Here is a 54,871-nt window from a genome sequence, read left to right as displayed (position 1 = left end):
TGCGCCGTCCTGAACGCGAGGTCCTGGCTCGGGTGCGCACGTGATTGATGCCACGCTTGCTATGCAACTGGTTGCATATCGGTCGGTGTGGCTCCTATCGTGCAGGAACTGACGTTCGCCCGGCGGCCCGCTCGCCGGTCCGTCCTGCCTTTCGGAGGATTCAATGGCACTGCCCCCGCAGCTTTCCGGCCGCCTGTCCCTGCCCGTGGTCGCCTCGCCGATGTTCATCGCGTCGGGCCCCGAACTCGTCATCGCCCAGTGCCAGGCCGGGATCGTCGGATCGTTTCCGGCGCTGAACGCGCGGCCGGCATCGCTGCTCGGCGACTGGCTCGATCGCATCGTCGAGGAGAACGCGGCGTTCGCGGCGGCGAATCCGGAGGCGGTGGTGGCGCCGTTCGCGGTCAATCAGATCGTGCACCGCTCCAACGATCGGCTCGAGCAGGATATGGCGGTCATCGTCGAGCACGAGGTGCCGATCGTGATCAGTTCGCTGGGTGCGCGGACCGAGATCAACGACGCGGTCCACTCCTACGGCGGGCTCGTGCTCCACGACGTGATCAACAACCAGTACGCGCGCAAGGCGATCGAGAAGGGCGCCGACGGGCTCATCGCGGTCGCCGCGGGCGCGGGCGGGCACGCCGGGACCCAGTCGCCGTTCGCGCTGATCCAGGAGATCCGGACCTGGTTCGACGGTCCGCTGCTGCTGTCGGGCTCGATCGCGCACGGCCGGTCGATCCTGGCGGCGCAGGCCGCGGGCGCCGACCTGGCTTACATCGGCTCGGCGTTCCTGTCGACGGCCGAGGCCAACGTGGTGCCCGGCTACCGGCAGATGATCGTCGACTCCACCGCGGCCGACATCGTCTACAGCAATCTTTTCACCGGCGTGCACGGGAACTACCTGCGCGGCAGCATCGTCGCCGCGGGGCTGGACCCCGACAACCTGCCCGAGTCGGATCCCTCGCAGATGAACTTCGGTTCCTCCGGTACCGATGCCAAGGCCTGGCGCGATGTCTGGGGTGCGGGTCAGGGCATCGGTGCCGTCACCGAGGCCGGGTCGACGGCCGATCTCGTGGCGACCCTGCGCAGACAGTACGAGCAGGCTTGCGGCGATCTCGCGGCCACGGTCGATCACCTCGCCGGCGCGGTGGTGCCGGCCCGCTAACGGCCCGCTGTCGCGAGTGTCCGTCGGCTCAGCATCGAGCCGGCGGACACTGGCCTCGTGGTCACTCGCCCTTCAGGCCGTTGCCTGCGGGCGTGGCTCGGCGGAGTCGATCTCGGCGCTGCCGGAGCTGCTCCAGCGCCGCGTATATTTCAGCCGATGCACGCGTTCGACGAGCGACAACCATCGATCTCGCGGTGGTCTGGCACAGGGCGTATGCGTCCCGGTGTGCTCGAGATCGAGGGTCCGCTGGGATGTCTGCCGCGACATGCACATCACTCCGTGCAGGTGGCCGTCGCGCACCAGGGGACGTTCGTCATCGAGGATCGCGAAGGCAAGCGGCGACGGACGAACGCGGCGATCGTTCCCGCCGACCAGCCGCACGCGTTCAGCGCCACCGGGGCCTGGGGCGTCGTGGCGCACGTCGAGCCCGAGTCTTCGCTGGGCGCCGAGCTGATCGAGCTGGTGGACGATCCATCCCACTCTCTCGCCTGGCATCAGGCAGGACAGATCCTGACCCAGGGCCACACTGCGTATGTGGAAGGGCGCCTGCGTTCTCCCGGAAACACCTCGCACCCACTGCATCCGGGCGTCGCCGCTGCGCGCGACCGCCTGCAGACCGAGCTGGACTCACGACCCATCCGGCTGCGCGACCTCGCCGCGACCGTCCATCTGTCGGAGAGCAGGCTGTCCCATCTCTTCGCCGAGGAGCTCGGCATCACCTTCCGGGCGTATGTCAGATGGCTCCGACTGCTCCGGGCGACCGCGGCGGTCGCCCAGGGCCGGACGCTCACCGAGGCTGCGCATCTGGCGGGGTTCACCGACAGCTCCCACCTCACCAGGACATGTCGCCGAACCTTCGGCGCCCCGCCCACCGCGTTCAGCACGATCCGTTGGGAGATCCTGCCGATGTAGCAGGTTGGTCCAATCCTGGACATCGGGAAACGACGAGGCTCGAGCAGACCGGAAAGGAACTGCTCGTGAACACATCACCCCTCGTCGACTCCTTCACACCGGATGGTGGCGGCCCCCGACTCACCTCACTGCACTGGGTCCCGAGCGGGCCCGCGCGTGCCAGTGTCGTCATCCTGCACGGTCTCGGCGAGCATGCGGCCCGCTACGACAGCACGGCTCGGCTGTTCACCGCGGCCGGTTTCTCCGTGCTCGCGATGGACCACGAAGGATTCGGGCGATCCGACGGACGCCGCGGCGACGTCCGCTACGAGTCGACGGCGCGGGCCGTGGACCATCTCATCGCACACGAGCGTGCCCGAACGGGCGGTGCACCGGTCGTGCTGTACGGGCACAGCCTGGGCGGGCTCTACGCGTTCCTCTACGCGGCGGACCGGCCGGGGGCGGACGTGGCCGCGGTGGTGGCGACCGGACCCGCCTTCGACTCGGAGCTGCGCAACCAGCGTCTCAAGGTGGCCGTGGTCAGGAGCCTCGGCCGCGTCTTCGCCACCCTGACGGTGCCGAACGGGCTGCGGTTCGAGCGGGTCAATCGCGACCCCGCCGTCGTCGCCGAGCGGTACGCCGATCCCTTGGTCCACGGGCGAGCGACGGCACGCTTCGCGATCGATGTTCTGGCACAGATGGATCGGGTGTCATCGGCTGCCACCCGAGTCTCCGCACCACTGCTCGTGGTGCACGGCGACGCCGATCTGATCAATCCGATCTCCGCCAGCCGCCGGGTGGTCGACCTCGTGCCGTCGGCGACACTGCGGACCTGTCCGGGCGTGTACCACGGGGTGGAGGACGAACCCGAGGGGCCGGTCATCCTGGCCGAGGTCATCGCATGGATCGACCGGACCCTTCGCGGTGAGGGGAGCCTGGGGTAATCACTTCGGAGAGTTCTGCTGCTTTCGCGACTTCATGCTTCTGAGGTGCATGAAGCCGCGAAAGCCATTGCGGCACTTAGGTACCTGCTTCCAAACAGTTCACGCTTACTGCCGCGCTCGAACGGTTTCAGCCGGCATGGTCGCCGAACGTGCGGTGCGGGGCCAGGTCCAGGCGTACCGCAGGATGAGGACGAGAAGGACCACTTCCAAGACGACGCCGAGGCCGTAGAAGTACAACCAGGACTCGCCCGTCACGTTGAACGCCGTGACGGGGATGTAGAGCGAAGCCACGACGAGGTTGGCGACGCGGCTCACCCCGGCGGGCAGCGTCATCGACAGGAAGATCATGAAGATCGGGACGGCCATGAGGGTCAGTGCCGTGGTCGAAAAGGTCTGGGAGAGATCGAATTCGAAGACCTTGCCGGCGAGGATCTCCTGGATGACGCCGGGCGTGAAGAAGTTGAGAATGTCCACGTAGGCGTACAGGAACATGAAGCTCGTCCACGCTGCGGCGAGCTTTGCTCGCACCGGCATCGGCTGGTCGTCCAGAGTGGTGGGTTGATGTGTGCTCATCGTGGGCTCCGTTGTCGGGCGGATCGGTAGGTCCACGATCGCCGAGCCCGACGCCGGGCACACCGGCCCGGGGGCCGGAGTTCGCCTGGCCGATGGCATGATCTCCGTCTCGTACTTTCGGCGGGTCCGCCGAGGCGCGCCGATCCCTATGCTGAAGCCGTGGTCACCCTCCGGCGCTCCCTCTGGCATGAGCCGCGGCCCGGTGACGCCCCACCGATCGGTCGGCTCGATTGGCTGATGGTGGGCGTGTTCGCGGCCGCCGCCGCGGTCGAGAGCATCGTTCGGCCGGACCTGGCCTGGCGACCCCTGGTAGCGGTGCTCGCCGTGGCGCTGATACCCGCCCTGCTCTGGCGGCGAAACCACCCGCTGCCGGCCGCCCTGGTCGGCTGGGCTGCCGCCGGGCTGCTCTCGGTCCTGCAGCTGACCGCGCATGCCGGGGACCTGGGCCTCTACGCCATGATGGCCGACTTGATCCTGCTCTACGCCTTGGTGCGGTGGGGCTCGGGCCGGGAGATCGTCGTCGGGACGACGTTCGTGGCCGTCGTCGTCGCACTGGGGATGTACGCCTCCTCCGCGGGCTGGGCCGACGTTTTCGGCGGCACCGTCCTGTTGCTGTTGTTCGTCGCCCTGGCGGCGGTGTTCCGCTACCGCGCGGACCTCTGGCGTCGCCAACAGCGCGAGGTCCGCAATCAGGAACGGGTGGCGCTGGCGCGCGAGCTGCACGACACCGTGGCCCACCACGTCTCGGCCATCGCGGTGCAGGCGCAGGCCGGGCGCGTGGTCGCAGCCGTCCAGCCGGAGAAGGCGGTCGAGGTCCTGGCCGCGATCGAGTCCGAAGCGTCGCGAACCCTGGCGGAGATGAGGTCCATGGTGCGGGTGCTGCGTGCGGAGGAACCCGTCGCCTACGCACCGCAACCGGGTGTCGCGGACCTGCCCGCCCTGGCGCGTGTCGACGCGACGCCCACCGTCGAGATCTCGCTCGACGGTTCGTTGACCCGGCTGGCACGACCCGTGGACGCCGCGCTCTACCGGCTCGCCCAGGAGTCGCTGACCAATGCCGTCCGGCACGCCCGCAGCGCGACCCGCGTCGGGATCGCCGTATGCCGGGAGGGCGACACCGTCAGGCTGAGGGTCAGCGACGACGGACAGGCCGAGCCGGGGCCGGTCCCGAAGCCCGGATTCGGCCTGCTCGGCATGGCCGAACGCGCCCAGCTCCTGGGCGGATCACTTGCCGCCGGGCCGGGGCCCGACGGTGGTTGGGTGGTCGAGGCGGTGCTGCCCGTGGAGGCGCCGACATGAGCATTCGCGTGGTCGTCGCCGACGACCAGGACCTGGTCCGGACCGGGCTGGTGATGATCCTCGGCGCGCAACCCGACCTCGAGGTCGTGGGGGAGGCGGTCGACGGGCTCACAGCGCTCGACCTGGCGACCCGGCTGCGTCCCGATGTGCTCCTGGTCGACATCCGGATGCCCGGGCTCGACGGCATCGAGGTGACGCGACGCCTTGCCGGGCCAGGCGTCACGGACCCGATGGCGGTCGTCGTGATCACCACCTTCGACCTCGACGAGTACGTCCTCGGCGCGCTGCGCGCCGGCGCCCGCGGCTTCCTGCTCAAAGACGCCGGGCCGGAGCTCCTCGTGCAGGCCATCCACGCGGCGGCCGACGGGGACGCGCTGATCGCCCCCAACGTCACCCGCCGGCTGCTGGCGACCTTCGCCGACCAGACGCCGGTGGTACCGGTCCAGCCCATCGACCCGCTCACCGAGCGCGAGGAAGAGGTGCTCGCGCTGGTGGCACGCGGCCGGACGAACGCCGAGATCGCCACCGAGCTCTTCGTCGGCCTGAGCACGGTCAAGAGCCACGTCGCATCGTTGATGGGCAAGCTCGGCGCCCGCAACCGCGTCGAGATCGCGATGTGGGCATACGACACCAGACGTGTGCGAGCCGACTAGCGGCGGAAGTCGGGTAGGGGCTTTTTCAGGGTGGATTTCCGGGTCTTTCCGGGATCCGGAGATCGAAACTGATTGTTACGGTCCGTGCATGAACCGAGATTCCCGCTCTCCGACAACGAATTCCGGTCCGCGTGACCGGTTGTCGACGTCGCGGTCGAAGCGACAGTGGGTTGGCAGTGATTCCGTTGTCAGAGGTGGGCAGTCGTGACGACAGTTCGTGCGCGCCGCGGTTCTCCCGGATCGACTGGCACCGATGTCGCGTGGTTCTTCACGATCGCCATCGCGCTGTGTTACGCGCTTTCGGTTCCGATGGTCTTTCGGCTCGTCTCCACGGATTTCGACAACCTGATCGTTCCGATCCTGCAACTGACCCCGCTGCTCGCCGCGGTCATCCTGTGGCTCGCCCGGCGACCCGGAACCTTCCGGCAGACCTTCGCCACCGGGTGGCGCGGCACACCCAGGTGGGCCGGTATCGGCATCGGCCTCATCACCGTGATCGCCGCCATCCAAACGAGCATCGCACTGGCCGTGGGGATCTGGCCGCTCAACCCGCTCGACCAGATCCTGATGGCGACGGTGTGGGTCGTTCCGGTCTTCGTCCTGCAATCGGTCTTCGCGATCGGCGAAGAATTCGGCTGGCGCGGCTGGCTGGTGACCCGTGCCTCGTCCTGGGGTTTCTGGCCGCTGGCCCTGGTCAGCGGTGCGGTCTGGATCGTCTGGCACCTGCCGGTGCTCGCTGTCATCGGTGACCGCCCACCGTGGGACATCGTCATCTATTTCGCGGGCATGCTGCCGTGGGCGCCGCTGCTGCTCGCCCTTCGCTGGCGGTCGGGCAGTGTCTGGCCGGCGGTCTTGACGCACGGAGCGATCAACAGCGTCCGGGTGTTCCTGCTGCAATCGGTTCCCGATGCGACAGATCATCTGCTCATCGAAGTGATCGGCTGGGTGCTGACACTCGCCGCCGCGGCGTGGCTGATGCGCACGAGCCCGGCGCCGGTCGTCCAAGGAACCAAGGAAGCTCGCGTCCTTCCACGGCACGGCGGTGGCGAGGAGCGGGTATCCCAGCGACCCTGACGAGGCCTGCGGCGTGATCGCCGATTCCACGCGATCGCGCCGCCGAGGTCGTGCTCCTTGGTGTTCCTGCGACGCGGGCGGCCCAGAAGCGCATGCCCGCAGCCAGGTACGGTCAGACCGTCATCCCGCAGCCACTGCGGACCGCGTCGGCATCCCGTCCCGTAGCGGTGTCTCTGAGGTCCAAAGGGATTCTCTCCGAATCGAATTCCTCACCTGAGTCGTCACAGTGCCGACGTTCAGGTCGTCTTCCCGGTCGACATTTCGCCGGTGGCGATGTGCTCCAACCGGCGCGTGGTGGCGAGGAGTGCGTCGATGAAGTGTCGACGCTCGGGGAGGGTGGCTTCGGTGCGCAGCGGGCCGATCTGGACTTCGAAGAGGGCGCGGTTCTCGGTGGTGAGGACGGGCGCGCTCAGGTAGCCGAGTGACAGCGACTCGGGGGAGTGCAGGTCGTGCTCGGTGTGCGCGCTGCCGGTGACGTCGCCGAGCAGGCCGAGGACCCGGCCGCGCAGTTCATCGGTGGCGGGGCGGTCGCCGAGGTGGTCGACCACGTCGGAGAGGACCCGCAGCGCGGTGAGCGCGCCGGGGCGCAGGCTCCAGGCGCAGAAGCCGGTGGTGCGGATCGTTTCCAGAACGCCACGGAACTCGGCGCGCCGCTCCGGATCGCCGCGGTCGAGCCATCGGTTCTGCGCCGCGTTGGGGGCGTGCGCGAGGAGGGTGGCGCCGGCGGGTGGGAGCAGCGGGATCCGGGTCCCGTTCTCGATGCCAGCGGGAATCAGCCCCTGGCCGCCGGTGACCGCGACGAAGGTGAGTTCGTCGCCGTTCAGCACGGTGAGCGCGGCGCCACAGCCGACGCGGGCGGCCAGGCGTTCGAGTTCCGCGCCGACCGCGGTGCTCTCGACGAGGGTCGCCGGTGCCGACAGCCCGACCCGCGACAGACCGGGACCCAGCTGGTAGGCCAGATCGGGCTGTCGCCGGACCCACCCGTGCCGGTCGAGCGTGGACAGGATGGCGCCCACCGTCGACCTGCTCAGTTCGAGCGACTGGGCGATCTCGGCCGCCGAGAGCGCGGTGCCGCGGGCGGCGAGGAGTTCCACGACCGCGACCACCCGGCTGGTGGGCGGTGAATCATCCTGGGGACGAGCCGAATCCGATCGCATCTCGCCCCCTCCCGGATCGCAGGCCACCGATCGACTCCGATGATCGCATACGCCCCTCAGCGTGGTGCTATGCGGAACAGGCCACTCATCGTGCCCTGGTAGAGGGTTCGATCGGGGGTGATGGTGCCGACCATCTGCAGGGTGTTGTGGACGGCCGTCGCGCCGATCAGCTTCTCGGTGTCGATGCGCCCGGAGGCGGCGTCGATGACGGTGTAGCGGAAGTTGTCGGTCACCCCGACGCTGCCGGTCGGGATGATGGTGTGCCGGGTGACGGTGTAGATCTTGCCGTCGGCCACCGAGAGCCGGGGCACCGCGGCCGAGAGCGCCTTGTTGGTCCACACCACCCGGCAGTCGGAGCCGATCACGTCGACCCGCACCATCCCACCGGTGAACGCGGCATCGGCCGGTTCACTCGGGCCCGCGCCTTCCGGAACAGCCGGGTACGGGTAGCCGTAGGTCCCGGCGACGAACAGGCTGTTGCCTGCGCCGATGGGGGAGTTCTCGGTGCCGTCGACCGTCGGCACCGCGCAGACCCGGTGGCCGGTCGCGGTGTCGAAGACGAGCAGGTTCTCCTTCGGGACGGCGTTGTCGGTGATCGCCAGGTATTCGGTGCCGGTACCGGGGCCGAAGAAGGTGGGCGTGGCGCCGGTGCCCCAGGACAGCTGGCCTGGTTTACGGGCCGGGCCGCGGTCGTAGGCCTGCCGCCACACCACCCGGGGGTTACCGGAGCCGTCCACGTCGACGAGGTACAGCGCGTGCGTGGTGGCGATGGCCACGCCGTCCGGCGCGGTGGAGATGCTGTTGGCGACCTGTTCGCCGGGACCGAGCACGATCGAGCGGACCGCACCGGTCGCGGGGTCGGAAAAGCCCGCCGCGGCGTTGTCGGTGGCGAACCAGACCCGGCCGTCGAAGTCGGGCATCACCGAGCTGACCGCGTCGCAATCCCCGCCGCCGCAGTGCCCGGTCACAGCCTGGGAGATATCGGTCGCGGATTCGATGAAGACCGTCCAGTCGTCGCCGTTCCTGCGGTGGCCGATGCGCAGCAGCTTGCCGCTGCCGTCGACGGTGACCATGCGGTCGCTGCTGTCCAGGTAGGCGTAGACGCCGCCGAGGAGGCTGCCTTTGGTGAGGTCCAGCGACGCGAGCGGCCGGCCGTTGGCCGGATCGAGCAGGAAGACCTTCGGGGCCCGGTCGATGATCTTGGTGCACAAGGCCTGCGGTAGCCCGTCGGCACCTTGGAGGATGGTCGGGCACGCCGCGGCGAGCTCCCGAAAATCGCTGTCGATGTTCCCCGCTCCGGGACCAGCGAACGGTGTGGCGTCGGAGGATTCGGCGTCGCCGTGCATCGTGGCCGTGCCCGGGGGGCCCAGGTGCGGGTTCGCCGGCGGCAGTGAACCGAAGCCCGCCGCGGCGGTGCCGGTGCTGACTGTCAACAGTGCTGTCATGCCGATCGCGGCCGCCGTGGCGGCGCGACCCATTCGCTCGAACACGGGCGACTCCCTGGTTGTGCAGTGCCGACGGGTTCGCCCGATCGGGAGAACTCCGCCCTTCGACGAATATTCGGAGGCATTGGTTCGAATATTCGGATGGGAGTAGAGGTTAGGGGCCGGGGGAGCCGACCGCAAGAACGAATTCGCTCAGGTGATCAGGCGGCCCTGGGAACCGGTGAGATCCTAGGATGGCGCGCGGGCCCGAGATGGTGGGCGCCGTCGAGATCGATGAGGAGCCGGTTGTGTCGGACACCTTTGTCGTTGCCGCCCGAATTCCTATGGGGCGGGCGGCATTCGAACAGTGGCTGGAGACCCCGGTGCCGGGCCCGGAGGTGATCGAGAACCGCGGCGCGATGTATGACCGGTGGTTCTGGGACGGCAAGGCGCCGGAGTGGGGTCAGGCCGAGGAGGGGATGACACCTCGGGAGTATCTCGCCGACTGCTTCGGGGAGGACGCCGGTGGGCTGACCTATGTCCTGCGGTATCGGGAGGGAGCGCTCGAGGCGTATCTGATGCACTTCGGGTTCTGCGAGTCGAACATCTATACCGCGCTGGTGATGCTCGCCGCGGCAGGGCGCTCGAGCTCCGCGGTGGTGCCGAGCGCGGTGTTGTTCTGGGCCGAGACCAGCGGGGCGATGTTCGCGGCCGATTCGGACGGCTGGCTGGCGACCTTGTCGGTAGGTGTCGACGGGGCGCGGTTCACCGCCGACATCGATCTCACGGCGACGATCGCGTCCTTGCGGACGGCCGAGGCGAGCTATTTCGAATTGCTCGACCGATTGGCCGAAGAAGAGGAATCCGCAGGCGCCGACGGCGATTCGAATTTCGCCGCGATCGCCCGTGATCCACGATATGTGGATGCCGCGGTCCTCGTCGAGACCTGAGCAGAAGGCATCGGGTGCCATAGGGGTGTGTGGTATTTTACCCACCTAACCTGAAGGCATCGCCGATATGCTGGGAGGTCTAGACGTGGACGAGCAGACCCTGCTGCATCTGGCAGCCGATGAACTCGCTGTTCGATCACTGCGGTATCGCGAGATCGACATTCTGGATTATGTCCCGTCACAGCCCGATCGCGCGCTGCTCTGCCCGCCCGGGGCTGTTCGAGTCTTCGTCGCCGCTCAGGGCGATCCGATATTGCAGCGCGTTCGCGACATCGCCATTCGCCACCATGACGGCGATGTCGACATGGTCGAAAACGAGATCGTGCCCCGGTTCGTGGACCGTAAGAGACTTTCGGTCTATCAGGCCTGGCGTTTGCTCCAGCGCTCACCTGTCTTCGCGACAATTCGATACGGTGGCAGAACTCTCGCGACCAACGTTTTCCCGCCACCGGATCTCGGCGTGGTCATTCTGGACAATCCCTACAACGGTGGGGAACTGAGTCCGTCGCATCTGACGCTGATCGAGCACCGGCTGGACGAGTCCGACGCGGCGCTGGAGGCGGTCGCCCTCCGGCACGCGCCACCGTTGACGCCGGCCGAACGCGCCGCGTTGACGCAGGTGCCGAACGACCAGCTGGAGGCCAACCTCACGATCAACGGGGATTGCTGTCCGAACGGCACGTTCATCATGGTCACGGCCGTGGCCTTCACCACCGCGATCTGTTGTGCCGTCAGCGTCCCGCCGGTACAGATCGAACAGCACCTGTCCGACGCACAGGTCCAGAAATTGGGCCCCGCCGCGACGGCGAGAGAACTTCTGGATATCCGACGTGAAGCTCTCGGGCACGTGCACTGAACCGACATGGCCATAGACGATCTGGTCTTCGCCCTGCTCGCCCTCCTGCTGCTGACCTGGTTCGCCATATCGGTGATCTGTCAGATACCCCGGAGTGTGGAGAAATGGGAAGCCGGCAGACTGGAACACTGGTTTCGCGCGCACGACGTGCTCGGGCTGCTCCCACGGTGGCATTTCTTCGCCCCCTCGCCCGCCACAGATGATCTGCATCTGCTCTACCGCGATCTCTCGGTGGACGGACAGCTGGCGCCCTGGCGCGAGATAAGCCCGCGCAAGCCCGTGAAATGGCTGGGTGCGGTGTGGCATCCCGGCCGAAGACAGAACAAGGCGATGATCGACATCACGCTGGAATTGTTGAAAGACGGTCTGTCGCTGAACGGTGACACCGACCGGATTCAGACCACGCTGTCCTATATCGCGATGCTCAACTTCGTCTGCAGTCTTCCCCGGGATCGTCGTGCGCAGGCCACCCAGTTCCTCATCATGCGGTCGAAGGGGTCCGACGAGAATCCGGAACACCAGGTGCTTTTCGTATCGGCCATGCATCCGGGCGGACCGGCGGTCATGCGAGAGGCGACGAGTCGATGCTGAGCAGCACCGACGCGCTGCACCTGTCCGCGGCGATCGGGTCGGTCGCCGTGATCATCGGATCGCTGGAGCGACTGGCGACTCCGCGGCTGCTCGCCGACGGTGCCCTGGCCAGCTGGCCGGTCTCGGCGACGAGCTTCCCGTTGCTGACCACGAAGTCCTTCCAGCGCAGCGTCGGACAGCTGCTGGTCTATCCGAGGGTGCTGGGTCTGGTCGCGGCCTGCTTGGCCAGCGGGATCCTGTTGGTCCTGCGCCCGTCCTCGGCCCTCAACGTCGTGGCTGCCGCCGTGATCGCCGTGACCTACATCCTGCTGGGCATCCGCTCGCGTTTCGGGGGCGACGGGGCGGATCAGATGACCGTCATCGTTTTCGCTGCGCTGGCTCTGGCCTTCGGCGTGGGGCAGGCTCGCGCCGACGAGATCGTCCTGTGGTTCCTGACGGCACAGGCATGTCTGGCGTACTTCACCGCGGGGGTGGCGAAGCTGGCGGGCCCGCTGTGGCGCAGTGGCGCTGCATTGCCCGAGGTGCTGGCGACACAGTCCTACGGGCACCCCTGGGCCGGGCGGGTGCTGGCTCGTCATCGCGGTGTCGCGGTGGCGATGTGCTGGTCGGTCATCGCGTTGGAGTGCGCTTTTCCGCTGGTCCTCCTCGGTATCCCGGCGTTGACCTACGCACTGCTGATCGGCGGAGCGCTACTGCACCTGGGAACTGCCTTCGTCATGCGCTTGACGACCTTCTTCTGGGCGTTCGTCGCCACCTACCCGGCGATCATCTTCTGTGCCACTGCCCGGGGCCGGTGAGTGCGGCGGCCCGCGCACCCGGCTTCTCCGCCCAGACCGTGGCGCCGAGAGTCTCGGTCACCCAGCCCGTTCCGGGCCTGCGCACGGCCGATACCCGCACGGTATCGGTCGTGCGCAACCGGTCTTGGACGGCAAGCGCGAGCCGGTGCTGGAGTGGAAGTGATCGGATCGACCGTCAGGCAGCTGATGGCTCGAGGGACACCATCCAGCATCGGAGTCGACCATGCCCAGTTACCACCATCCAGACCCTGTCGTCGAGATCGCCGACGTGCAGGAGCTGGCGCGCGATGTGCTCGCGATTCCGAATCGCGGGGTCGATCTCGTGCCGAACATCGGCGTGATCGGTGGCACGCGTGCGGTGCTGGTGGTCGACACCGGGATGGGACCGCGCAACGCCGAGAAGGTGCTCGCCTTCGCCGCCGAACAGGCCAAGGGGCGCGAACTCTATCTGACGACCACGCATTTCCATCCCGAGCACGCGTTCGGCGCCCAGGTATTCGCCGGGGAGGCGACCTACTTGGTCAACCGGGCCCAGGCCGAGGACCTCGCGCACAAGGGCGAGAGCTACCTCGCGATGTTCCGGCAGCTCGGCGAACCGGTGGCTCGTGAACTCGAGGGCGTGGAACTCACCGCGCCGGACCAGGTGTACGACGGCGTCTTCGAGCTGGACCTGGGCGGGCGCGTCGTGCAGTTGCGTCCGACCGGTCGCGCGCACAGCCGAGGCGATCAGGTCGTGGTCGTTCCCGATGCCGGTGTGCTGCTCACCGGTGATCTCGCCGAAGCGGGTCAGTTCGCGATCTTCCCGTGGTTCCCGCCCTACGACACCGACGTCTCCGGGGTGGCCTGGATCGCGGTGATGGAGCGACTGGCCGCCGAAGCACCACGGGTGGTCGTGCCGGGACACGGTGCGATCGGCGATGCCCAGCTGCTGGCGGACGTGCGCGACTATCTACGTGAGCTGCGGGACGAGACCTGGCGGCGACGCGATTCGGCGATGAGCGAACAGGACATCGCCGAGGAGGTCCGCGCGCTGATGATCGAACGGCATCCGGACTGGGCGATGCGGGAGTGGATCGAGCGCGGTGTCGGTTGCCTGTGCGCCGAACACGCACGTCACCACACGTCGGCGAACACCGTGCCCGGCGCGGCAGGCTGAGTCCGGCGCCGGCCGCCCAAGGTGTCTCCGGTAACCGGCTCACCACCCACTTGCGGCAGGCGGGAGCGCACGGCATCGGACACGACGGCCTCACCGCGCTGATGACTCTGCTGGCGGCCTACATCGGCTACCCGCGGGCCTCCGTCGTGATGGAAGCCATCGAGCGCGCCGCCGACTCCGACCTCCACCACGGGGACGATCGGTGACGAGTGAGCTGATGTCGTCCCAGAGGTCGGCCAGGCCTGCCACGTTCAGCCACTGAGCACGGTGGCGAAAGTCGTCCTTCCGTCGGAACAGCGAGGGTCAGACGGGTCGTTCGGCAGTGAGGAAGGGCATCATGAGGTCGAGCAGTTCGTGCGGCCTGTCCAGCGGGATCATGTGACCGCAGTCCGGAATGACCTGTCCTACAAGATCATCCGTAATTGGCCGGAGCTGCCGCTCCAGCGCGTCGCCGACGGGGTGGGCCCCGATCGCCAGCGTGGGTGCGGTGAGACGATGAGCCGCCGCGGCGAGTTCGAGCTGATGTGCGCTGGCCGGAAGTGCGCGGTAATAGGAGAAGGCGCACCGGAGGGCGTCGGCTCCGGCGTAGGCCTCGACGAACGCGTCGTGGATATCGGCCCGCACGCCCCGGCCCCGGGTGCCGGCGGCAAGAAACCACTCGACATAGCGCGCCTCGTTGCCGAGCAGGACCGTTTCGGCGAGACCGGGCATGGCGTGGAATCCGAACCACCACGGCGGACCCGCGGCGAGGAAGTCCTCGGCACCGGGGAGCCTGCCCAGCAGCGCCTCCATGACCACCAGCCGTCGTACCCGGTCGGGGTGGCGCAGGGCGAGCAGAACCGCCACCGGGGTGCCCGCATCGATCGCGACTATGTCCGCGCTGGGTTCGCCGAGTGCATCGAGGATCCCGGCGATATCGGCGGCCAGCGCGCCCGCGTCGTAGCCGTCCGGCGCCCGGGTGGTGGCGCCGATCCCACGGAGGTCCGGGGCGATCACCCGGTAGTGCGTGGACAACGGGCCGATGATCTCGCTCCACACGCGCCAGGTGTGCGGAAAACCATGCAGCAGAACGATCGCGGGGCCGGAGCCGGCCAGGGCGACGTTGGCCTGGATGCCGTTGGTCTCGATCAGGCGCAGCTCGACGGTGGCGGTGTGGAGCGGTGGCGTGTGGGCCATGGAACCCTCCCGATGGTTACCATTAGTTACCAGGCAACGGTAGGTAACCGAGATTGCGCTGCCAAGAAGGCACTTCGACGACAGGTGGTGAGGTCCAGGTGACCACTCGATCAGCGCAGACGCCGGTTCGCGGTGACCTGTTCGATCGCGAATGCCCGACCCGTCAGCTGCTGGACCGCATCGGCACGAAATGGACATCGATGGCGGTCAAGGTGCTCGCGCAGGCCGCTCCGGGCGAGGTCCGGTTCGCCGAGCTGCGGCGACGCATGCCCGGGGTGTCCCAGAAGATGCTGTCGGTGACGCTGCAGAATCTGGTCCGGGACGGTCTCGTCACCCGCCGGGTGGAGCCGACGGTGCCACCGCGCGTGCACTATCGGCTCACGGAACTGGGACTGTCCCTGGAGGTTCCGCTGGCGGCACTGCGCAGCTGGGCCGAGGATCACATGGCCGAGATCGACCACGCCAACGCCGTCGACGACGACGCACGAGCCGACCCGTCTGCCACCACGTAGATTCCCCATGCCCACACCTCACTGACCGAACCGGCCCGGTCTGGGCGGCCGTCGACGTGCTACGCGGGCTGGGCGCGCCCTCGCGGCTGAGCTCCGGCGACGACCGCAACGCCGACGCGGCCGCCGTCGACGTCGAGGACGGTGCCGTGCACGAACGCCGCGTCGTCGGAGGCTAGATAGACTGCCGCGGCGGCGATGGCATCGGGGCGACCGGTGGCGCCCGCCGGGGTCCCGTGCATCATGGCCGCGGCCACCTGCTCGATCGCGGGATCGCCGTCGGGCGCGAGGATCACGCCCGGGGAGATCGCGTTCACCCGGATGCCGTCCGGCCCGAATTCCGCCGACCACGCGCGGGTGAGCGTTTCCAACGCCCCCTTGGTGGAGCTGTACAGCGCGCCGGAGCCGACCCCGAGCCGGGCCACCCAGGAGCCGAGGTTCACGATGACGCCGCCGCCCGCGTCGATCATCCCGGGGACCAGCGCCTGGGTCAGGAAGAACGGCGCCTTGACGTTCACGCCGTACATCCGGTCGAAGGTGTCGTCGTCGACCATGAGCGTGGTCGCGCGCGGATAGATTCCGGCATTGTTGACCAGGATGTCCAGCCGCCCGCCCGCCGCCTCGACGGCCGCGGCGGCCAGTGCGCGGCTGGCGGCGGAGCTGCCGTCGAGGTCGGCGCGCACATAGTCCGCGGTGCCGCCGTCGGCCCGGATCCGCTCGACCACGGCCGCGCCGCGCGCTCGGTCACGTCCCGACACGATGACGTGGGCTCCCTCCGCGCCGAACGCCAGCGCGATGGAACGTCCGATATTGCTGGTGGAACCGGTGATCAGCGCCGTCTTTCCGCGCAGTCGCTGTGCCATGGAATTGCTCCTTGCGAGTGTCGAATCAGGTTGTGTGTCAGTTCATTCCGGCACTCTGGCGCGACTTCCACGCCAGGAGCGCCGCCTGGGCGAGGAAGAAGACGCCGCCACCGGTGGCGTAGACGGACAGCACGTGCAGCGACGGCGAGTCGCCCGCCGCCTGGGCCAGGTAGGTGAGCCCGACCAGGAAGGACAGGCCACCGGAAATCAGTGTCGGCCACTGCTTGCCGAAGACGGGGCCGCGCCGACGCAGGCCGACCACGAGCTGCGCCGCACCCGACACCACCGCCCAGGCTCCGAACACGCCCAGCACCGTGCCCACACCGCCCACGGTTCCGGCGACGCCGAGCGCGACGGCGACGACCGCGCTCAGGCAGCCGTTCAGTGCCGTCACCCGGCGTTCGGGTCCGTCGGGCATCTCCTGGTAGTCGATCAGCGACGACACGGCATCGATCAATGGATAGGCGACGAGCAGCGCCACGGCCACCACGCCCAGGATGTCGCCGACGGCGGCGAAGGCGAGCGCCCACCCGATGGCCAGCACACCACGGCCCAGCGAGAGCCGGATCAGCGACGACCGTTCCGTCGTCGAAACAGGCTGTACTGCGGTCTTGTTCATAGACTTTCCGTTCGATCGAGATGGCGCCTGCCCAGAATTTCGCGGGGGCCGGGGCCGCGGCCGTGCAGTACAACGGTCTCCGACCAGATCAGCATCGCGATCGGACCGGTGACGAAAAGCGCTGCGATGAAAGGGCGTTCGGTCATTGCGGCCTCCTGGCTGCTGTTTCGCCGCTCACCGGCAGCGCGGGTGCGGCGAGCACGAAGTCGCGCACCGCCTCGGCGAAGCGCTCGGGTTCCTCGAGGTGTCCCAGATGGCTGCTGTGCTCCAGGACCACCAGCCGCGAATCGGGAATGCGGTCGTGCAGTTCCTGCGCCCAGCGCGGCCCGCAGATCACATCGAAGCGGCCGACCACGACCAGGGTGGGCACGGTGAGCGCGGGCAGGTCGGCGCGGTCGTCGACGAGATCGGACGCGCCGAGCGCGTCCAGCCCCGAGATGTACCCGGCGCGCAGCGCGTCCCGGACCGCGGCCCAGCGGGGTTCGTCGCCCCAGTAGTCGGCGAGGTAGGCGGGCAGGATGCCCCGGGCGACGGCGAGGGTCTGCACATCGTTCGAAATCTCCTGCATCGCACCGAAAGCGGCGAGGATGTCGGGCAGTTCGGGGCGGCCCGCGTGCGCCGTGACGAAGTCGCGCAGCCGCCGCGCCGCCTCGGCGCCGTGCTCGGGCCCGGTCACCGGCGCGCCCTCGTACAGGATGACGCCCGCGAGCTGGGTCGGGTGGTGGATCGCGTGATAGGCGGCGACGAACGCGCCGTGCGAATGCCCGAGCAGATACACCCGCGCGACGCCGAGCTGGTCGACGATGCGGCGCAGCGCCGTGCTGTAGCGCTCGCGGGTGTAGCCGTTCGGGTGGGTGGGCAGCCTGCCGGACTCGCCAGTTCCCAGCGCCTCGATGTACACCATGGTCAGGTGCTTTTCGAGGGCGGGCATGCGCAGGTATTCCCAGTGGATGCCCGGCCCGCCCGGGTGGACCAGGCAGACCGGTCCACTGCCGTACACGTGGTATCGCTGTGTCACGCCGTCGGAGTCGAAGGCATGGGTGCCGGGTGTCAACGCCGCGGACATCACGCGGCCCGCAGCGGTGCGGCGAAGGACTTGCGCAGCGAGGACGGGCCGACCAGCGGCAGCAGCGCCGCCAGGATCTTGCCCTTGAACGCGGTGGGCGTCCGGGTCAGTTCGACATCCACGCGCGAGCCCTGCGCGGTCGGAGTGGCGCGGAAGACCCAGCCGCCGCCCGCGCCGAAGAGCTTGGAGTCCAGCGTGGTGACGGTGACCGTGTCGCCCGCGGGGTCCCAGTCGTAGCGGGCGCGTTCCCAGGCGGCGGCATTGCCCTCGGTGATCTCGGCCCAGGTCTCGCCCCGGTCGTGCACGACGAAGTGCTCGGCGTCGACGGAGTTCGACCAGGTCTCGGGCCGGGTGGGCCCGAAGTCGGTGAGCACGCCCACGACCTCGGCGGGAGTCAGGGTGGACAGCAGGTGGAAGCGGATCGTTGTCATGGCACAACGATCGCCGCCGGCGACCACCCGCCGAATCTGTCGGATGACGCAGGCGGTGACGTAATCGCGGGTGACTACGTCATGGTCGGCGTCAGATGACAGATGTGGCGACCGGGCGATGCGGCGGAAGGTGGAACCACTCCCACCGCACCGTTCGTTCGAAAGGACCATCGACATGGTCGACATCCGACGCCCGCACCGGATCATCGCGGCGGCCACGGCCGCCGTCGCCGCGGGCGCGCTCGCCGTCGCCTGCACCGCGAGCACCACCACCCAGGCCGGGCCGACGCCGGACGCGCCGCGCCCCACCGTGGTCCTGGTCCACGGCGCGTTCGCGGACGGCTCGAGCTGGAACGACGTCGCCGACAAGCTCATCGCGGACCGGTATCCCGTTGTCGCGGTGGCCAATCCGCTGCGTAGCCCGGCCGCGGACGCGGCGGTCGTGCGCAGCGTGATCAGCCATATCCAGGGCCCGGTGATCCTGGTCGGACACTCCTACGGTGGATCGGTCATCAGCGCGGCCGCCGCGGGCAACGACCAGGTGCGGTCGCTGGTCTATGTGGCGGCCTTCCAGCCGGCCCCGGGGGAGACCGCGCTCGAGCTGACCGGCAAGTTCCCCGGCTCCACCCTGCCCGGCACCCTCGATCCGGTCCCGTTCACCGCCGCGGATGGCAACGCGGGCACCGACCTGTATATCCAGCAGGCGAAGTTCCCCGCCCAATTCGCCGCCGACGTACCCGCCGAGCGCGCCGCGCTGGCCGCCGCCGCCCAGCGCCCGATCGCGCAGGCCGCGCTCGAGGAGAAGGCCACCGTGGCCGCCTGGACCGACAAGCCCAGTTGGGCCGTGGTCACCACCCAGGACCGCAATATCCCGGCCGAAGCGCAGCGGTTCATGGCCGAGCGGGCGCATTCGCGGATCACCGAGGTCGCCGCGTCGCATTCGGTGGCCGTCTCGCATCCCGATGTCGTCGCCGACGTCATCGAACAAGCCGCCGCGACCCACTGACACCGAGTACGAAAACCCTTCGAGGAGACCACTGATCATGGATATGAAACTGGAAGTCGTCGTGCTGCCCGTCGCCGACGTCGATCGCGCCAAAGCCTTCTATGTCGACCGGCTCGGCTTCCGGCTCGACGCCGATTTCCCGGTGGACGAGGGCTATCGCGTCGTGCAGGTCACCCCGCCCGGCTCGGAGTGCTCGATCATCTTCGGCACCGGAGTCGCCACGGCCGCACCGGGATCCCTGCACGGCCTGCACCTGATCGTCACCGATATCGAGCAGGCCGTCGCGGCACTGACCGGGCGCGGTGTCGAGGTCGATGGCCCGTTCCGCGACGCCACCGGCGTGTTCCACCACCCCGGCACCGAGCACCGCGTGCCGGGCGCCGACCCGCAGCGGCGTTCCTACGGTTCCTTCGCGGCGTTCACCGACCCCGACGGCAACGGCTGGTACCTGCAGGAAGTCACCCAGCGCGCGCCCGGCCGCTGACCGCGAAGGGGAACATCATGTCCGACAACGAAACCCGTATCTACGATGTCGTGGTGATCGGCGCGGGGCCGGTCGGCGAGAACGTCGCCGACCGGACCAGCGCCGCCGGGCTGAGCACCGTGATCGTCGAAGCCGAACTGGTCGGCGGCGAATGCTCGTACTGGGCCTGCGAACCCAGCAAGGCGCTCCTGCGCCCGGCGCTGCTCTATCGCGAGGCGGCCCGCTTTCCCGGCGTGGCGAGTGCGGTGACCGGCGGCCTCGACGCGGCCGCGGTGCTGAAGCATCGCGACCGCATGGCCGCCGACTGGAACGACCAGGACCAGCTCGCCTGGCTCGACTCCGTACGGGTCGACCTGGTACGCGGCCACGGCCGGCTCGACGGTCCGAAACAGGTGAGCGTGCGCACGCCCGACGGTGGCACCGTGCGGCTCACCGCCCGGTGCGCGGTCGCCCTGTGCACCGGCACCTCGGCCGCGCTGCCGCCGCTGCCCGAGCTGGACACGCTGCGGCCGTGGACGAGTCGGGAGGCCACCGCCGCCCAGACGGTGCCCGACCGGCTCGCCATCCTCGGCGCCGGGGTCGTCGCGGTCGAGATGGCCACCGCCTGGCAGGCTCTCGGCGCCCGGGTGACCCTGATCGCCCGAGAATCGCGGCTGTTCGAGCGCGTCGAGCCGTTCGCCGCCGACCTGGTCACCGAGCGGCTCCGGGAGGCGGGGGTGGAGCTGCGGCTGGGCACCACCATCGCGGCGGCGCGCCGCGACGACGAGGGTGTGCACCTCACCCTCGCCGACGGCACCCGGCTGGTCGCCGACGAGCTGTTGCTGGCCACCGGGCGCGCGCCACGGACCACCGAACTCGGAGTCGACACCGTCGGCCTCACTCCCGGCGGGTGGCTGACCACCGACGACACACTCACCGTCACCGCGGTCGACGGCGCGTGGCTGTACGCGGTCGGCGACGTCAACCGCCGAGCCCTGCTCACCCACCAGGGTAAGTACCAGGCTCGCATTGCCGGGGCCGTCATCGTCGCCAGGGCGCGCGGCCAGGCCCTCGACACCGGACGCTGGGGCGCGCACGCCGCCACCGCTGACCTGGACGCGGTGCCGCAGGTGGTGTTCACCGACCCGGAGATCGCGTCGGTCGGCCTCACCACCGCCGACGCCGACCGCGCCGGACGGACGGTGCACGTGGTCGACTACGAGATCGGCCACGTCGCGGGGGCCGTCCAGCACGATCCCGGGTACCGGGGCCGGGCACGCGTTCTCATCGATCCGGATCGCGGGGTCGTCGTCGGCGCCACCTTCGCCGGTGCGGGCGTGGCCGAACTGCTGCACTCGGCGACCGTCGCGATTACCGGAGAGGTTCCGCTGGAACGACTCTGGCATGCCGTGCCGTCGTTCCCCACCATCGGCGAGGTCTGGCTGCGGCTGCTGGAGGCCTATCGCGATCAGCAGCAGCCACCGGCACGAGGGGAGGTCGCGTGATCACCTACGACCGGCTCTATGTCGGCGGCACGTGGACCGAACCGAGCGAGCCCGCGCTCTTGGAGATCCTGTCCCCGCACGACCGCTCGGTCATCGGCCGAGCGGCGCAGGCCCAACCCGCGGACGTGGATCGGGCGGTGGCGGCCGCCGCCGCGGCCTTCGACAGCCGCGTCTGGCGCGACACTCCACCGGCGCGGCGCATCGCCGCGCTCCGGCACTTCGACGAGCTGCGCGCCGCCCAGGCCGACCGCATCGCCGCGCTCATCACCGCGGAGAACGGTTCGGCCGCCTGGTTCACCAGGGCGGGCCAGGCCGGGCTGACCCGGCAGGCGCGTGCCTACTTCGCCGCCGCCGAGGACTTCCCGTGGGAGCGCACGCTCACCCCGTCCGACCCGGCCGATCCGGTGCGCACCGTGGTCCGCCGGGAACCGGTCGGCGTGGTCGCCGCGGTGATCCCGTGGAATTCGCCCTTCGCCGCCGCGACGGCGAAGATCCTGCCCGCCCTGCTCACCGGCAATTCGGTGGTGCTCAAGGCTTCTCCTGAGAATTCGCTGAGCATGGGAGTGCTGGCCGAGCTGATGGATCAGGTCGGGCTGCCCGACGGTGTGCTCAGCGTCCTGCCTGCCGACCGCGACACCAGCGAGTACCTGATCTCGCATCCCCGGGTGGACAAGATCGCGTTCACCGGGTCGACCGGGGCGGGCAGACGGATCGCCGCCATCGCGGGTGGGCAGCTCAAACGGGTCAGCCTCGAGCTCGGCGGGAAATCGGCGGCGGTGATCCTGCCGGACGCCGACCTGACCGCGGTGACGGCCGGACTGAAGTTCGGCTCGCTGCTGAACAACGGCGAATCCTGTATCGCCCAGACCCGGATCCTCGCCCCGCGCAGCCGCTACGCGGAGGTGGTTGCCGCGCTCGCCGCGCTGGTGGAGTCACTGCCGGTCGGTGATCCGAGCGATCCGCGCACCTTCATCGGACCGATGGTCCGGGGCGATCAGCAACAGCGGGTCCGCGACTACATCGAAGCCGGTATCGCCGAGGGCGCGCGGCTGGTCTGCGGTGGACCGCACCTACCGCCCGGCCTCGGTGACGGTTTCTACGTCACGCCGACGGTCTTCGCGGACGTGACACCGACCATGCGCGTCGCCCGCGAGGAGATCTTCGGCCCGGTGCTGGTGGTCATTCCCTACGACGACATCGACGACGCGATCCGCATCGCCGACGACTCCGACTACGGGCTCTCCGGAGGCGTGTGGTCGGCCGACGAGGAGGCGGCCCTGGCCGTCGCGCGCCGGATCCGGACGGGGACGGTCACCGTCAACGGCGCGCCGGTGGGATTCGACGGCCCGTTCGGTGGCTTCAAAGCCAGTGGGATCGGCCGCGAATTCGGGGCGGTCGGGCTGGGGCAGTACACCGAATACCAGACCATCACCGTCTGACCGACAGCACTCCGGTGCCGGGCATCCGTTGCCCGGCACCGAAGTGCCGCCGTGTCGATCACATTCGGACTGCGTCGACGATCGCCTGGGCGAACGGCCGCGGCGCCTCCTGCGGGACGTTGTGGCCGATACCGTCGAGCACGCGGTGTTCGTACTTCCCGGTGAATTTGCTCCGGTAGGCCTTTCCGTCCTTGGCGGAGCCGTCGAAGTCGCTGCTGATGGTGATGGCCGGGACGGCGATGGTGGGGCCGGTGGCCAGGCGCTGTTCGTCATCGTCGTACCGCGGTTCGCCCGGCGCCAGGCTCAGCCGCCAGCGGTAGTTCGAGATGACGATGTCGACGTGGTCTGGATTGTCGAAGGCCGCGCCGCTGCGCTGGTAGGTGGCCTCGTCGAAGTCCCAGGCCGGGGAGGCGTTTCGCCAGATGAGCTTGTTGAAGTCGTGGCGGTTGCGCGCGTAGCCGAGGCGGCCGCGTTCGGTGGCGAAGTAGTACTGGTACCACCAGCCGAACTCCGCCGCGGGCGGCAACGGCTGCTGCTGCGCCGCCTGCTGGGTGACGAGGTACCCGCTCACCGCGACCATCGCCTCGACCCGCTCCGGCCACAGCGCGGCGATGATGTCGACCGTCCTCGCGCCCCAGTCGAATCCGCCGAACACCGCCGAGTCGATGCGCAGCGCGTCCAGGAAGTCGACGATGTCGCGCGCGATCGCGGACTGCTGCCCGTTGCGCGGCGTCTGCGCGGACAGGAAGCGGGTCGGCCCATACCCGCGCAGGAAGGGGACGAGCACCCGGAATCCCGACTCGGCCAGGATCGGACCGACATCGGCGTAGCTGTAGGGGTCGTAGGGCCACCCGTGCAGCAGAATCACGGGTTGTCCGGAGGCAGGGCCGAATTCGGCGTAGGCGACCTCGAGCACACCGGCCTCGACCGTCTTGATCGGGCCCAGCGCCGTGTTCGCTCCCGCGCCTGCGCGCAGCGCCGCGCCCGGAACGGCGGGCGCGGCCGGTGCCGGGGCTTCGGTGGCGCAGGCGCCGAGGGAGGTCACGGCCAGGCCCGCGGCGCCCGCCGCGAGCGCGCCACCGAAGAGTCGTCGTCGATTGATGTCCATACCCTCGACGCTAGGGAGCGCACCGGGTCCGCCGCGTGCGTCGGATGACGTAATCGGTGTCGATCGCCGGTGCCCGGCGCCGGCTCAGACCGCCGGGTCGTCCAGAGTCGGCAGCAGTGCCGCTAGGTCACCCCGCGAACTGATCCCGAGTTTCGGGAAGATCCGGTGCAGGTGTGTGCTGACGGTCCGATGCGACAAATAGAGCCGCTGCCCGATCTCCCGGTTCGTCAGCCCCTGCGCCGCCAGCTGCGCGATGCTGAGCTCGTGCGGGGTGAGTCGTTCGCGCGCGTCCGGGTCCCGGTTCGGGCTGGATTCGCCCGCGCTGCGCAGTTCGAGCCGGGCCCGTTCGCTCCAGGCGGTGAAGCCGAGGGCATCGAAGATTTCCCTGGCCGTGCGCAGATGGGTTCTGGATTCGACCACCCGGCGCTGGCGGCGCAGCCACTCGCCGTAGGCCAGATGCAGTCGGCCGCGTTCGGCGGGCCAGCCGGTGAGGTCGGCCGCCAGTGCCTCGGCGAACCTCTCGGCGGCCGAGTCCCCGGCGAGTACCGCTCGCGCGTACCGCATTCCGATGTGCAGTGCGGGTGCGGGCGTGGCCGCCACCACCGGTTCCAGTCCGCGCAGCAGGTCCGCGACGGCGGCGGTGCGGCCCGCGCGGACCGCGGCCTCGGTGAGTTCGGTCAGGAAACACACCCGCAGCGCCAGCGAATACGCTGGGTCGAGTGGATCGTGGATGCGCGCCAGATCGGTGAAGGCGTCGTCGAAACGGCCCTCGCCGAGCGCGATGATCCCGCGCGTGAGCTGCACGGTGGCCAGCACCGGGCGCACGGCCGCGGCCAGTCCGATCCGTTCGGTGTCGGCGGCGATCGCCACCGCCTCCGGGTAATCGCCGCGCAGCGCGGCGATTTCGGCTTGCACGCCGATGGCGGAGGCGTGCATGAAGGTCTGCCCGGTCTCCAGGGCGAAGGCCGCGGCCTCGGCCGCGATGGGCGCGGCGGTGGCGAGGTCACCGACCCTGGCCAGGCTCCACGCCTGGATGGCCAGTGCGCGCGTCAGCAGACCCAACCGCCCGGCGGAGCGGAAGCCGGGCGCGGCCGCGCCGGCGAAGCCGGCGGCGAGATCGAACGCGCCGACCTGATAGGCGGCGCTGCTGAGAAAGTAGTCGACCTCCGGGTCACGCCCGGTGGTCGCCGCCAGCGCCCGCAGCTGAACCAGCACCTGCTCGCCGCGCTCGAACGGCGCCACGATCGAGTCGATCGCGAGCTTGCGATGATCGCCGTCGGGAATGGCGAAAGAATCGGCGACGGCGAGGACCGCGCGCCGGACATCCGGCCCCGGCTCGGACCAGAAGCACCGCATGGCCGCACCCCACAGGATCCGCAGCGCCGGATCCGGGTACCCGTCGGCCGCGACGGACGCGGCGAGCGCGGCCAATTCACCGATCCGCGCCGGACTTTCGCGAATACCGTCCTCGGGCGCGCTGAGGACCCAGCTCGCGGTGGCTTCCTGCTCGGGGGTGAGCGGCAGCGAGCGCGCGGCGTCGACCAGCCGGTCCACGATGTCGCGGCGACCCGAGTCGACGGCCAGTTCGGCCGCGCGCAGCAGCCGATCGGCGCGACGAGCGGGGGAGACGCTGAGCGCGGCGGCGCGTTCCAGCGCCGCGATTGCCCCGTCCGGGTGCCGGGCCCGTTCGGCGGCCGCTTCCAGGGCTGCCGCCACGTCCTCGTCGGCGCCGTTCGCGCCGGCCGCCCGATGCCACACCTGGCGATCCGGCGACCCGGTGAGCACATCGGCGAGAGCCAGATGCGCGCGGCAACGTTCCTCTGCCCGCGCCGCCGTGATCAGCGCCGAGCGGACCAGCGGATGACGGAAAGTCACTGTGCCGGAGCCGATATCGATCAGCCGCGCGGTCGCCGCTGGCGCGAGGATGTCCTCGTCTACGGAGGATTCGAGCAGTCGACCGGTGGCCGCGAGTATCTCGGCGAGCACGGCGCCGTCGTCGAGCGCGGCGACCAGCAATGCCGACCTGGTGTCATCCGGCAGCTCCGACCCGCGCGCCGAGAAGGCGCGTTCGAGTCGCTCGGTCAACGGCAGCGCCGCAGTGGAGTCGACGAGATCACCTGCGGCCATGGGCAATTCGGTCAGGGCCAGCGGATTGCCGTTCGCTCCGGCGAGCACGCGGCGCCGCACCTGGGCCGATGCCCCCGGCGCCATGTGGTCGAGCAGCGTGTTCGCGTCGTCGTCGGACAGCGGTCCCAGCCGCAGGGTGGACAGCTCGGCGTCGCGCAGCGGCGAGCTCGCGCCGTCGCGGACGGTGGCGACCAGGACGAGGGGTTCGGCATCGATCCGCCGCGCGACGAAGGCGAGGACCTCCGCGCTGGCGGGGTCGAGCCAGTGCGCGTCCTCGGCGACGACCAGCAGCGGCCGCTCGGCCGCGACATCGGCCAGCACGGTCAGCGCGGCGAGCCCGACCAGGTGCGGGCTCGGCTCGTCGACGAGGTCCGACATCCCCAGCGCGCAGGTCAGCGCCTCGCGCTGGCGGCTGGGCAACGCGTCGAAGGCCCGGCGCAGCGGATACAGCACCCGGTGCAGCCCGGCATAGGGGAGACCGTGCTCGGCTTCCACCCCGGTGGTCCGCAGCACCCGCAGCCCCGCGTCCGCCGCCGTCGCGACCGCCTGCTCGACCAGGGTCGACTTCCCGATGCCGGGTTCGCCCTCGATGACGATGCCGCTGCGCCCCTCGGGAGCGGCCACGAGTGCGGCCAGTTCCTTCAGCTCGCTGTCTCGTCCGATCATCGGCATCCGCGCGCTCCTCCCGGGCCCGCGCCGACACGCGAACCGATCGGTACCCTATCGAACGATTGGTGCGCGCTCGCCATGCCTGTGCGGGACCACCTGCGAAGCCCGGCATGTCGTGTCCGCACCGGCGCTATCGTGGAGGTACCCGTGGGGGAGGAACACGATGGTATCGGTGACCCTGTACCGCTATTCGTTCGATTTCCGGTATGCCCTGACCGACCGGCAGCTGGCGGGTTTCGACCCGAGCCGGGCATGCGCCGAGATCTATGCGGTCGAGACGCCGGAAGGCCGGGACGAGCGCGGCTGGACCTGCCTCGACCGGAGGACGGCGATGCACAGTGTCGGGGTCGACGCCACCGCCGAGGACTGCGCGGCGTGGATCCGGGCCCAGACCGCGGCACTGGACGCGTTGTGGATCGCCGAGCAGCAGCTCGTCCACGATCTCGGCATGCGGATCGAGGGCGGCTTCTCACCCGGACTGCGACGTGGTTCCGGGTGGTCGGCGGCTCGCCGCCGCAGCAAAGCGGCGTCATGGCAGGCATTCGGCGGACTCGACCGGCGGCTGTACGACATCACCGCGCGCTATCGCCCCGTCCGCGAGCAGATCGAAGCCCGCGTGCGGGAGGCCGAGGCACGCGCCAAGGAAGAACAGGCACGACGCTGGAAAGCCCAGCGCGAGCGGGAAGAACGGGATGACCGCTTCACCGCGCTGGCCGCCCGGACCCGATGGAGCTACCGCGTCACCGAAGCCGACCGAACCGTCCACGTCTTCCGTGCCGACGACTCGACCCTGACCACCGGTGAACTGATCGATGAACTCCAGCGCCCCACCCACCACCTCACCGGCTACACCGTGCACTGGGCCGCCTCCGACCGCGCCGAGATCGAACACGTCAGCGGCGCGGATTTCACCACCTGGTGGGCCGTGGTGGCTCCCCGTCACTGGAACGATTCCCGGCGCGTCCCCACCCGCCCGCCGACCCGTTCCGGCCCCTCCATCGGCGGCCACTCCAGCTACGGCGGCTTCGACAGCTTCTCCTCCTGCGGTGGCGGCTTCTGATGCGACCGCCCAGCACTTTCGTCGCCGCGCCGCGGCGGTTCCGAGATCATCGAGGTGCCCGGCGGGAGAATCCGGACCATGAGCACACCCGAAGACTGGAACACCGAGATCATCGCCGAGTTCCGTGCCAACCAGGGCCGCGTCGGCGGCAACTTCGAAGGTGCCCCGATGGTGCTGGTCCACCACCGCGGCCGCAAAACCGGCCGCGAACTCGTCACCCCGATGATGTATCTGCCGGACGAACGCGACCCCGACACCATCTACGTCTTCGCCAGCAAAGCCGGCGCACCCACCAACCCCGCTTGGTATTACAACCTCACCACGGCAGGCGCCGCCGACATCGAGATCGGCACCGACACCTACCCGGTCACCGTCGCCGAGGTCACCGGCGCCGACCGTGACCGCATCTACGCCGAACAAGCCCGCCGCTATCCGGGATTCGCGGGCTACGCGGAGAAGACCGCCGGGATCCGCACCATCCCTGTCCTGGCCCTGCACCGCGCCTGATCTGGACCCGCGCGTGCTGGTGCGCGTGCGCCGGTGCCCGAAATAGTGCGCCGAGTTCCCTTTGACCGAATTTATTCCCACATGGTGAGCCGCGCGTTCATTTCGGCCGTTGACCGGGCTTCTGGCTTTTATCGATAGATTCCGGTTGTGCGCCGAGGGGTCTTTGCGCGATTATGGTGGACGTAGATTTTCTCGCTACCGATCCACATTGCGGCGAGACCAATAGCGACGGTGCCTGCGCGGCCTACAGTTGCAGACGGTCCCTCGGATTGTCGCGATCGCTGTACGTCGCGCGGATCAGGTCCGCTGGTGAATAGATAACGCGCACATAATATTTGAGATGGAGACACGGCCAGAGGTGGCGTGGCGGGCGAGTGTCGGCAGGTGAGCCGCACCGGTCGGAGCCCTCGCGCGGACACCGATGGCAAGGATGCGTCGACCGGACTCGAAAGTGGTGTGTCCGGTATCACAGTACGCTTTTTCCTGGTTTCCTACGGTTTCGTTGCCGTAGGTTTCTCGGGTTACGGTTGCGTAGACACCCGGCCGAAGGGGATCGTTTCGACACGTTCGTCTGATCCTCGGAAAGGGAGTCGGCACATGGGGCATTACATTGCGAACGTACGAGATATCGAATTCAATCTGTTCGAAGTTCTGCGGGTGGATTCCGTCTTGGATTCCGGCGCATTCGCCGACCTCGATGCCGACACCGCGCGGGTGATGCTGCGTGAGGCCTGCGCCTTGGCCGAAGGGCCGCTGGCCGAATCGTTCGCCGCCGCCGACCGCACCCCGCCGACATTCGTGCCCGAGGAGCATCGCATCGTGGTGCCCGAGCCGCTGGCCGCGACCGTGCGGGTGGCCAAGGACGCGGGATGGTGGCGGGTCGGGATGGCCGAAGGCGCGGGCGGCCAGCCGGCACCGGCGGCCCTGACATGGGCACTCAACGAGATCCTGAGTTGCGCCAACCCCTCGGCGGCCTTCTTCTACAGCCTGGGCCCGGCCATGGCCGATGTCTTGTACTCGGTCGGCACCGAGCAGCAGAAGCGCTGGGCCGCAGGCGGAATCGCGCGCGGCTGGTCGGCGACGATGGTGCTGACCGAACCGGACGCGGGATCCGATGTCGGCGCGGGACGGACCAAGGCGATCGCCCAGCCCGACGGCACCTGGCACATCGAGGGCGTCAAACGGTTCATCTCCGGCGGCGACGTCGGCGACACCGCCGAGAACATCTTCCACCTGGTGCTGGCTCGCCCCGACGGCGCGGGACCGGGCACCAAGGGCCTGAGCCTGTTCTATGTGCCGAACCACCTGTTCGATCCCGACACGCTCGCACTGCGCGAGCGCAACGGTGTCTTCGTGACCGGGGTGGAGCACAAGATGGGTCTGAAGTCCTCGCCGACGTGCGAACTCACCTTCGGCGGGCACGGCATTCCGGCCGTGGGATATCTGGTCGGCGACGTGCACGACGGCATCGCCCAGATGTTCAAGGTGATCGAGCACGCCCGGATGACCGTCGGCGTCAAGTCGGCAGGCACGTTGTCCACCGGCTACCTCAACGCGCTGGCCTACGCCAAGACGCGGGTACAGGGCGCCGACATGACCGAGATGCAGGACAAGACAGCCGCGCGGGTGCCGATCATCGCCCACCCCGACGTGCGACGCAGCCTGATGCTGCAGAAGGCCTACGCCGAGGGCCTGCGCGCGGTCTACCTCTACACCGCCGCCCACCAGGACGCCGTCGTCGCCCGTGCGGTCTCCGGTGCCGACCCGCGCATGGCGCATCAGGTCGACGATCTGCTACTGCCGATCGTCAAGGGTGTGGGTTCGGAACGCGCGTATGAGCTGCTGACCGAATCACTGCAGACCTTCGGCGGATCCGGATACCTGCAGGACTACCCGATCGAGCAGTACATCCGGGACGCCAAGATCGACTCGCTGTACGAGGGCACGACCGCCATCCAGGCCCTGGACTTCTTCTTCCGCAAGATCGTTCGCGGACAAGGTGCCGCGCTGGCGCACCTCGCCGAGCAGATCGACCGCACCGTGAACTGTGGCTGTGAGGCCGTGAAATCGGATCTGGAACTGCTGGCCACCGCGCTGGCCGACGTCCAGGCCATGGCGGCCACGCTCATCGGCTACACGATGGCCGCCGCGCAGGACCCGCGCGAACTGTACAAGGTCGGGCTCGGCTCGGTGCGTTTCCTGCTGGCCGTCGGTGATCTGTTGATCGGCTGGCGGCTGCTGGTTCAGGCCGTCGTCGCCGACGCCGCGCTCACCACCGGCGCGGCAGATCGTGATGTCGCCTTCTATCGCGGAAAGCTCGCCGTGGCCTCGTTCTTCGCCCGCAACGTGCTGCCCCGCCTCACCGCGACCCGCACCGTCCTGGCCGAGCTGGATCTGTCGGTGATGGACCTCGACGAAGCCGCCTTCTGAGGGCCGGAAACGATGAGTGGCTACTCGACCCTGTGCCCCGAGGACGAAGCGATCATCGACTTCGCCCTGCGGCTGCAGCCCCTCGGCGGACCCTCGAACGAAGCGATCCGCCGCGCTTTCTCCCTCTCGCGCCGGCAATTCCGGGCCAGGGTGCGCGAGATCCTCGATGAGGCGGGGCCCGGTCGGGGCGAGCCCGTGGTGTACGTCGCACGGGCTCTGCTGGGGGAGTACTTCGAGCCCGACGGACCCCATTCGCCCGAAGTGCTCGTCGACGCGCGGCTGCTGTAGTTCCCCGCTGTCGGTGTCACGTCGAGGGATCCCGACCCGAGTGCTGGTCTGCACCCCGAGAGCGGTAGCGCTATAAGTTACTTTCCGTTTCGTCCTTTGGATGGGCTGGCCGAAGTTTGGGTCTACGGGCCAACGGGTGTTCCGCCAGAAATAATCCGGTTGCCACAGGGCCTGATGGCAATCATTCGACTGTTTGACGACGTGACGCGGAACGGACTCCTGTAACCACCCCTGGTGTTAAGTTAATACTCATTCCGTCATGTTCGATGAGTGACGGCTCATCGTGCTACGACGGTCGGCTTGATACTCAACGAGGAGTGGCGCCATGGATGCACTCAACAGGCGCGATGCAATGAAATTCGGCGGGATGCTGGGGGTGGTGGGCGCTTTCGCTCTCACCACCCCCGCACGCGGGGAGCCGTGGAGCTGGTCACCGGAGGGATCCATCGCGGGCTCCGGCTCGGGCGCGGATCCGATGACGGTGTGGGATCCCGAAGCCGACGCCCTGGTCCCCGGACTGATCGACCGGGGCGACGTCCCCCGGGTCAATGAACTGCTCCGGACCTGGAAGACCAACGGGCAACCACTACCGGCCGGCTTGCCCGCCGACCTCCGGGATTTCATGGAGGACGCGCGCAGGCTGCCACCCTGGACCGACCCCGGCAAGCTCGACGCGGCGATCCAGTTCAACAAGAAGCGGGGCCTCTACCTCGGGGTGCTGTACGGATTCGCCAGCGGCATGATGAGCACCGTCATCCCCAAGGAGGCCAAGGCGGTCTACTACTCCAAGGGCGGGCACGATCTCAAGGACCGCATCACCAAGACCGCCAAGCTCGGCTACGACATCGGCACCGCGAATTCGTATGCCCCCGACGGGGAAATGATCGTCACGTGCGTCAAGACCCGGCTGGTGCACGCCGCGGTGCGGCACCTGCTGCCGCAATCGCCGCACTGGGTGCACTCCGCCGAGGAGAACATCCCGATCAGCCAGAACGACATCATGGTCACCTGGCACAGCCTGGCCACCACGGTGATGAAGTACCTGCTCTCGTGGAACGTGCCGATCCCGGCCGCCGAGTCCGAGGGCTTTCTGCACTCCTGGCAGGTGGCCGCGCACCTGCTCGGCGTCCGGGACGAGTACATCCCGAACTCCTGGCCGGAGGCGAATGGGCAAGCCGCGCAGGTTCTCGACCCGATCCTCGCGGTGACACCCGAAGGCGTCAAACTCGCCGACCGGCTATTGGGACTGGGCGCCAATATCGACTTCGCCATCCTGAGCAAGCCGATCCTCGGCGCGTTCACCCGTTTCCTGCTCGGTGACACCATCGCCGACGGCCTGGCCATCCCGCGTGAACCCGTGTGGGATCCCTTGCTGTGGGTCAGCTGGGGGCCGTTCATCGCTGTGCGCGAGGGCCTGCTCACCGCGGTCCCGCCGATCGGCGATCCGTACTGGCTGCTCGACGAGTTCCTGCGCAAGGCGGCCCTGATCTACCTGGCCGAACTGCGCATGCCGATCAGCATCGAGATCCCGACGATGAACCGCGACATGAGCCGGCCGCACCGCTGAACCGTGTCCCCCTTCCCTTGTTCCGATCCACTCGAAGTCAGGAGACGCACGATGCGTCCATCTCTCCTTCTCGCCGCTGCCGCTCTCACCTCGGCGGCCGTTCTCGGCGCCGCACCGAACGCGACGGCTCGGCCTGTCGATCCCGTCGCCGACGCGGGCACCGGTTCGTCGGTCGTCGACTCCGCCTCCAGGGCAGCGCAATCCGCGGTCGAACTCGCTCAGCGGGGTGATCTCCTCGGACTCGTCGTGCTGATGGCGATCACCCCGGTCCAGATGGTCACCGGAGGTGTGTGCGATCTGGTCGTCGGCGCGGGGTCGTCCAATCCCTGCAGTCCCACCCGGTACTGACGGCCCGCCGACACCGCCACCGCCGGGTCCGATGAGTCGTCTATCCCGTCGGTGTCGTCTGGGGTGACCGGGCCGGTGGGCGCGCGATCGACGGAATCGGGCGCGATGTCGTCGGCGGCGGGGTCTTCGGCGACAGCCGTGGCACAGTCGTCGTCGGAGTCGTCGGGGGCTGTGCGGACGTGGTCGTCGGCGTCGTCGTCGGTGATGGGGTGGAGGACCTCGGCGTCGCCGACGTCGTGGCCGGGGCCGTGATCGTTGTGGTCCCGGTCGGCGCGGGTTTCGTGGTGGTCGGCGCCGCGGTGGTGGTGGTCGACGGAGCGGCTGTCACCGTGCTCGGACCGGAGGTGACCGTCTCCGTCGGCCTCAGGGGGACGGTCACCGTGGATGTCGAGGTCGTGGTGACCGTGCCCGGGTCCTGCGCACTGGAAGGGCTCTCGAGCGAAAAGCTCGCTGTGGCCGAGAAACTCGCGCTCGCCGAGATCCCGGTCGAGTTTCCCGGGGAGACCTCGGTCGGCGCGACCGTCGGTGTCTCCGTCGAAACCTCGCTTGTGGGAGCGGGGTCGGTGGTCGGCGTGTCGCCGCCGAGTTCATCTGGAGCGACGGCCTCGCTCGGTAGGTCGGCGGCCGCACTCGGGGGTGGCGCGACGGCCTCGTTCGGGGGCGGTGCGGCGGCCTCGGTTCCGGCCGCGGTGGAATCGGACGGGGTCACGGTGGAATCGGCCAGCCCCACAGCTGGTTCGCACGAGAAGGTCGTCGCCTCGGTCGCCCGGACCGGCGCGCCCGAGTCCGCTCGGACGGCGAGCGTCGTCCCGATCGCGGTGGCGATCAACGCCGCCGCCAGGCCCGCACGCGTCAGCTGTCGTCGAAGCCGATCGGTCGCTGATGTCGTGGCGGGGCGGTCGCGTCGCCGGAGAATTGTCGGGTCGCTTGCCGGCTCGCTCACCGGTTCTTCGGTGTTGTCGACGTGGGGCATCCAGCTCCTGCTTTCTCCCCGGAACCGAGCCGACCGTCACTATCGAGGAAATATCGTTATCGGCGTGGGTGCGTGTCAGGGATTCGAGTAGGGATCGATCTCGCGCAACCGTTGTCGGTGAATTCGCTGCAACTCGCTGGCGCGGGTGAGAAAGTCGGCGATTGTTTCCAGCTCGGTGGTGTCGAAATAGCTCAGCAGCATCTTGTAGCTCTCGACGATCATCGGAACGACGAGTTCCTGTACGCGACGGGCCGCGAGGTCGGTGGCCATCACGATCACGCGACGACGATCGGTCGGATGCAGTGAGCGGGCGATATAGCCTTGCTTCTCCAGGCGGTTGAGCATGATGGTGACACCGGCGGAGGTGAGTCCGAGCCGTTCGGCCAGCATGCCGGGCGTCGTGGATTTCTCGTCCTCCAGCAGGACGATCTCCAGTGCGCGGCGGTCGGTTTCGTTCACGCCGAGCACTCTGATCACCTCGCGGATCAGGTCCTCGACGGATCCGTGATAGAACTCCAGCGCTCGTTTGAGTTCGGCCGGGATCCTGGCGGGTTCGCTTGTTGTCGGGCACACAGGCTTTCCCATCGATAGATCAGGGCCTGCTCGATCGCTGGGCGCCCGCTTCCGGCCGGGGGAGTCGGGGGGTGGAATCGGGCATGGTGGCTCCTGTCAATCGATCGACCGGCAGCTCGGACCCGTGGCTGACGAACATCACGAAAGCGGCACCCGCTCCGGCTGTCGGAGCGTTCGTGGCGGTGTCGGACATGCACTGTACGACACCGCCACGGGTGCGACACCGCGCATCGAAATATTCGGCCGAAGCGGCAGCTGAGTCCCAAACGCCAAGTGAGGCAACCGCTATCGGAATCCGTAGTCCCCTGGTGAGGCCGGACCGGGTTGCGTGCGCAACCCGATCCGGCGTGTTCGCCGCAGGCCGGACGGGTGTCCGCGCGCGTGGGCTCAGGTCACATTGGTGGTGGTGAGGGTCGGGGACGGGTTCGGGTAGCACGCCGTCGCGACGTTGCCGACGAAGGAGACGTTGGTCGTCATCGTCATGCCGGGACTGGTGTAGCTGGTCCCCGCGTACTTACTGGTGATCGGCGTTCCCGCGGCGCCGGCGGTGACGTTGATGGTCACCGCGGGCGGAGTGAAGCTGGTGCCGCCCGCGATCGGACCCGGCACGGTCAGCACGACATTCCCACCCGACGTCGAGACCGAGCCGGCCACGGTACCCCCGGAGGCGGTCGCCGAGACCAACGTCGAATTCGCGGGCGTCGGAATGGTCATCTTCAGGTTGCTGATGTTGTTCACGGTGAAGCCGGACGCCGAGCTGGGCACCGACGAGGCGCCCGGCGTGATCGTGATGGCCACCGCGGAACCCGACGCCGCCGAGCCCGGCGCGGTGCCGGTGACCGACGTGTTCATGCTCGAGGTTTGGCCGATACCGAAGATGGTGCCCCGGCAGCTCCAATTCACGCTGACGGGGGCGGCATTCACCGGTGCGGCCAAGCAGAATACGGTCGCGACGGCCACCGGCGCGAGAAATCCGGCGCGAAACAGGGAAGAGGTCGAGCTCATGGCGATCTCCAGAAATAGCGAGCAGCGGTGTGACGGGTTGTCGAGCCGCAATTGGGTGTTCAAAAAATATAGCCCGCCCTGCTCTTTTTCGTGGTTGAAATCGTGAATCTGAACACGTCGTGATTATCATTATTAGCGATTAGATATTATCTCCGAATAGTTAATTCTGGAAAGATTTATCCGGGCGCTTCATCAACGCAAGAGCGAGGGCCACCGATGTTCCGGTGGCCCTCGCTCGCTGCGTCAGGCGGAGGGGTGCGGACCGCCGGGTTCCTCGCCCGGCATGGTCGCGACTATCTCACTGTCGCCTCCCGCTCCCGCCGCGGTGGGTCGATCAAGCGTTGGAGACGGCGCCCAGCACTGCCGGATCGATCTCGAGGCCGATGTACTCCTCGGCGTGGGTCGCGAAGCCGTTCTCGGTGCGGACGATGATCGTGTTGTGGATCTTCTGGCCGTTGACCTCGCCGGAGAACTGCACGAGGAAACCGTTGTCGGTGACGGTGAAGCGGCGGTCGCGCATCGTCGGGAGACCGCCCACGGTGTGCACGTTCTCGATCGCCTTCTCGAACGAGATCCACACGTTGTCGTTGGAATGCCAGACCTGTGCCCCGGGGGCGCACAGTGGCGCGAAAGCGTCGACATCGTCCAGGGCGTCGAGCCATGCCTGAGCGAGTTCGGCGTTCGTGCGAGTGCTGGATGTCATCGTTGACTCTTTTCTCTCGCCCGGCGCGATGCCGGGATTCGGTGAGTTGTGCTGTGCGGACCAGGTGTTCCGGCAGCGGTGATATTCAGTTGTCGTTCGGTGAGGATGTCGGGGTCTGCGTCTCTCCGCGCAGGGCGTCGAAGTCGATGAGCGCGCCGAGTGCGGTGCGCATGATGTCGGCCATGTCGACGGCGTCGGGCTGGACAGTCCACTGCAGTTGCACACCGTCGAGCAGCGCGATCACGCTCGACGCGGCGTCCGCGGGGGTGAACTTCCCGCGGTATATCCCTCGCTCGGCAGCCAGCGCGAAACGCTCGGCCAGCAAGTCGCGGTAGATGTTTCGTCGCGAGCGAAAGTGTTCGTAGGCCGGATGCGCGGGGGAGGTGGCCTCGCCGATGAGCATGACGTACACCCGAACCAGTTCGGGTGTGTGGCTGAGCGCGTCGGCCAGATCGATGATGCCGAGCAGTAACCCGAAGTCGCCGGGCCGGAACGCGACGGTTCGTGCCCACTCGTCGCGCTGCTCCAGCACCGCCAGCAGGAGCGCCTGCTTGTCGGCGAAGTGGTGGAAGATGTTCGCCGGACTGATGCCGACATGCTCGGCGACGTTTCGCAACGTGCCGCCGGCGTAGCCCGATTCGGCGAACACCTGCAGTGCGGCGGTCAAGATCGCCTCGCGCTTCGCCTCGCTCTTGGCGTAGCGGCCGCGCGTCCCGCAGCGGGTTCTGAGCTGGGTCATCGTCGTCCCGTCCGTGTGCCCGGGGCAGGCCGGGATGAGTACACTATATTTAATATTTACCGGAGGTTCAATATTGAGTTGCCCCCGTCGGGAGGCGCATGGGCGGCTGCGGCGGCTGTCAGCCGGCGGATTTCGCGATGGCCTGCGCGGTGACCGGGGTGAAGAGGTTGATCAGGTTGCCGTCGGGGTCGCGGAACAGCAGCGACCGGTTGCCCACGCATCGTCGTCGGCTCGTTGACGAAATCCTCGACCGCCTCGCGCAACCGCCGGTAGTCGGCGTCGACATCGGGGACCAGGAATTCGATGATCGTGGTGTGGTTGTCGGCTGGGCGCGCACTGCCCGCCGGTGAACAAGACCACGGTGCGGGTGCTTCCGATCGCGAGGGTGCGAGCCGGTGTGGCGAGCTCGGCGAAATCCGATGTAGCCCAGGTTGCTTCGACGCCGGTCACGTCCTGCCTGGATATCCCCGTCCGACCGGTGCAGGGCCGATACGGCGGCTACCAGCTTGCCCCGGATACCGCCTGCCGCCACTGATGCTCACCGACGACGAGCGGTGGCCGTATTGCCCGGACTCCTGACCCGCAGGTCGACCACCGCCGACTTCGCGGCCGACAGCGCGACGGCCAAACTCCGCCGCGTCCTGCCCGCGCGTCTGGCCGCCCGTCTGGACGCGCTGATCAACACCGCCGAAGCCACCTCCGACGCCCGCCCGGACGTCGCAGTCGAGAGCTCCATCCTCCTCCTGCTCGCCGAAGCCACCGGCGAGCATCAACCGGTCGCAGTTGATTACGTCGATCGCAACGGGCGGTCCAGTGAGCGCGTCGTGCACCCGTACAGGCTCGTCGAGCACCACGGCCGGTGGTATCTGACGGGACAGGACAGCGACAAAGGCGAACTACGTCAGTTCCGGCTCGACCGCATCACCGCGGTGACCATGCGGTCCGGAACTTTCACTCCGCCCGCCGGATTCGAGGCGGCCGCACACCTGCTGTCCGCACTCGTCGAACACCCCAGCATCCTCAACGACGCCGTGCGCGGCCTGGCTCGCCGACTGAGCGCGGCAGCCGACGGCGAATTCCGCGGTTGAGTGAGCCTGTCGGTCGGTCGTGACGAGCGCGGTGTCTGGTCCTGGCCACCGGCGTCTCCCGGTTCAGGTCACCAGTCCGTGGAGGATGGTCTCGGCGATCGCGGTGCTGTCGTCGGCGTCGTCTGGGCGGCCGAAGCGGCGAGCCCAGGGTGCCTGTCCGTAGAGCAGGGCGGGTTTGGTGATGACGAAATGGAAGACATGCCAGGGGATGTCACGGATGCGCCCGGCGGCGACGAGGCGGTCGAAGACTGGCCGGATCGTCTCGGTGAGGGGCTCGGTCACCGTGTACAGGTGGTCGAGGCGGTCGGATTCGCGGGCGGCCTCGTAGTCGATCACCTGGTTGAGGTGGGGGTAGTGCGCGCTGGCCCGGTGGAATGCCCGGACACCGTTCATCAGCCATTCCAGGTCGTCGGCTGGTCCCGCCGTCAGGGCGGCGGTCAGTTCGGCGGACAGGTTCTCGACCTCGTGGGCGATGACGGCCCGCCAGAAGGCGTCCTTGGAGCCGTAGCGGTCGTGGATGAAGGTGTGGCCCATACCTAGGCGGTCGTTGAGTTCGCGGACCGAGACCGCCTCGTAGCCGAGATCGGCGAAGGCCCGCAGCCCCTTTCGCATGAGTTCGGTGTGATCGGGTGTGCGGGTCTCGCGTTTCGGCCGGCCGGGTCCGCGGCGTGTCATCGGTCTCCTTCGCGCTGCGACTCGAATATCAGACAGGTGCCTGATATTGTAGGGGTATTCGCTCATAGTGCCGCTCGGCCGGTTCGAGGACGTTGCCGACGTCGGCATCCCCAGCCGGCAGGAGAGCAACGCATGCCACGTACACCCATCGACATCACCGTCCCGGACCTGTCCGGCCAACGCGCCGTGGTCACCGGTGCCAGCGACGGCATCGGGCTGGGGATCGCCACCCGCTTGGCCGCGGCCGGGGCCGAAGTGCTGCTCCCCGTGCGCAATCCGCGCAAGGGGCAGGCGGCGATCACCACCGTCGAGCGCGCCGTCCCGACAGCGAACGTGGCCCTGCACGCCCTTGATCTGTCTTCCCTGGATTCCGTCGCAGCCCTCGGGCAGACCTTGCTCGGGGAGGGCCGACCGATCCACCTGTTGGTCAACAACGCCGGTGTGATGACACCACCGAACCGGCAGAGCACCGCCGACGGGTTCGAGTTGCAGTTCGGCACCAACCATCTCGGCCACTTCGCCCTGGTGGCGCACCTGCTGCCGCTGCTGCGCGCCGGTGCGGCGCGGGTGACCTCCCAGATCAGCATCGCCGCCGACCAGCACGCCATCAACTGGTCCGACCTCAACTGGGAGCACTCCTACAGCGGCGCGAAGTCCTACAGTCAATCCAAGATCGCCCTGGGGCTCTTCGGCGTCGAACTCGACCGCCGCAGCCGAGCCGGGGGATGGGGCATCACCAGCAACCTGTCGCATCCCGGCGTCGCGCCGACGAACCTGCTCGCCGCGCGTCCGGAGGTCGGCCGCGCGAAACAGACCCCGCGCCGCAGGTTCATCAGCGCGCTGTCTTCTCGCGGCATCCTGTTCGGAACCGTCGAGACCGCGAAACTCCCGGCTCTGTATGCCGCGACCGCACCCGACGCGCAGGGCGGGCGGCTCTACGGACCCAGCGGCCCCGGTCACCTGGGTGGTCCCCCCGCCGAGCAGAAGCTGTACTCCCGCCTCGCGGGCACCGACGACGCTCAGCGCATCTGGCAGATCTCCGAGGAATTGACCAAGGTCGCCATTCCGGGCGACTGAATCAGCCCGCGGCGCTCAGAGCCAGAGCGGATCGCCGAATACCGCGCCGGAGTCGTCGGCCTTGGTGGATTCGAAGAGGACGTAGGTGTACTGCCGGATATTCACCGGTCCGACGCACGAATTGACCGTGATATGAAAGTCGCGGACGCCCAGGCTGATCGTGTCTCCGGGAACCATCTTCTTCTCCGCGACCGGGACGTCGACGATCTCGCCGGGACTGAGTTCCACGACCGCGACCGGGCCGACATTGAAGTCGTCGACAGAGTTGTCCGTATTCGAGTCGACATAGACGTCGGGCTCGACGCCGACTGTGCCCGAGCCCAAGGTCACCGCGCATCCCACGTGGTATCCGACCATGATCTTTCCGCTGTCGCCGCCGTCCAGGCGACCGTAGGAGACGCTGCTGACAAACGCTTCCCTGCTCGTTGCCAGCATGTTCAACGGGGGGATCCGATTGATCACTTCGTTGCGATTTCCGACCATGAAGGTGACGCCGTTGGGGGACACATAGGACGCCTCGTGGGGTGCCATGGCGACCGAGTCGGCATGTGCCGGGGAGGCGAGAACCGGCAGGACAGAAACTCCGAGTGCGGCAGCGACAATCGTGAGAATTCTGAAGGGCATTTCCACAGGGTAGACATCGAGTTCGCGAGCGTCCGGGAGAAACGCGGTCGCGTCGGGCAGAGCATTGGTCCGCACGCCCGCCGTCAGTGCCGAGCGTGGCGGGTGGCGTACCACTGATCACCGGCAGGCTCACCGGCCAGATTCCAGCTCCAGGACTCTGTCGGGGTGATGCGCAGGTAGTAGCCGGGACCCACCATGCCCGTCCGCTCGACCGGCGGTTCGGCATGACCGTAGACGCGCACGCCCCGCGCGATGAACGGGTCGAGCGAGACCAGGTCGTCGACGACCAGTGCCACCTCGGCGCTGCCCGAAGCGACATTGCGTGCCTTGCGGGTACCGGGGAAAGTCGTGCCACCGCCGACCCAGAAGTAGGTGCCGTCGAACTCGTAGGCGACCGGAACGACGTCCGGTTGCCCGTCGGCGGCGCGGGTGGCGAGGCGAGCCAGCGGCTGCGACCGGAGATAGTCGAGTTCGGCATCCGTGAAGCTCATGCCATCGTATTATTCCGCACCCGGTCACCGCCGGTGCGACCCTGAACCACGGGACTGGTTGTGTAAACAACCTCGAATCGAAGGAGTCGAATGCGTATCGGGGTATCCGGGCCGCACGGAACCGGTAAGACCACGCTGGTTCACGAACTGTGTTCCCTTTTCGTTGACCTCACGCCGATCGAGGAACCGTATGTCCAGCTCGAGGAGGACGGCTACGACTTCGAATACCCGCCGTCGCCCGCCGACTATCGTGCCCAGCTGACTCGCTCGATCCAGCTACTCGACACCGAGCCCGACGGATCCGTGTTCGACCGGACTCCGGTGGACTTTCTGGCCTACCTGTCGGCGACCGGCGTCGACATCGCGTCCGCTATCGATACTTCCGCAGTCCGAAACGCCGTGGCCAGTCTGGATCTCCTGGTACTGGTGCCCATCACTCCCGAGACCGAGCGGCTGCTACCCCCGGCGGAGATGCTCGGTCTCGGCCGCACGGTCAACGACATCCTCCTGGAGTTGGCCTACACCGACCCGCTGGATCTCCTCGCGGATGTTCCTGTGGTCGAGTTGAGCGTCCCGTTGGCGAACCGGGTCGAGACGATCGGCGCGATGATCCGGTAGCCCGGATCGCGTACAGAGCCGCCGGTCGGGGGCACGGACGATCGACCGGACCTGCGTGCAAGCCGCTCAGCCGACATTCGCCGCCGCGAGGTCGGCGGACAGCGAGGCGGTGAGCGCGGTGACCGTGGTGGTGCCGAAGACGCCCGTCCGGTCGTAGAGCTCGGCCGTTCCGATCGCGATGCCGTCGCGTTCGTGACGGTCTGTCGCCGAGACGCCCATCTCGTCGCCGATCGGCAGCCGGCTGAGTGCGACGGTGACGTCGGTGTTGATGTACTCGAGTCCCTGGCTGCCGAGGTTGGTGACCACGTTCGACACGTCGGCCACGGCACACGCGAACTGGAACGGGCTGGCTTCCTCGCCGTGGATCACGGGGATAGACTTGTGCCACAACCGATTCCGGCTGATGTTGTGGTGCTGGGTGGGGTCGGCGTCCCAGCCGGCATCGCCGCTGTAGTAGATGCGGCTGTCGTCCGGAGCGCGATGCCAGGTGGGCGGCGGTGGGATCGGTGCCCCGCTCGCCGACCAGCAGCGGCCCGTCGGAGCTTCGCCCGCGGCCAGATACAGGGCGCGAGCCGCGGCGACCGGTGTGCCGTCTTGGTGCAGGCGGGCGTCGACCAGGCACAGCCGCGTGCCGGTGCGCACGATCTCGGTCTCGACGGTGCCCGGGCGCATCGCGACCGGGCGGAAGAGGTCCAGGGTCCAGCGGGTGGGGCGCAGGCTGTCCGACCCGAGTTCGGCGACGCGGTGCTCGACCTCACGGGCGAGGGCCGCGCTGACCGCCATACCCCGCATCTGGCCACCCGCCCAGCCGCTGCCCGCGACGGGAGTGGGGCACAGGAGGCCGGGGGCGGTGGGGTCGGTGTCGAAGAATGCGGTCTGCCGCATCGAGATCCTTTCGGGGACAGCAATGTCGATGAAGCGGGTCGGACCGGACCGCGAAGCCGTACCGGTCGCACGGTCGGCGATCGTCGACTGCGCGCCGGTGACGGCGCAGCTGATCTCCAGCCCTCATCACTTCAGTTGAATATTATATATTATCGTTGAACCCGGACGTCGAAGGGTCGACGACCACGACTCCCGGCCGGAGAAAGCGGGTGACGAGAAGGCGTGCCGCGGTGATTCTCAGGCCTGCTCGTCGGTGTCCTCGCTGTACTTCGCCCAGTCGTCCGCGGGCGGAGTGAGCAACTGCTCGACGAGAATCTTCGCCGCGGGGCCGAAGTCGCGTCCCCGCGCGGTCGCCAGATGGATCCGGCGCTCGGCCCACGGCTCGGCCAGTTCGAGGACGCCGACCCGGCCCGCCCACTCGTGCCCGACCAGGCACTCCGGCTGCACGGTGACGCCCAGCCCGGCGTGCACCAGCGAGATCGCGGTGCCGCCGCTGCGCAGCACGTGCCTGGGCTCGTATTCCCCGCCGGTCCGCTGCGCGGCTGCCCGCAACGCGCCGACGAGGGCGCGTGGCGCGATGAGATTCTCCGGGAGTAGATCACGGATCGTCACGCTCGTCCGGTCGCCGAGCCGATGCCCGAGCGGCACCACCGCGACGAGCCGATCGCGCCGGTACGGCGTGACGTCGACGCCGTCGAGGTCGAGTCCGTAGGCCGAGGCGAACACGCCGATGTCGGCCTCGCCGCGCGCGACCTCCTGCACGATGTCGGCGTTCTCCACCTCGTGCACGATCAGGTCGACGAGGGGATACTCCCGGCTGAACTCGCCCAGCTCACGAGCCAGGAACGGCACGATCACCGACCGCGCCGACACCACCCGCAGTTCGCCCTGCGCGCCCTCGGTGAGCGAGGCGAACTCCGCGCGCATGTCGTCGAGGCTGTCGAAGATCTGGCGGGCGTGCCGGGCCAGCACCGTGCCGGCCGGGCTCGGGACGACGCCCTTGGGTGTGCGATCGAGCAGCTTCACCCCCGCGATGTTCTCCAGCACCTGGATGCGTTTGGTGGCCGTGGACGCGGCGATGTTCTCGCGGATCGCCGCGAGCCCGATCTGCTGCTCCTCGATGGCCGACAGGAACAGCCGCAGGGTGAACAGGTCTACCTGCCGGATCAGGTGCAGTCTGTTGAATGCGCTCATGTCACCTTCGCGATCACACCACAGTGGGCGAACGGGCCGAATCTGCAAATATTATATATCTACGCGCCCACGTTGGCGTCGTCTCGGCGGGATGCGCCGCTCAGCTGGTGACCCGCTCGATGAGCGCGACCTTCACGTGGTCGGGTCGCTTCAGGGTGCCGTCGGGGACCAGTTCGACCACGGTCTTCACGTTCAGGGCCGAGCGCACCCGCGCCTCGATGGTGGTCCGCAGCTCGTGCTGCTGCTCGGCGCCGAGGCCGTCGGCGTACTCGACGACCAGGGGCAGCGGCCGCTGGGTGGAGTGGCCCTCGAAATCTGCCCTGATCCGCATCTCGCCGGTCGTCGCCGGTGCCAGTTCCAGCACGAGTTCCTTGACCGCCGACGGGAACAGATTGATGCCACGCACGATCAGCATGTCGTCGGTGCGGCCCACGCAGCGCACCTTGTAGCCGGTTCGGCCGCAGGCGCAGTCGGTACCGGTGACCACCACGTGGTCCCGGGTGCGGAAACGCAGCAGGGGAGAGGCTTGGCGGCGCAGTGCGGTGTAGACGAGCTCGCCACCGGCCCCGGCGACCGGGGCGACCTGTGCGCCCGTCTCGGGGTCGATGAGTTCGGCGATCATCAGATCCGGGGACAGGAAGTGCATGCCGTCGCCGACCTCGCACTCGCCCCAATAGGTGCACGCGATGTCGGTGCCGCCCAGCATCTCTCGCGCGGTCGCGCCCCACAGCGACTCGAGCTTCTCGCGGACCGCGGGCAGGCCGCCCCCCGGTTCGCCGCCCACGCTGATCGCCCGGACGCCCAGTTCGGCGGCGGCGCGCCCGACGATCGCCGGAGCCTGCTCGGCGAGATGGGTGAGGAAGTACGGTGTGCCGATCAGGGCGTTGGGTCGCTGGTCGGCCTGCACGCGCAGCAGTCGTTCGGCGCCCGCCTCGGCGCCGATCGGGATGTCGACGATGCCCATGTACTGCAGGATCTGGACGATCGGCAGGCCGCCGACGAAGCCCTTGCTCATCCCGAACCCGTGCAGCAGCCGGTCGCCGGGCCGGAAGCCGTTGGCGTAGAGGGCGCGTGCGCCCAGTTCGCTCCAGGTGCGGATGTCGTTCGCGGTGAGCCCGACGTAGGAGGGCGAACCGGTGGTGCCCGAGGATGCCTGGATCTGCACGATGTCGGCCTCGGCGGCCGCGACGTGCGCGCCCAGCGGCGGAGCGGCCGCGAGGCTGTCGCGCAACTCCTGCTTCTCCGTGAACGGCAGCTCCGCCAGGTCGGCGACTGTGCGCACCTTGTCCACATCGACGCCGTGCTCGGCGAACTTCGCCTGGTAGAACGCGCTGTGGGCGGCGAGGTAGCCGAGCTGGTCGCGGAGCCGCTCGTCCTGGACCCGGCGCGATTCCGTCGCGGACAGCGTCTCGACGGCACTCCAGTACCGCGCCGAGAATGGAACACTTCGCATGATGACTCCCGAATGGCCGATGCCGCATCGCCGCGCTACTGTGCTGGTTCGGCGATGATTGTTCCCCGACCATAGTTCGGTGGATTCCGCTATTCAATTCGATGTCTTCGAAGTGGTCGATTCGAATATTTGCACTTGCTTATGGCCAGGTCAGCGGCTAGTTCGTGGTGTTTCGACGGTGTCGAACGGCGGATTCGAAATTCATCACTTGGCACCTCGGATGTGCGCAATTACCGTACTGCTATCGGCGGACTATCACCCGAAATCCCATCGCAATACGGAGTGAGTATGAATTCGAATTTTCTGGATGAAGCGCAGGCGGACTGGCTCGACGTCGTGAACAAGTTCATGGACGAGGAGATCACCGTCGAGTACGTGCGCAACTGTGATGTGAACCGGGACTACCCGTACGAGGCGTACGAGAAGATCGCGGCCCAGGGCTGGCTCGGCATCCTGATCGACGAGGCCGACGGCGGCTCCGGCGGCGACATCTTCGACTACTCGCTGATGGCCGAGGGCCTGGGCAAGTTCGGTTTCGACTTCGCCTGCTCGGTGCTGGTGCCGACCTTCACCGCGATGAACATCCTCAAGTACGGCACCGACGAGCAGAAGGCGCGCTACGTCAAGCCGTTCATCGACGGCCAGATCCGGTTCTCGGTCTCGATCTCCGAGCCCGACGCCGGCTCGGATGCGTCCAACACCAAGACCCGGGCCCGGCGCGACGAGAACGGCGACTGGATCGTCTCGGGCCAGAAGCTGTGGTGCTCGGGTGCCGCGGCGAAGGACACCGTCATCGCGATGCTGGTGCGCACCGACGCCGACGACAAGCACGGCGGCCTCTCGGTCCTGTTGATCCCCAACGACACCCCCGGCCTGGACATCCGGAAGCTGCCGACCCTGTCGCGGCACGCCACCGGTACCACCGAGATCTTCCTCGACGAGGTCCGCGTCCCCGCCGACGCGCTGCTGGGCGAGGTCGGCCAGGGCTGGAAGATCATCACCGACCACCTGGAGCTGGAGCGCTGTGCGGTCGCCGCCGCCTACGTCGGCAACGCCCAGGAAGCGGTCAAGGCCGCCAACAAGTACGCCCACGAGCGCATCCAGTTCGGCAAGCCGATCTACGAGTTCCAGGTGCTCAAGCACATGCTGGCCGAGAACCAGACCCGCGTCGACGCCGCGCGCCTGCTCTGCTACCGCGCCGCCAAGATGAAGGCCGCCGGTCTGCCCGCCGCCCGCGAGACCTCGATGGCCAAGCTCTACGGCTCCGAGACGCTCAAGGCGTGCGCCCTGGACGGCATGCAGATCCTCGGCGGCTACGCCAACCTGCCCGAGGCCGACATGGAGCGCTACCTGCGCGAGAGCGTGCAGTCCACCATCGGCGGCGGTACCTCGCAGATCCAGCGCACCATCATCGCCAAGTCGATGCGCCTCTGATCCCGCACGCCCGCAACAACTTCGAGGAGAACCTGCGATGGCCACCATCAACAACCGTATCGATATGCCGCTCGACGAGATCGAGGTCGGCACCGTCTTCCGCTCCGGCGGACGCACCATCACCGAAGCCGACGTGGTGAACTACTGTGCGCTGACCGGCAATTGGATCGAGATCCACTCCAACGTCCACTACGCCGCGCAGACCCGCTTCGGTGAGCGCCTGGTGCAGGGTTCGCTGACCTACTCGCTGATGACCGGCCTGATCCAGTTCGGCCCGTCGATCCAGGCGAACTACGGCATCGACAACCTGCGCTACCTGAAGCCGGTGCTGATCAACGACACCATCTACGTCACCGCCGAGGTAACCGCCAAGAAGGACAAGGACGAGAAGTTCGGCGTCATCACCTTCCTGATGAAGGCGCTCAACCAGCACGGCGACGTGGTCCAGCGCAGCGAATGGAGCCTGCTCATGCTGCGCAAGCGCGAGGATCTCGACGCGCTCGTCGGCGCCTCGCTGCCGACCGAAAAGGTGCGGGGCTGAGGTCATGACCGCACAACCCATCGCGGCGATCGTCGGCATGGGCGACGCCTATGCCACGCGCGCGAATCGCAAAGATCCGCTGCAGCTGGCCGTCGAGGCCACCGTGGCGGCGCTGGCCGACGCGGGGATCACGAAGAACCAGGTGGACGCCCTGTTCACCGGTCGCTCGCCGTGGGCCGACAAGCGCTCGCAGTGGAACAACATCTTCGCCTCGCACATGCAGATGCCGGTGACGTTCACCAGTGAACTCACCCTGCACGGTGCCGGCCTCACCGCCACCCTGGCCCAGGCCTCGCAGATGATCGCCACGGGCAAGGCCGAGTATGTGCTCTGCCTGCAGAGCGACGCGACGGAGTTGTTCGTCGACGCCGTGGCCATGGGCGCGGAGGCCGACGCGGATCCGCAGTACGAAGTGATCTACGGACCCACGATCCCGTCCCTCTACGCCCAGGCCGCGCGCCGGTACTTCCACGAATTCGGGATCACCGAAGCCGATCTCGCCGAAGTGGCCGTCGCGAATCAGCGCTGGGGCGCGCACCATCCCCACGCGGCCAAGGCCAAGCACGGCGAGATCGACGTCGCGACCGTGCTCGCGTCGCCGTACGTGGCGACCCCGCTGCGCCGGTGGATGTGCTCCACCTGGGGCGGCGGCACCGGTGGCGCGCTGATCGTCACCGCACCCGACAATGTGCGCGCCGACCAGCAGCCGGTGTACCTGCACGGCTACGGCTCGGCCACCACCCACGAGTACCTGTCGGACCGGATGAACATGCGGACCTGCAAGTTTCCCGACTTCGGCGCGCTGCCGAACCTCACCCACACCGCCACCATCGAGGCGTCGCGGCAGGCCTACGCGATGGCCGGGCTCGGTCCCTCCGATATCGACATGGTGCAGATGTCGGTGAACTTCGCGCACATGGGCCCCATCGTCATGGAGGACCTGGGCTTCGCGAAGAAGGGGCGGGGCATCGACGTCTACCGGGAGGGCCGCACCGGTGTCGACGGCGACCTGCCGACCGACACCAACGGCGGCTGGCTGTCCTTCGGCCAGCCCGGCATCTCCTGCAACATGGACACCATCATCGAGACCGTGCGTCAGCTGCGCGGTCAGGCACTGGGACTGGCACCGCGGCGCAAGCCGGAAACCGCACTGGTCCAGGGCGCGGGCGGCATGCTGGCCGCGGGCAGTGTCCTCGTGCTGGCGGCCTGAGCGGAATCGGGAGAACAACATGAGCGAGACAACCGCACCCAACGCGTGGCCGCAGCCCTACCAGCTGCTCGACGCCGCGCCCTACTGGGCGGCACTGGACGAACAGCGGCTGACCTACCAGCGCTGCGGCGACTGCGCCGAAGCCGTCTGGCCCGCGCACTCGTACTGCCCCTACTGCGACTCGGCGGCGCTGACCTGGGCGGAGTCGGCCGGGCGTGGCACCGTCTACTCCTTCAGCACGGTGCTGCGCGGCCCGACCCCGGTGTGGGCGTCGATCACGCCGTACACCGTCGGGTTCGTGCGGATGGCAGAGGGCTACATGCTCTTCGCCCAGATCGAAGGCGACCCCGAGGCCGTCGCGATCGACCAGGAAGTCACCGTACGGTTCGTCGAACGCGGTGCCCAGACCATCCCCGTGTTCACCGCGGCGAACCCCGGCTAGAGGTGCACTATGACAGCACAGGAGCGATCCCGACCAGGGCAGGAGCAGCCGATGCAGAACGAACTCCCGCTGTCCGGGATCGTCGTGGTCGAACTCGGTGACAGCGCCTCGGCGCCGTTCACCGGCAAGATCCTCGCCGAACTCGGCGCCGAGGTGTGGAAGGTCGAACGGCCTACCGGCGATTCCTCGCGCGGCTGGGGCCCGAGCATGTGGCAGGGCAGCGGTGCGGCCTTCCACGCGCTCAACCGCGGCAAGCGCTCCATCCGCATCGACATCAAGGACCGCGACCAGCTCGCGCTGCTGCATCAGCTGATCGCCGAACGCGCCGATGTGTTCCTGCACAACCTGCGGCCGGGCTCGGCGGCGAAGTACGGCTTGGACGCCGAGAGCCTGCGGGTGACCAAGCCAGAACTCGTGCACTGCGAGGTCGGCGCGTTCGGGCACAGCGGGCCGATGAACACCCTGCCCGGCTACGACCCGCTGATGCAGGCGTTCTCCGGGATCATGAGCATCACCGGCGAACACACCGGCCCGCCGGTCCGCGCGGGGGTGTCGATCATCGATTTCGGCACCGGGATGTGGGCCGCGATCGGGATCCTGGCCGCGCTGCACCGGCGCCGGTCCAAGCTCGACGGCGCCGCGGTCAACGCGTCCCTGCTGGAAACGGCGATCGCGTGGATGTCGGTCGGCGTGGCCGGCTACAACACCGACGGGGCGCCGGGTGAGCGTCACGGCTCCGGTGTCGCGTTCATCGTCCCGCACCGCGCGTACTCGGCCGCCGACGGCGATCTGATCGTCAGCTGTGGCAACGACGGCCTGTTCGCCCGCTTGAGCGAGGCACTGGACCGGCCGGAGTGGGCGAGCGACGAGCGGTTCGCCACGAACACGGCCCGGCTGGCCAACCGCGCCGAGATCGATCGGCTGATCGGCGATCGGCTGGCCGAGCACCCGCGGGCACACTGGCAGCGACGCCTGCAGGACTTCGGTGTTCCGGTCGCGCCGGTGCAGACCACGGCCGAGATGGTCACCCACGAGCAGACAGAGGCGCTGGGCATCATCGGCGCTCCGTCCGCGGACGAGATCGGGGTGGTCGGGCTGCCGTTGTCCTTCGACGGCCGCCGCCCGCCACCCTTGCCCTCGGCCCCTGACATCGGGGCCGCCGACGACGAACTGCGCAAGATGCTCGGGCAGGGCGGAATCGGCGATGGGTAGCGGTCCACTCGCGGGCGTGCGCGTCCTCGAACTCGGCGGGGTCGGGCCGACACCGTTCTGCGCCATGCTGCTCTCGGATCTGGGCGCCGACGTCCTGCGGCTCGACCGGCCGCCGGGCTACGACGGCGGCGCCCCGATCGACGCGCGGTTCAACCTGCTCAATCGCGGCAGGCGCAGCGCGGTCGTCGACCTGAAACAGCCCGCGGCGGTCGACGCCGTGCTGAAACTGGCCGGCCAGGCCGACATCCTGCTCGAGGGGTTCCGGCCCGGGGTCGCGGAGAAGCTGGGTCTGGGGCCGGAGCCGTGCCGGAAGGCGAATACGGCGCTGGTGTACGGCCGGATGACGGGGTGGGGCCAAGGCGGTCCGCTGGCCGCCGATCCCGGCCACGACATCAACTACATCTCGTTGACCGGTGTCCTGCACGCGGTGGGCCGGGCGGGCGAACCGCCCGCCATTCCGCTCAACCTGGCCGGCGACTTCGGCGGTGGCTCACTGTATCTGGCGCTCGGAGTGGTCTCGGCGCTGCTGGAGAGCCGGACGTCGGGGCAGGGGCAAGTGGTCGACGCGGCGATGGTCGACGGTTCGGCCTCGCTCATGACCCTGTTCTACGGCCTGTTCGCCGCGGGCTACTGGACCGACGACCGCGGCGCGAACCGGCTCGACTCGGGCGCGCCCTGGTACAACGTCTACGAAACCGCTGACGGTGGCTGGATCAGTGTGGGCGCCAACGAGTCCCGCTTCTGGCGCAACCTGCTGCGCGTCCTCGGCCTCGACGAAGCGGACTTGCCGGGCCAGCACGACAAGTCCGGCTGGCCCCGGATGCGGGAACGATTCGCCGCGGTGTTCCGCACCAGGACCCGCGACGAATGGTGCGCCCTGGCCGACGGGCAGGAGGCGTGCCTGACACCGGTGCTCTCCCTGGCCGAGGCGCCGCGCAACGCCCATCTGCGAGCCCGCGGCACCTTCGTCGACATCGACGGCGTGACGCAGCCCGCGCCCGCACCACGATTCAGCCGGACCCCGGGCGCGATCCAGCGTCCGCCGTCCGAACCCGGGCAGCACACCGACGAAGTCCTGGGCGAGTGGGGCTTCACCGACACCGAACGGGCGGCCCTGCGTGCCGCGGGTGCCATCGGCTGATCGCCCGACTTACCCCCGCTCTCGATTCAGCGGGCGCGAATCAGCGGTTCGGAAATCATCAATTGATTCCGGAAACGGGGTGGATATGATGGGAATCACCATTCGGAGACGGAATTCCGATATGAGTTCGCAGCGTGGCGAAGCGGCACGAAGGTAATCGGAACGCGGCGGAAGACAATTCATCAGGCGGGTGTGACCGATATTCTGTCGGGCCCGTGAAGAGTTCGGCCGACCATCGCTTCTTCTACGTGCCGGGAAGCTAGCGGACCCACGACCGATCCCGTGTCCAGAAAAGTGGACAGTCGAGTGCGAATCGGACACATTCCGTAATTCGCCCGAACCATTCTTTCTCGCAATTATTCAGGCCGTGAATATCGGCACCCCGAATCAGCAGAGGTGAAAATGACTGCCACCCTTCCCGTCACTCCCGCCGTGGATCGCGACGGTACGCCCCACTACCGCATGTTCATCGACGGCGAATGGGTCGATTCCGCGACCAGCATTCCGGTGATCAACCCGGCGACCGAAGAGGTTGTCGTCACCGTGGCGACCGCGGACACCGGCCACGTGGACGCGGCCGTCGCCGCGGCCAAGCGGGTCCACGAGTCCGGCGTGTGGCGCAATACCCCGCAGAGCGAGCGCGCGGCGGTGATCGATCGCGTGATCGCGAGCCTGGCCGCGCGGATGGACGAGCTGGCCGTGCTCAGCGCGCGGGAGACCGGCATGCCCGTGCGCGTGGCGGGCGCCATCGGGGTCGGCTTCCCGATCGTGCACCTGGGCCACTACGCGGAGCTGGCGCGGACCTACGAATTCGAGCGGTCCGGCCCGGTCACCGGTCAGGTGCTCTCCGCGAGCTTCATCCGCAAGGAACCGGTGGGCGTGTGCGCGGGCATCGTGCCGTGGAACTTCCCGGCGTTGATCGCGGTGTGGAAGTCCATTCCCGCCCTGGCCGCCGGCAACACGGTCGTGCTCAAGACCGACGAGAAGACCCCGATCTTCGCGCTCGAACTGGGCGCGATCCTGCGCGACGCGGGCCTGCCCGACGGCGCGTACAACGTCGTGGTGGGCGACGGCCCGACCATCGGCGGTCACCTGGTCAAGCATCCCGATGTGCGGCTGGTGTCGTTCACCGGCTCCACGGCCACCGGACGTCAGGTGATGGCCGATGCCTCCGCCACGGTCAAGCGCGTGGTGCTCGAGCTCGGTGGCAAGGGCCCGAACATCGTGCTCGACGACGCGGATCTGGATGCGGCCGTGGATGGTTCGATCTACGCCTTCCTGCTGCACGCGGGTCAGGCCTGCGAATCGGGCACGCGGCTGCTGTTGCCCGCCTCGATTCACGACGAGTTCGTGGCCCGCCTGATCGAGCGGCTGAAGACCCTGCGGATCGGCAGCCCGCTCGATCCGGCGACCGACATCGGCGCGGTGATGAACAAGACCCAGCACGAGCGGATTCTCGGCTACATCGAGAAGGGCAAGGCCGAGGGCGCGACCCTGGTGCACGGCGGTGGCGTGCCCACCGGCGAAGGCTTCGACAAGGGTTTCTGGGTTGTGCCAACTGTTTTCACCGGTGTCACCAACGACATGACGATCGCCCGCGAGGAGATCTTCGGCCCGGTGCTGTCGGTGCTGAAGTACGACACCGTCGAGGAGGCGATCGCCATCGCCAACGACACCGAGTACGGCCTGTCGGCGGCGGTGTGGAGCCGGGACAACCAGCGTGCGCTGGAGGTGGCCCGCCAAATCGAGGCAGGCTCGGTGTGGGTCAACGACTTCCACAACATCTCCCAGTATCTGCCGTTCGGTGGATACAAGCAGTCGGGCACCGGCCGGGAACTCGGTCCGGACGCGCTCGGTGAGTTCACCCAGGACAAGGGCATCACCGTCGATCTGTCCGGCGATGTCAGCCGCCGTGCCTACGGCCTGGTCCTCGGCACCCCGCCGTCGGCCGAATGACCCGGGATCGAGGTCCCGCACCCGGTGCCCTACATCCACGAGCACGCTTGAGCGCCATGGCTGATCATCCGGTAGTGGTGGGGAAACTGCTCATCGACGGTGACTGGGTTCCCGCCACCTCCGGCCGCGGTTTCGATGTCGTCGATCCGGGCACGGAGGAGGTGATCGGGCACGTCGCCGACGCGTCGGCCGCCGATGTCGACGCGGCGGTGCGGGCCGCCCGCCGTGCCTTCGACGAGGAACGCTGGCTGCGGCTGTCGTCGGCGCAGCGGGGCATCGTGCTCTGGCGGGTCGCCGATCTGATGGCGAGCCGCGCCGAGGAATTGGCGCGGCTGGAGAGCCGCGATGTCGGCATGCCGGTGTCGCAGGCGGCGCTGATGGTCGCCGAGGCGGTCAACCAGTTCCGGTACTACGCGGGGCTGGCCGACAAGATCCACGGCAGCACAGTGGATCTCGGCCCGGCCGAGCGCCGGATGCACGGGGCGACCTACCGGGAACCGGTCGGCGTCGTGGCGATGATCGTGCCGTGGAACGCGCCGCTGATCGCCATGTCGATGAAGCTGGCGCCCGCCCTGGCCGCCGGGTGTGCCTGCGTGCTCAAGCCTTCGGAGGAGGCACCGCTCACGGCGCTCGCGCTCGGGCGAATCCTGCTCGAGGCCGGTGTTCCGGCGGGCGTGGTGAACATCGTCACGGGCTTCGGGCCCACGGGCGCGGCGCTGGCCGAACACCCCGGCGTCGACAAGATCAGCTTCACCGGCTCGACCGCCGTGGGGCGCAAGATCGTCGCGGCGGCGACCGGCAACTTGAAGCGGGTCTCCCTCGAACTGGGCGGCAAGTCGCCGGTGGTGGTGCTGCCGGAAGCGGACATCGATGCCGCCGCGGCGGGCATCGCGGTCGGCATCTTCTGGAACTCGGGGCAGATCTGCACCTCGGGCACCAGGCTGTTCGCCCACGAATCGGTGTACGAGAAGCTGGTCGACGCGATCGCCGAGCAGGGCCGGTCGATGAAGGTCGGGTACGGCACCGATCCCGATGCTCTCCTCGGGCCACTCATCTCGCGTCGGCAGCTCGATCGCGTCGCCGGCTTCGTTGATCGCGGCGTCGACGCGGGCGCTCGAATCGTCAGCGGCGGACAGCGACTGGGGGAGCGCGGCTTCTACTATCCGCCGACCGTGGTCGCCGATGTCACGCCCGCGATGGAGATCGTTCGCGAGGAGATCTTCGGACCGGTGTTGTGCGCGATGCCGTTCACCGATCTCGACGACGCGATCACGCTGGCCAACGACACCGAATACGGTCTCGCGGGCAGCGTCTGGACCCGCGACATCGCGGTGGCCCACCGGGTCGCCCGTCGGCTGCGCGCGGGCCGCATCGGTGTCAACGTCCATCGCGCGGGCGGGGTGCAGATGCCCGTCGGCGGCTACAAGCAATCCGGCTGGGGCCGGGAGAACGGCCCCGACGCGCTCGAGGAGTACCTCGAGACGAAGTCCGTCGTCACGATGCTCGACCGCTGACCGCCGGAAGATCAATCAGCTCAGCCACTGTGAAGGGTGGAAAACATGACCAATGGACTGCAGAGCCTCGAGACGAAGATCCAGTGGGCCATCGATCTGGAGGAGATCAAGATGCTGATGGCGAAGTACTGCCACGGCATCGACAAGAAGGAACTCGAGACCTTCCTGTCCATCTGGTCGGCAGACGCGGACTATCTGCTGCCCCGCGGGGAGGGCCACGGCATCGAGGGGATTCGGCGGCTGGTGGAGAAGGTGTGGCAGCAGGTGCCCCAGTGCCATCACCACATCACCAATCCGGTGGTGGACATCGCCGGCGACGCCGCGACCGCGCGTGCCGATGTCTTCTACTTCCGCCTGACCGCCGACGGCACACACCAATTGCTTTCCGGCGGATACGACTTCGCGTTCACCAGGTCCGACGGTGAATGGAAGATCCGGAAACTGGAGTTCGCGGCCTTCGTGACGGCCAGCCCGATCTTCGCGGAGAACGACCGCGGCTGACGGTCGCGACAGCACAGACGTGGGTGGCCGGGGTTAAAAGAGTGTTTAAGCGCGCGGAAGGGAGGGGTTGGTAAATTTTTAAAAATGATATTTGGTAACAAAATTAAAAATCGG

At 68.3% G+C, this 54,871-nt stretch carries 58 protein-coding genes and 1 pseudogene; 37 read left to right on the top strand and 22 right to left on the bottom strand.

Annotated features, from left to right (window positions below; genetic code table 11):
* Window positions 1–163: 163 nt before the first annotated feature.
* The 3 genes from AB0H54_RS30680 to AB0H54_RS30670 all read left to right on the top strand — a co-directional run bounded on the left by AB0H54_RS30680 (window position 164) and on the right by AB0H54_RS30670 (window position 2,997).
* Window positions 164–1,162 carry a nitronate monooxygenase family protein gene (locus tag AB0H54_RS30680; RefSeq protein WP_357350155.1) on the top strand — a complete coding sequence of 333 codons (999 nt, stop codon included), beginning with the start codon at window positions 164–166 and terminating at the stop codon, window positions 1,160–1,162.
* Window positions 1,163–1,387: 225 nt separating this feature from the next.
* Window positions 1,388–2,074 carry a helix-turn-helix transcriptional regulator gene (locus AB0H54_RS30675; protein ID WP_357350153.1) on the top strand — a complete coding sequence of 229 codons (687 nt, stop codon included), beginning with the start codon at window positions 1,388–1,390 and terminating at the stop codon, window positions 2,072–2,074.
* A gap of 65 nt (window positions 2,075–2,139) precedes the next feature.
* Window positions 2,140–2,997, top strand: a complete 858-nt coding sequence (locus AB0H54_RS30670; protein ID WP_357350151.1) for a lysophospholipase — start codon at window positions 2,140–2,142, stop codon at window positions 2,995–2,997.
* A 105-nt stretch (window positions 2,998–3,102) separates the two neighbouring features.
* On the opposite strand, the gene AB0H54_RS30665 is transcribed toward AB0H54_RS30670, so the two are convergent.
* On the bottom strand, window positions 3,103–3,570 hold the full coding sequence (locus AB0H54_RS30665; RefSeq protein WP_357350149.1) for a DUF6326 family protein: 468 nt from the start codon (window positions 3,568–3,570) through the stop codon (window positions 3,103–3,105).
* 159 nt (window positions 3,571–3,729) lie between these two features.
* Between AB0H54_RS30665 and AB0H54_RS30660 the strand changes: the two genes are divergently transcribed.
* From AB0H54_RS30660 to AB0H54_RS30650, 3 genes are all read left to right on the top strand, one after another.
* Window positions 3,730–4,869: a histidine kinase gene (locus AB0H54_RS30660; RefSeq protein ID WP_357350147.1), complete on the top strand. Its 1,140-nt coding sequence runs from the start codon at window positions 3,730–3,732 to the stop codon at window positions 4,867–4,869.
* Window positions 4,866–5,522, top strand: coding sequence for a response regulator transcription factor (locus AB0H54_RS30655; RefSeq protein WP_357350145.1), 657 nt, complete (start codon window positions 4,866–4,868; stop codon window positions 5,520–5,522). The genes AB0H54_RS30660 and AB0H54_RS30655 overlap by 4 nt, the downstream gene beginning before the upstream one ends.
* A 204-nt stretch (window positions 5,523–5,726) precedes the next feature.
* A complete protein-coding gene (locus AB0H54_RS30650) occupies window positions 5,727–6,596 on the top strand; it encodes a lysostaphin resistance A-like protein (RefSeq protein WP_357350143.1) in 870 nt (289 codons plus the stop codon).
* A gap of 236 nt (window positions 6,597–6,832) precedes the next feature.
* Here AB0H54_RS30650 and AB0H54_RS30645 read toward each other — a convergent pair whose 3' ends face one another.
* Together AB0H54_RS30645 and AB0H54_RS30640 are read right to left on the bottom strand one after the other, a co-directional pair.
* Window positions 6,833–7,753, bottom strand: a complete 921-nt coding sequence (locus tag AB0H54_RS30645) for a helix-turn-helix domain-containing protein (RefSeq protein WP_357350141.1) — start codon at window positions 7,751–7,753, stop codon at window positions 6,833–6,835.
* A gap of 56 nt (window positions 7,754–7,809) precedes the next feature.
* Window positions 7,810–9,243 carry a hypothetical protein gene (locus tag AB0H54_RS30640; protein WP_357350139.1) on the bottom strand — a complete coding sequence of 478 codons (1,434 nt, stop codon included), beginning with the start codon at window positions 9,241–9,243 and terminating at the stop codon, window positions 7,810–7,812.
* Between the two features lie 188 nt (window positions 9,244–9,431).
* On the opposite strand from AB0H54_RS30640, the gene AB0H54_RS30635 reads away from it, so the two are divergent.
* From AB0H54_RS30635 to AB0H54_RS30610, 6 genes are all read left to right on the top strand, one after another.
* Window positions 9,432–10,127: a hypothetical protein gene (locus AB0H54_RS30635; RefSeq protein WP_357350137.1), complete on the top strand. Its 696-nt coding sequence runs from the start codon at window positions 9,432–9,434 to the stop codon at window positions 10,125–10,127.
* 85 nt (window positions 10,128–10,212) lie between these two features.
* A complete protein-coding gene (locus AB0H54_RS30630) occupies window positions 10,213–10,983 on the top strand; it encodes a hypothetical protein (protein WP_357350135.1) in 771 nt (256 codons plus the stop codon).
* A 6-nt stretch (window positions 10,984–10,989) separates the two neighbouring features.
* Window positions 10,990–11,574, top strand: a complete 585-nt coding sequence (locus tag AB0H54_RS30625; protein WP_357350133.1) for a hypothetical protein — start codon at window positions 10,990–10,992, stop codon at window positions 11,572–11,574.
* On the top strand, window positions 11,568–12,371 hold the full coding sequence (locus tag AB0H54_RS30620; protein WP_357350131.1) for a hypothetical protein: 804 nt from the start codon (window positions 11,568–11,570) through the stop codon (window positions 12,369–12,371). Before AB0H54_RS30625 ends, AB0H54_RS30620 begins: the two co-directional genes overlap by 7 nt.
* A 223-nt stretch (window positions 12,372–12,594) precedes the next feature.
* Window positions 12,595–13,527: an MBL fold metallo-hydrolase gene (locus AB0H54_RS30615; RefSeq protein ID WP_357350129.1), complete on the top strand. Its 933-nt coding sequence runs from the start codon at window positions 12,595–12,597 to the stop codon at window positions 13,525–13,527.
* Window positions 13,528–13,577: 50 nt separating this feature from the next.
* On the top strand, window positions 13,578–13,733 hold the full coding sequence (locus AB0H54_RS30610) for a hypothetical protein (protein ID WP_357350128.1): 156 nt from the start codon (window positions 13,578–13,580) through the stop codon (window positions 13,731–13,733).
* Window positions 13,734–13,830: 97 nt separating this feature from the next.
* Here AB0H54_RS30610 and AB0H54_RS30605 read toward each other — a convergent pair whose 3' ends face one another.
* Entirely contained in the window at window positions 13,831–14,703 is an 873-nt protein-coding gene (locus AB0H54_RS30605; RefSeq protein WP_357350126.1) for an alpha/beta hydrolase, read from the bottom strand.
* 98 nt (window positions 14,704–14,801) lie between these two features.
* On the opposite strand from AB0H54_RS30605, the gene AB0H54_RS30600 reads away from it, so the two are divergent.
* Complete coding sequence (locus AB0H54_RS30600) at window positions 14,802–15,215, top strand: helix-turn-helix domain-containing protein (RefSeq protein ID WP_357350124.1); 414 nt, start codon at window positions 14,802–14,804, stop codon at window positions 15,213–15,215.
* Window positions 15,216–15,274: 59 nt separating this feature from the next.
* Here the strand turns inward: AB0H54_RS30600 and AB0H54_RS30595 are convergent, their stop codons facing one another.
* From AB0H54_RS30595 to AB0H54_RS30575, 5 genes are read right to left on the bottom strand one after another with little or no spacing between them, the layout of a single operon-like run.
* Window positions 15,275–16,075, bottom strand: coding sequence for an SDR family oxidoreductase (locus AB0H54_RS30595; RefSeq protein WP_357350122.1), 801 nt, complete (start codon window positions 16,073–16,075; stop codon window positions 15,275–15,277).
* A 37-nt stretch (window positions 16,076–16,112) separates the two neighbouring features.
* Window positions 16,113–16,694, bottom strand: a complete 582-nt coding sequence (locus tag AB0H54_RS30590; protein WP_357350120.1) for a DUF308 domain-containing protein — start codon at window positions 16,692–16,694, stop codon at window positions 16,113–16,115.
* Complete coding sequence (locus AB0H54_RS30585) at window positions 16,691–16,840, bottom strand: hypothetical protein (RefSeq protein ID WP_357350118.1); 150 nt, start codon at window positions 16,838–16,840, stop codon at window positions 16,691–16,693. The genes AB0H54_RS30590 and AB0H54_RS30585 overlap by 4 nt, the downstream gene beginning before the upstream one ends.
* The gene (locus AB0H54_RS30580) at window positions 16,837–17,712 is read right to left on the bottom strand and encodes an alpha/beta hydrolase (RefSeq protein ID WP_357350116.1); all 876 of its coding nucleotides are present in this window, start codon (window positions 17,710–17,712) and stop codon (window positions 16,837–16,839) included. The genes AB0H54_RS30585 and AB0H54_RS30580 overlap by 4 nt, the downstream gene beginning before the upstream one ends.
* A 47-nt stretch (window positions 17,713–17,759) precedes the next feature.
* Complete coding sequence (locus AB0H54_RS30575; RefSeq protein ID WP_357350114.1) at window positions 17,760–18,191, bottom strand: hypothetical protein; 432 nt, start codon at window positions 18,189–18,191, stop codon at window positions 17,760–17,762.
* 175 nt (window positions 18,192–18,366) lie between these two features.
* On the opposite strand from AB0H54_RS30575, the gene AB0H54_RS30570 reads away from it, so the two are divergent.
* Genes AB0H54_RS30570 through AB0H54_RS30555 form a run of 4 tightly spaced genes read left to right on the top strand, consistent with a single transcriptional unit; the run spans window position 18,367 to window position 22,604 of the window.
* The gene (locus AB0H54_RS30570; RefSeq protein ID WP_357350112.1) at window positions 18,367–19,197 is read left to right on the top strand and encodes an alpha/beta hydrolase; all 831 of its coding nucleotides are present in this window, start codon (window positions 18,367–18,369) and stop codon (window positions 19,195–19,197) included.
* Window positions 19,198–19,234: 37 nt separating this feature from the next.
* Window positions 19,235–19,681 (top strand): VOC family protein, encoded by a 447-nt coding sequence (locus tag AB0H54_RS30565; protein WP_357350110.1) that lies wholly within the window; start codon window positions 19,235–19,237, stop codon window positions 19,679–19,681.
* A 17-nt stretch (window positions 19,682–19,698) separates the two neighbouring features.
* Window positions 19,699–21,165: an NAD(P)/FAD-dependent oxidoreductase gene (locus tag AB0H54_RS30560; protein ID WP_357350108.1), complete on the top strand. Its 1,467-nt coding sequence runs from the start codon at window positions 19,699–19,701 to the stop codon at window positions 21,163–21,165.
* The gene (locus tag AB0H54_RS30555; RefSeq protein WP_357350107.1) at window positions 21,162–22,604 is read left to right on the top strand and encodes an aldehyde dehydrogenase; all 1,443 of its coding nucleotides are present in this window, start codon (window positions 21,162–21,164) and stop codon (window positions 22,602–22,604) included. The genes AB0H54_RS30560 and AB0H54_RS30555 overlap by 4 nt, the downstream gene beginning before the upstream one ends.
* A gap of 58 nt (window positions 22,605–22,662) precedes the next feature.
* Here AB0H54_RS30555 and AB0H54_RS30550 read toward each other — a convergent pair whose 3' ends face one another.
* Both AB0H54_RS30550 and AB0H54_RS30545 read right to left on the bottom strand, forming a co-directional pair.
* Entirely contained in the window at window positions 22,663–23,712 is a 1,050-nt protein-coding gene (locus AB0H54_RS30550) for an alpha/beta hydrolase (protein ID WP_357350105.1), read from the bottom strand.
* Window positions 23,713–23,796: 84 nt separating this feature from the next.
* Window positions 23,797–26,511: an AAA family ATPase gene (locus tag AB0H54_RS30545; RefSeq protein WP_357350103.1), complete on the bottom strand. Its 2,715-nt coding sequence runs from the start codon at window positions 26,509–26,511 to the stop codon at window positions 23,797–23,799.
* A gap of 160 nt (window positions 26,512–26,671) precedes the next feature.
* Here AB0H54_RS30545 and AB0H54_RS30540 point away from each other — a divergent pair, with 160 nt between their 5' ends.
* The 7 genes from AB0H54_RS30540 to AB0H54_RS30510 all read left to right on the top strand — a co-directional run bounded on the left by AB0H54_RS30540 (window position 26,672) and on the right by AB0H54_RS30510 (window position 33,772).
* On the top strand, window positions 26,672–27,568 hold the full coding sequence (locus AB0H54_RS30540; RefSeq protein WP_357350101.1) for a hypothetical protein: 897 nt from the start codon (window positions 26,672–26,674) through the stop codon (window positions 27,566–27,568).
* Window positions 27,569–27,646: 78 nt separating this feature from the next.
* Window positions 27,647–28,075 carry a nitroreductase/quinone reductase family protein gene (locus tag AB0H54_RS30535; RefSeq protein ID WP_357350099.1) on the top strand — a complete coding sequence of 143 codons (429 nt, stop codon included), beginning with the start codon at window positions 27,647–27,649 and terminating at the stop codon, window positions 28,073–28,075.
* Window positions 28,076–28,672: 597 nt separating this feature from the next.
* Entirely contained in the window at window positions 28,673–30,505 is a 1,833-nt protein-coding gene (locus tag AB0H54_RS30530; protein WP_357350097.1) for an acyl-CoA dehydrogenase, read from the top strand.
* A 12-nt stretch (window positions 30,506–30,517) separates the two neighbouring features.
* The gene (locus AB0H54_RS30525) at window positions 30,518–30,793 is read left to right on the top strand and encodes a hypothetical protein (RefSeq protein WP_357350095.1); all 276 of its coding nucleotides are present in this window, start codon (window positions 30,518–30,520) and stop codon (window positions 30,791–30,793) included.
* Window positions 30,794–31,118: 325 nt separating this feature from the next.
* Window positions 31,119–32,360: an oxygenase MpaB family protein gene (locus AB0H54_RS30520; RefSeq protein WP_357350094.1), complete on the top strand. Its 1,242-nt coding sequence runs from the start codon at window positions 31,119–31,121 to the stop codon at window positions 32,358–32,360.
* Between the two features lie 51 nt (window positions 32,361–32,411).
* Complete coding sequence (locus AB0H54_RS30515; protein ID WP_357350092.1) at window positions 32,412–32,708, top strand: hypothetical protein; 297 nt, start codon at window positions 32,412–32,414, stop codon at window positions 32,706–32,708.
* A gap of 179 nt (window positions 32,709–32,887) precedes the next feature.
* Window positions 32,888–33,772 carry a hypothetical protein gene (locus AB0H54_RS30510; protein ID WP_357350090.1) on the top strand — a complete coding sequence of 295 codons (885 nt, stop codon included), beginning with the start codon at window positions 32,888–32,890 and terminating at the stop codon, window positions 33,770–33,772.
* Here the strand turns inward: AB0H54_RS30510 and AB0H54_RS30505 are convergent.
* Both AB0H54_RS30505 and AB0H54_RS30500 read right to left on the bottom strand, forming a co-directional pair.
* Window positions 33,757–34,266 (bottom strand): MarR family transcriptional regulator, encoded by a 510-nt coding sequence (locus tag AB0H54_RS30505; protein WP_357350088.1) that lies wholly within the window; start codon window positions 34,264–34,266, stop codon window positions 33,757–33,759. The genes AB0H54_RS30510 and AB0H54_RS30505 overlap by 16 nt on opposite strands.
* 375 nt (window positions 34,267–34,641) lie before the next feature.
* Window positions 34,642–34,818 carry a hypothetical protein gene (locus AB0H54_RS30500; RefSeq protein WP_355272822.1) on the bottom strand — a complete coding sequence of 59 codons (177 nt, stop codon included), beginning with the start codon at window positions 34,816–34,818 and terminating at the stop codon, window positions 34,642–34,644.
* Here AB0H54_RS30500 and AB0H54_RS30495 point away from each other — a divergent pair.
* On the top strand, window positions 34,811–35,365 hold the full coding sequence (locus AB0H54_RS30495) for a hypothetical protein (protein WP_357350086.1): 555 nt from the start codon (window positions 34,811–34,813) through the stop codon (window positions 35,363–35,365). The two genes, AB0H54_RS30500 and AB0H54_RS30495, sit on opposite strands and share 8 nt — an antisense overlap.
* 228 nt (window positions 35,366–35,593) lie before the next feature.
* Here AB0H54_RS30495 and AB0H54_RS30490 read toward each other — a convergent pair whose 3' ends face one another.
* From AB0H54_RS30490 to AB0H54_RS30480, 3 genes and pseudogenes are all read right to left on the bottom strand, one after another.
* Entirely contained in the window at window positions 35,594–35,962 is a 369-nt protein-coding gene (locus AB0H54_RS30490; protein ID WP_357350084.1) for a hypothetical protein, read from the bottom strand.
* Between the two features lie 85 nt (window positions 35,963–36,047).
* Window positions 36,048–36,701 carry a TetR/AcrR family transcriptional regulator gene (locus AB0H54_RS30485; RefSeq protein ID WP_357350083.1) on the bottom strand — a complete coding sequence of 218 codons (654 nt, stop codon included), beginning with the start codon at window positions 36,699–36,701 and terminating at the stop codon, window positions 36,048–36,050.
* A gap of 118 nt (window positions 36,702–36,819) precedes the next feature.
* Window positions 36,820–37,166, bottom strand: a pseudogene (locus AB0H54_RS30480) (VOC family protein).
* 89 nt (window positions 37,167–37,255) lie between these two features.
* On the opposite strand from AB0H54_RS30480, the gene AB0H54_RS30475 reads away from it, so the two are divergent.
* Window positions 37,256–37,789 (top strand): WYL domain-containing protein, encoded by a 534-nt coding sequence (locus AB0H54_RS30475; RefSeq protein ID WP_357350082.1) that lies wholly within the window; start codon window positions 37,256–37,258, stop codon window positions 37,787–37,789.
* Window positions 37,790–37,852: 63 nt separating this feature from the next.
* On the opposite strand, the gene AB0H54_RS30470 is transcribed toward AB0H54_RS30475, so the two are convergent.
* Window positions 37,853–38,464, bottom strand: a complete 612-nt coding sequence (locus AB0H54_RS30470; RefSeq protein WP_357350080.1) for a TetR/AcrR family transcriptional regulator — start codon at window positions 38,462–38,464, stop codon at window positions 37,853–37,855.
* Between the two features lie 132 nt (window positions 38,465–38,596).
* Here AB0H54_RS30470 and AB0H54_RS30465 point away from each other — a divergent pair, with 132 nt between their 5' ends.
* Window positions 38,597–39,541: an SDR family oxidoreductase gene (locus AB0H54_RS30465; protein WP_357350078.1), complete on the top strand. Its 945-nt coding sequence runs from the start codon at window positions 38,597–38,599 to the stop codon at window positions 39,539–39,541.
* A 15-nt stretch (window positions 39,542–39,556) separates the two neighbouring features.
* Here the strand turns inward: AB0H54_RS30465 and AB0H54_RS30460 are convergent, their stop codons facing one another.
* Together AB0H54_RS30460 and AB0H54_RS30455 are read right to left on the bottom strand one after the other, a co-directional pair.
* Entirely contained in the window at window positions 39,557–40,240 is a 684-nt protein-coding gene (locus AB0H54_RS30460; RefSeq protein WP_357350076.1) for an MspA family porin, read from the bottom strand.
* 8 nt (window positions 40,241–40,248) lie between these two features.
* Window positions 40,249–40,656, bottom strand: coding sequence for a PPOX class F420-dependent oxidoreductase (locus tag AB0H54_RS30455; protein WP_357350075.1), 408 nt, complete (start codon window positions 40,654–40,656; stop codon window positions 40,249–40,251).
* 90 nt (window positions 40,657–40,746) lie between these two features.
* Here AB0H54_RS30455 and AB0H54_RS30450 point away from each other — a divergent pair, with 90 nt between their 5' ends.
* Entirely contained in the window at window positions 40,747–41,274 is a 528-nt protein-coding gene (locus AB0H54_RS30450; RefSeq protein WP_357350073.1) for an AAA family ATPase, read from the top strand.
* A 66-nt stretch (window positions 41,275–41,340) separates the two neighbouring features.
* Here the strand turns inward: AB0H54_RS30450 and AB0H54_RS30445 are convergent, their stop codons facing one another.
* The 3 genes from AB0H54_RS30445 to AB0H54_RS30435 form a co-directional block, all read right to left on the bottom strand.
* A complete protein-coding gene (locus tag AB0H54_RS30445) occupies window positions 41,341–42,159 on the bottom strand; it encodes an acyl-CoA thioesterase domain-containing protein (RefSeq protein WP_357350071.1) in 819 nt (272 codons plus the stop codon).
* Between the two features lie 237 nt (window positions 42,160–42,396).
* The gene (locus AB0H54_RS30440; RefSeq protein WP_357350069.1) at window positions 42,397–43,353 is read right to left on the bottom strand and encodes a LysR family transcriptional regulator; all 957 of its coding nucleotides are present in this window, start codon (window positions 43,351–43,353) and stop codon (window positions 42,397–42,399) included.
* A 100-nt stretch (window positions 43,354–43,453) separates the two neighbouring features.
* Complete coding sequence (locus AB0H54_RS30435) at window positions 43,454–44,806, bottom strand: AMP-binding protein (protein WP_357350067.1); 1,353 nt, start codon at window positions 44,804–44,806, stop codon at window positions 43,454–43,456.
* 288 nt (window positions 44,807–45,094) lie between these two features.
* Here AB0H54_RS30435 and AB0H54_RS30430 point away from each other — a divergent pair, with 288 nt between their 5' ends.
* The 9 genes from AB0H54_RS30430 to AB0H54_RS30390 all read left to right on the top strand — a co-directional run bounded on the left by AB0H54_RS30430 (window position 45,095) and on the right by AB0H54_RS30390 (window position 54,757).
* Window positions 45,095–46,240, top strand: coding sequence for an acyl-CoA dehydrogenase family protein (locus tag AB0H54_RS30430; protein WP_357350065.1), 1,146 nt, complete (start codon window positions 45,095–45,097; stop codon window positions 46,238–46,240).
* 37 nt (window positions 46,241–46,277) lie between these two features.
* The gene (locus AB0H54_RS30425) at window positions 46,278–46,781 is read left to right on the top strand and encodes a MaoC/PaaZ C-terminal domain-containing protein (RefSeq protein WP_357350063.1); all 504 of its coding nucleotides are present in this window, start codon (window positions 46,278–46,280) and stop codon (window positions 46,779–46,781) included.
* A gap of 4 nt (window positions 46,782–46,785) precedes the next feature.
* Window positions 46,786–47,991, top strand: a complete 1,206-nt coding sequence (locus tag AB0H54_RS30420) for a thiolase family protein (protein ID WP_357350061.1) — start codon at window positions 46,786–46,788, stop codon at window positions 47,989–47,991.
* Window positions 47,992–48,010: 19 nt separating this feature from the next.
* The gene (locus tag AB0H54_RS30415) at window positions 48,011–48,433 is read left to right on the top strand and encodes an OB-fold domain-containing protein (RefSeq protein WP_357350059.1); all 423 of its coding nucleotides are present in this window, start codon (window positions 48,011–48,013) and stop codon (window positions 48,431–48,433) included.
* Window positions 48,434–48,484: 51 nt separating this feature from the next.
* Window positions 48,485–49,645: a CoA transferase gene (locus AB0H54_RS30410; RefSeq protein WP_357350057.1), complete on the top strand. Its 1,161-nt coding sequence runs from the start codon at window positions 48,485–48,487 to the stop codon at window positions 49,643–49,645.
* On the top strand, window positions 49,638–50,786 hold the full coding sequence (locus AB0H54_RS30405) for a CaiB/BaiF CoA-transferase family protein (protein ID WP_357350056.1): 1,149 nt from the start codon (window positions 49,638–49,640) through the stop codon (window positions 50,784–50,786). Before AB0H54_RS30410 ends, AB0H54_RS30405 begins: the two co-directional genes overlap by 8 nt.
* Before the next feature lie 402 nt (window positions 50,787–51,188).
* The gene (locus tag AB0H54_RS30400) at window positions 51,189–52,742 is read left to right on the top strand and encodes an aldehyde dehydrogenase family protein (RefSeq protein WP_357350054.1); all 1,554 of its coding nucleotides are present in this window, start codon (window positions 51,189–51,191) and stop codon (window positions 52,740–52,742) included.
* A gap of 56 nt (window positions 52,743–52,798) precedes the next feature.
* Window positions 52,799–54,256: an aldehyde dehydrogenase family protein gene (locus AB0H54_RS30395; RefSeq protein WP_357350052.1), complete on the top strand. Its 1,458-nt coding sequence runs from the start codon at window positions 52,799–52,801 to the stop codon at window positions 54,254–54,256.
* 45 nt (window positions 54,257–54,301) lie between these two features.
* Complete coding sequence (locus AB0H54_RS30390; protein ID WP_357350050.1) at window positions 54,302–54,757, top strand: nuclear transport factor 2 family protein; 456 nt, start codon at window positions 54,302–54,304, stop codon at window positions 54,755–54,757.
* The last annotated feature ends 114 nt before the right edge of the window (window positions 54,758–54,871 follow it).

It is taken from the genome of Nocardia sp. NPDC050718, assembly GCF_040654235.1.
Lineage (GTDB): Bacteria > Actinomycetota > Actinomycetes > Mycobacteriales > Mycobacteriaceae > Nocardia.
This window is presented reverse-complemented; position numbering and strand designations above follow the sequence as displayed.

Bases quoted from the DNA above. Each gene is read 5' to 3' on its own strand.
- AB0H54_RS30415 (WP_357350059.1), top strand. From the start codon at position 48,011: ATGAGCGAGACAACCGCACCCAACGCGTGGCCGCAGCCCTACCAGCTG.
- AB0H54_RS30505 (WP_357350088.1), bottom strand. From the start codon at position 34,266: ATGGGAAAGCCTGTGTGCCCGACAACAAGCGAACCCGCCAGGATCCCG.
- AB0H54_RS30565 (WP_357350110.1), top strand. From the start codon at position 19,235: ATGGATATGAAACTGGAAGTCGTCGTGCTGCCCGTCGCCGACGTCGAT.
- AB0H54_RS30605 (WP_357350126.1), bottom strand. From the start codon at position 14,703: ATGGCCCACACGCCACCGCTCCACACCGCCACCGTCGAGCTGCGCCTG.
- AB0H54_RS30680 (WP_357350155.1), top strand. From the start codon at position 164: ATGGCACTGCCCCCGCAGCTTTCCGGCCGCCTGTCCCTGCCCGTGGTC.
- AB0H54_RS30425 (WP_357350063.1), top strand. From the start codon at position 46,278: ATGGCCACCATCAACAACCGTATCGATATGCCGCTCGACGAGATCGAG.
- AB0H54_RS30490 (WP_357350084.1), bottom strand. From the start codon at position 35,962: ATGACATCCAGCACTCGCACGAACGCCGAACTCGCTCAGGCATGGCTC.
- AB0H54_RS30470 (WP_357350080.1), bottom strand. From the start codon at position 38,464: ATGACACGCCGCGGACCCGGCCGGCCGAAACGCGAGACCCGCACACCC.
- AB0H54_RS30585 (WP_357350118.1), bottom strand. From the start codon at position 16,840: ATGACCGAACGCCCTTTCATCGCAGCGCTTTTCGTCACCGGTCCGATC.
- AB0H54_RS30465 (WP_357350078.1), top strand. From the start codon at position 38,597: ATGCCACGTACACCCATCGACATCACCGTCCCGGACCTGTCCGGCCAA.
- AB0H54_RS30455 (WP_357350075.1), bottom strand. From the start codon at position 40,656: ATGAGCTTCACGGATGCCGAACTCGACTATCTCCGGTCGCAGCCGCTG.
- AB0H54_RS30545 (WP_357350103.1), bottom strand. From the start codon at position 26,511: ATGCCGATGATCGGACGAGACAGCGAGCTGAAGGAACTGGCCGCACTC.
- AB0H54_RS30520 (WP_357350094.1), top strand. From the start codon at position 31,119: ATGGATGCACTCAACAGGCGCGATGCAATGAAATTCGGCGGGATGCTG.
- AB0H54_RS30410 (WP_357350057.1), top strand. From the start codon at position 48,485: ATGCAGAACGAACTCCCGCTGTCCGGGATCGTCGTGGTCGAACTCGGT.
- AB0H54_RS30400 (WP_357350054.1), top strand. From the start codon at position 51,189: ATGACTGCCACCCTTCCCGTCACTCCCGCCGTGGATCGCGACGGTACG.
- AB0H54_RS30390 (WP_357350050.1), top strand. From the start codon at position 54,302: ATGACCAATGGACTGCAGAGCCTCGAGACGAAGATCCAGTGGGCCATC.
- AB0H54_RS30625 (WP_357350133.1), top strand. From the start codon at position 10,990: ATGGCCATAGACGATCTGGTCTTCGCCCTGCTCGCCCTCCTGCTGCTG.
- AB0H54_RS30440 (WP_357350069.1), bottom strand. From the start codon at position 43,353: ATGAGCGCATTCAACAGACTGCACCTGATCCGGCAGGTAGACCTGTTC.
- AB0H54_RS30495 (WP_357350086.1), top strand. From the start codon at position 34,811: ATGGTCACCGCGGGCGGAGTGAAGCTGGTGCCGCCCGCGATCGGACCC.
- AB0H54_RS30485 (WP_357350083.1), bottom strand. From the start codon at position 36,701: ATGACCCAGCTCAGAACCCGCTGCGGGACGCGCGGCCGCTACGCCAAG.
- AB0H54_RS30645 (WP_357350141.1), bottom strand. From the start codon at position 7,753: ATGCGATCGGATTCGGCTCGTCCCCAGGATGATTCACCGCCCACCAGC.
- AB0H54_RS30405 (WP_357350056.1), top strand. From the start codon at position 49,638: ATGGGTAGCGGTCCACTCGCGGGCGTGCGCGTCCTCGAACTCGGCGGG.
- AB0H54_RS30635 (WP_357350137.1), top strand. From the start codon at position 9,432: ATGGCGCGCGGGCCCGAGATGGTGGGCGCCGTCGAGATCGATGAGGAG.
- AB0H54_RS30420 (WP_357350061.1), top strand. From the start codon at position 46,786: ATGACCGCACAACCCATCGCGGCGATCGTCGGCATGGGCGACGCCTAT.
- AB0H54_RS30435 (WP_357350067.1), bottom strand. From the start codon at position 44,806: ATGCGAAGTGTTCCATTCTCGGCGCGGTACTGGAGTGCCGTCGAGACG.
- AB0H54_RS30590 (WP_357350120.1), bottom strand. From the start codon at position 16,694: ATGAACAAGACCGCAGTACAGCCTGTTTCGACGACGGAACGGTCGTCG.
- AB0H54_RS30540 (WP_357350101.1), top strand. From the start codon at position 26,672: ATGGTATCGGTGACCCTGTACCGCTATTCGTTCGATTTCCGGTATGCC.
- AB0H54_RS30515 (WP_357350092.1), top strand. From the start codon at position 32,412: ATGCGTCCATCTCTCCTTCTCGCCGCTGCCGCTCTCACCTCGGCGGCC.
- AB0H54_RS30560 (WP_357350108.1), top strand. From the start codon at position 19,699: ATGTCCGACAACGAAACCCGTATCTACGATGTCGTGGTGATCGGCGCG.
- AB0H54_RS30430 (WP_357350065.1), top strand. From the start codon at position 45,095: ATGAATTCGAATTTTCTGGATGAAGCGCAGGCGGACTGGCTCGACGTC.
- AB0H54_RS30525 (WP_357350095.1), top strand. From the start codon at position 30,518: ATGAGTGGCTACTCGACCCTGTGCCCCGAGGACGAAGCGATCATCGAC.
- AB0H54_RS30535 (WP_357350099.1), top strand. From the start codon at position 27,647: ATGAGCACACCCGAAGACTGGAACACCGAGATCATCGCCGAGTTCCGT.
- AB0H54_RS30550 (WP_357350105.1), bottom strand. From the start codon at position 23,712: ATGGACATCAATCGACGACGACTCTTCGGTGGCGCGCTCGCGGCGGGC.
- AB0H54_RS30615 (WP_357350129.1), top strand. From the start codon at position 12,595: ATGCCCAGTTACCACCATCCAGACCCTGTCGTCGAGATCGCCGACGTG.
- AB0H54_RS30595 (WP_357350122.1), bottom strand. From the start codon at position 16,075: ATGGCACAGCGACTGCGCGGAAAGACGGCGCTGATCACCGGTTCCACC.
- AB0H54_RS30530 (WP_357350097.1), top strand. From the start codon at position 28,673: ATGGGGCATTACATTGCGAACGTACGAGATATCGAATTCAATCTGTTC.
- AB0H54_RS30450 (WP_357350073.1), top strand. From the start codon at position 40,747: ATGCGTATCGGGGTATCCGGGCCGCACGGAACCGGTAAGACCACGCTG.
- AB0H54_RS30620 (WP_357350131.1), top strand. From the start codon at position 11,568: ATGCTGAGCAGCACCGACGCGCTGCACCTGTCCGCGGCGATCGGGTCG.
- AB0H54_RS30570 (WP_357350112.1), top strand. From the start codon at position 18,367: ATGGTCGACATCCGACGCCCGCACCGGATCATCGCGGCGGCCACGGCC.
- AB0H54_RS30655 (WP_357350145.1), top strand. From the start codon at position 4,866: ATGAGCATTCGCGTGGTCGTCGCCGACGACCAGGACCTGGTCCGGACC.
- AB0H54_RS30395 (WP_357350052.1), top strand. From the start codon at position 52,799: ATGGCTGATCATCCGGTAGTGGTGGGGAAACTGCTCATCGACGGTGAC.
- AB0H54_RS30445 (WP_357350071.1), bottom strand. From the start codon at position 42,159: ATGCGGCAGACCGCATTCTTCGACACCGACCCCACCGCCCCCGGCCTC.
- AB0H54_RS30575 (WP_357350114.1), bottom strand. From the start codon at position 18,191: ATGACAACGATCCGCTTCCACCTGCTGTCCACCCTGACTCCCGCCGAG.
- AB0H54_RS30665 (WP_357350149.1), bottom strand. From the start codon at position 3,570: ATGAGCACACATCAACCCACCACTCTGGACGACCAGCCGATGCCGGTG.